The following is a 57511-nucleotide window of genomic DNA, read 5'->3' as shown; positions in this document are numbered from 1 at the left end:
GCGTGTGGATGCCCAGCCGATCCCCCGGAAGCCCTGCGGCGATCAATTCGGACACAATCCGCGACACTTCTGCTGGCAAGGCCCCGCCATTGGTATCACACAGCACGACCCAGCGCGCACCGGCATCTAACGCGGCTTGGCACACCTCGACCGCATATGCGGCATTGTCCTTGTAGCCGTCAAAAAAATGCTCGGCATCGAACAAAGCCTCGCGCCCCTGCGCCACGATATGCGCTACCGAGGCGCGCACGTTCTCGACATTCTCTTCTAACGAGATGCCGAGCGCGTGGGTGACGTGATAATCATGCGATTTGCCCACCAGACACACCGCCTGAGTGCCCGCGTTCATCACCGCCGCCAGCACATCGTCATTTTCGGCCGACCGGCCTGACCGCTTGGTCATCCCGAAGGCAGTCAGACAGGCCGTGGTCTTGGGCGCTGCGTCAAAGAACGCGCTGTCTGTCGGATTTGCCCCGGGCCAGCCACCTTCGATATAGTCAACACCCAACTCGTCCAGAGCCTGCGCGATCTGCACCTTCTCAGCTGTCGAGAACTGGACGCCCTGCGTTTGCTGCCCATCGCGCAGAGTGGTGTCATAGAGATAGAGGCGTTCTTTGGTCATCGTTTTGGCTCATCTGCTTGACCGGGCAGTGCCCGACCGCGGGTGGGTGCGAAGCGCCCGCCCATGGGGGCGGTCGGGCGCTGCCCGGGCAAACCCGGGCAGGACATTATGTTAAATATTCTCCAGTTTTGACGGATCAAAGTCTGGACCGGGGAGCAATTCGACACCGGCTTTGCTCATGCGAACCTCAACGCCTGCTTGGAATAGCTTATCCTTAAGTTGATCTACTTCACTGAAGTCTTTCGTGATTTTCGCGCGTGTTCGAAGTGAATCCAACTCTGCGCCCAAAGTTGCTAGGTCTGGGTGACCAGAAACACCAATTCCTGACGAATTGTGTAAAAAGTCTCTTTTCCAAGCCTCTTTAGTCGCATCCGATAGAAAACCAAGCCAACGCGCATTGTCCAGAAGCTCTTGAGGGCTCTGAGACTCCAGAGCCGCAAGCCTCATCAAAGCCAGATGCGTGTTTAGATCGCTCGATAAAGCTTCCACTATTCTGGAGTCAGGTACGAAATCACTTAGTGGCGTCGGCTCCAAATCAACCGTTAAGCGATGCCAACCGTCGAGCACATGATATGCATGATCGGCCTTCGATTTGGTCCAGTCCATCGGCTTGCGATAATGCGTCTGCAGGAAGACAAAGCGGATCACCTCTCCCGGCACGCCTTGTTCCAACAAGTCATGCACAGTGAAGAAGTTGCCCAGAGATTTGGACATCTTCTTGCCTTCGACCTGCAACATTTCGTTGTGTAGCCAGTACCGGGCGAACTCGCCTTCGGGGTGGGCGCAGCAGCTCTGCGCGATCTCGTTCTCATGGTGCGGGAACATCAGGTCGTTGCCGCCGCCGTGGATATCAAAGCTCGCGCCCAACAGCTCATAGCTCATGGCCGAGCATTCGATGTGCCAGCCCGGACGACCGCGGCCCCAGGGGCTGTCCCAGCCCGGCAGGTCATCGGTCGAGGGCTTCCACAACACAAAATCCATCGGGTTCTTTTTATAAGGTGCAACCTCGACCCGAGCCCCGGCGATCATGTCATCGCCCGAACGGCCGGACAGCGCACCATATTTGTTTTTCCAGCTGTCCACAGCAAAAAGAACGTGCCCCTCGGCCGCATAAGCGTGACCCTTGGCGATCAAATCCTCAATCATCTCAACCATTTGCGCGATGTACTCAGTCGCACGCGGCATCTCGTTCGGCTCCAGCGCGCCCAAGGCCCCCATGTCGTGCAGATACCAGCCAATCGTCTCGTCCGAACGCTCTTGCACCAACTGTTCCAGCGTCCCTTGGGCACCAGCTTGCTGCCGCGACAGCGCAGTTGCGTTGATCTTGTCATCGACATCGGTGAAGTTGCGCACATAGGTCACGTGGTCCGCACCATAGACATGGCGCAGCAACCGATACAGCACATCGAACACGACCACGGGCCGCGCGTTCCCCAGATGGGCGCGATCGTAAACCGTTGGTCCACAGACATACATCCGCACATTTTCAGGATCGATCGGAACGAATTCCTCTTTCGTCCGCGTCCGGGTGTTGTGCAGTTTGATCGGTGTCATCGGTTGGCTCCTAAGAACAACAAAGCGTGTCGCGTTGGCGCGGGCTTAGCAACTTGTCTCAGGGATGAAAACGAAAGAAACCGGCCCGCTTGATTAATCAGCAGGTAATGCAGCAGATAATGATGCAGGTCATCCGGTTCATACCCTTCCCCTAACACGGACATGACGCTGAGCCAAGGCTTGAGTTCGACCGTCGGATCGCGCACCTTGTTGATATGAGCCGAGATCTTGTCAATTCGATCTGCCGTGCATTGCCCGGCGCTGACGTGTCCGACCCGTGGGGCGGAGGCCACGACGCCTGGAAAGTCGGCGAAAAGATGTTCGCATGTATCGGCACCGCCAACGACGGCGTGTCCGTCAAAACTCTGGATATTGAAACGGCGCGGATGCTGATCGACGCTGGAATTGGCACAAAAGCCCCCTATTTTCACCGCAGTTGGATTCGGCTGCCCTTCGATTGCGACGAGGATGAACTGCGCCACCGATTGACCTCATCCTACGATCTGGTCCGGTCATCACTGACCAAAAAGGTGCAGGCCACGCTTCCCCCGCGAAGCTGATTGACTTTTCCCAACGCCTCTGGCCCTGTCGGCGCTGAAGACATGAACGGAGCGTGCCATGAAATTGTCGCAGCGTATCACTCATATGACCGGGGGCGGCAGCGACGGGTGGGATGTTTTCTACCGCGCGCGACGGCTGATCAGCGAAGGCCATCCGATCACCGAACTGACAATTGGTGAGCATGATATCCGCACAGACGAAACGATTTTAAACGCTATGGATATCTCGGCCCGGCAAGGAAATACGGGCTACGCCATGGTCCCGGGCACCGATTTGCTGCGCGACACCGTGGCTGCGCGCATTCAGGCGCGCACCGGGGTGAAGACGACCCGCCATAATGTGCTCATTACACCGGGTGGGCAGTCGGCCCTTTTCGCCGCACATGTCGCTGTCTGCGATCCCGGGGATATCGGTCTGTATCTCGACCCTTACTATGCCACCTATCCCGGAACCATCCGAGGCGCGGGCGCAACGGCGCAGGCGATACAGACATCTGCCGCAGACGCCTTTCAACCACGGGCCGAAGATATCGACACGGCCGCCGACGGCGCGGTTTCCCTCTTGATCAATACACCCAACAACCCAACCGGAGTCGTCTATTCCCAGCAGACCCTTGAGGGAATCGCCGAAGTCTGCCGCAAACGCGATCTCTGGCTGATTTCAGATGAGGTTTACGACACACAAGTCTGGGAAGGCACGCATATTTCCCCGCGCACCCTGCTCGATATGGCCGAGCGTACGCTGGTCGTCGGGTCCATGTCCAAGTCACATGCCATGACCGGTTCGCGCTGTGGTTGGGTAGTTGGGCCCGAAGAGGTCATCTCTCATCTGATCAACCTCGCCACGCATACGACCTATGGGGTGCCCGGGTTCATTCAGGACGCGGCCAGCTTTGCGCTCAATGCGGGTTCTGACTTTGAAGAAGAAATCGCGGCTCCGTTCCGCCGTCGCCGTGCGCTGGCCGTTGACATTCTGGCCTCACAAAACACCATCGGTCTGGTCCCTGCGCAGGGTGCGATGTATCTGATGCTGGACATCCGCTCCACCGGGATGAGCGGTGAGGGCTTTGCCAACACTTTGCTGGACACACATGCGATTGCCGTCATGCCGGGTGAAAGCTTTGGTCAAGCGGCTGCCGGACATGTCCGGGTTGCAATGACCATTGAAGACGACCGCTTCGCCGCAGCCCTCAAGACGATCTGCGATTTCGCAACCGGATTGGCGGAAAGCCACGCGGCGGAATAGAGAGAATCAGAACCGGAAAGTCGTCCGTAGGTTGAATACATTGGTATCAACTCCGCCCTCGGTTCGGGTTACATCGTCAAAGTTCTGACGCAGGGCTTCGCCGCTGATTACAAAGCTGTCTCCGATCGGATAGGCAAGGCCGATGCCATAGACAGCCGCCGTATCGTTATCTTCCGACGCGTCCAAGCGGGCTGCGCCGACGACAACATAGCCCATGGCAGAGCCAAAATCATAACCGCCCCGCAGTTTCAGGCGGGTCATACTGTCCAGGCTACCTTCACCCTGCCCCAAATCCAGAGAAAGCCGGTTGTACTCAAGCTCGCCGCCCAAAACAAAGTTGCCGAAGTCATAATCATAGCCGACGTGGGGCCCGAAGACCGTCTCGTTTCCGCTGGACCCGCCGGGGCCATCTGCATCCACATAGCCAAAGCTGAAACCCGCATATGCACCGGTCCAATCCTCGGCCAGAGCAGGTGCAGCGCCGATCGCCGTCCAAGCGAGAATGAGGGCCGTCAGGGCTTTCATCAACCTCTCCAAATAACCTTGCAACAAAGCCTAGGTCGTAACTGGGAACCGTCACATCAAACTTGGTCGGCAATCTTTAACAATAAGTTGAGATCACAAACCGATCTTAAATAAGTAGTAGAAGCATAACAGATTTTTCCAACTTCGGAAAAAAACTTTACCTAACGACAAGAACGTGGTGCTAACAAAGCACAACACTTCGCTTTTAGCCCCTCAGGTCGCAAACAGGACAGATTGTTGTCCCCTGCCTTGAAACACTGCGCCTCACCAGTTGAGGACCCGCATGCAAAGTGACATTTGGAAAATTCGCCTGATCAGCCGTACCATTGGTGCGGATCGCGGGCGTGCCGCGCGGGGGCGGCCGGAAGCGGTCTGAGTACACTCACCCTGAACGTACTTTATCGACCGGACTCTGGAACTATGAACGAACAAACCCGTAACTCATCACGCAGCGGCGGACGCGCCGCGCGCCGTGCAGCCCGTGCATCCGCACTGCCGGAACATCTGCGCCCCATTCGCCCTGGAATGGAGGGCGGAACTCTGAAAGTGCTGACACAGGCACAAGTCGAAAAAATCCACGAAGCTGCGCTGACCGCGTTGGAGACCATCGGCCTGGCCGACGCCCCCCAAAGCGGGATCGACTACCTTGTCGGCGCCGGGTGCATTCTGGGTGATGACGGCCGCATCCGATTCCCACGCGCATTGGTCGAAGACACCATCGTCAAGGCCAATCGCTCGGTCACTTTGCACAGCCGGGACGGCAAAACCGATCTGGAGCTGTCGGGTAACCGGGTACACTATGGGACCGCTGGCGCAGCCGTCAGCATGGTCGACGTTCACGGGCAGGAATACCGTGATTCAACCGTTCAGGACCTGCACGACGCCTCTCGGATCTGCGAACAACTTGACAACATTCACTTTGTTCAACGTCCAATGGTATGCCGCGACATCGCGGACAACCTCGAGATGGACCTGAACACCGTCTACGCTACGACATCCGGCACGTTCAAACACATCGGCACATCGTTTACCGAACCGAGCCATGTCGCACCGGCCATCGAAATGCTCCACGTGATTGCCGGTGGCGAGGACAAGTGGCGCGAACGGCCGTTCATGTCCAACTCAAACTGCTTTGTCGTGCCACCCATGAAATTCGCAACGGAAAGCTGCGAAGTGATGGAAGAGTGCATCAAGGCCGGTATGCCAGTCCTGCTGCTGTCCGCTGGCATGGCCGGTGCAACCGCACCTTCAACCGTCGCTGGTGCGATCACGCAAGCCACAGCCGAGTGCCTGGCCGGTCTGGTTTATGTAAACGCCGTAAAGCCCGGTGCGCCTGCAGTTTTTGGCACCTGGCCCTTCGGTCTGGATCTGCGCACCGGCGCCATGTCCATCGGGTCAGGCGAGCAGGCTTTGCTGACCGCTGGATGCGCCCAGATGCACCATTTCTACGACTTACCCGGTGGTGCCGCTGCAGGCGCGTCGGACGCGAAACTGCCGGACATGCAAGCAGGATGGGAGCAGATGTGCTCGAACGTCATGGCTGGGCTTTCCGGCCTGAACATGGTGTATGAGGCTGCGGGTATGCACGCCTCATTGCTGGGTTTCTGCTTTGAAAGCCTCATCCTCAGCGACGATCTGATCGGTCAGGCGCAGCGCTGCGTGCGCGGGATCGAGGTCACGGATGAGACATTGGCGCTGGATCAGATTGCCGAGGTCTGCATGGGCGGTCCGGGCCACTATCTTGGGACGGATGCCACGCTCAGCCGCATGCAGGCGGACTATGTCTATCCGACCTTTGGCGACCGGTCTTCACCTAAGGAATGGGTGGAATTGGGCAAACCGGGCCTGATCGAAAAGGCGATCAAGCGGAAGGAAGAAATCCTGTCCAGCCCGTCTGCCGCCCGGTTCGATCCGCTTCTGGATGCCGAGCTTCGCGGCAGATTCAACATTCACTTACCGTCGTAACTAATTGAAATAAGGCGGCCCGATGGGGTTCGGGCCGCCGATGCCTTCGCAGGATCAGCCGTTGCTGGGCGGTAGCAATCCAGCTTCCTGTGCGATGGCAATTTCGTCTGCGTCCAGCGAACCGTCGCCATTGGCGTCCATCGCCGAGAAACCGTCAGCGTCGACCTCAGGCAGAACGGCCTGAACCTCTTCGATGGTCAGAACTCCGTCTCCATTTGTATCTGCTGATGCTTGCGCCGAAGCCAATGCCGGCAGACCAATTGCGATTGCGGAAATGAGTGCGAGGTTTTGCGGTTTCATTGTGATGCCTCCTGATTAGATTTGTGTGTGTTTTGCGTCCGGACAGGCACCAGAAACACCCATTGGCCGTGCGCCGTCACCCCAAGCGGTCAAGGCGACCAAATTCGCGCCATTCTCCGCGTGTTTGTCTGAGTCGCGTCCGCAATCAACCGCTGGAAGAAATGCACCAGACGCGTTTCGGCGAATCTTGCCCGACGCGCCTTGTCCTATCCGGCAAAGCCCTGCCTAAATCAGCGAGTCGGCAGCCCAAAAAGAAAGGGGGCCGAAGCCCCCTGTCAGTTTCGCCTCCCAGGCTCATTTCGTTGACCGCCCGGTGTTTTTTTGCCTGCGGCCTGGACTGCGCATGGGACGAGCGCACCCGCCCCGTGAAAGAGTGGGAGGGAGCAAATATTCCGCCCCACCCTGTTCCCGACCGACACGGGCATGTCGACCGAGTGGAACAAGGCATCCTTGGTAAGTCTTGGCGCCTTGCTCCGTGTTCGTCGGGATCGGACATCCGAGGGGAAGTCCTGATCCCTGCACCCTGGGTTGCCACGGTGCTATTTCAGAAGAATTACTTCTTCTTGTTCGGACGCTGAGTTAGCGCCGACGCTGCTGCCGTCTTGGCAGCTTTCGATGACTTCGGATTCCTGAGAACCTTAGCTGCGGCAGATGCAGCTTTGGCACTAGTAACTTCCGAATTCTTTCGACGAGACATAGTTCGTCCCTCCTTATCCACAGGCTACTTGAGGACAACTCATGTATTTCCTGTGGGTTGGCAGCGCGTCATTGATCGCCGAACTCGAACGTGTTTTCTCCTTTCTATCGGTCAATTGAACCGAGTCGGTTTATCCCTCGCCCGCACTGGTGAAGCGGGGGAAAGCCGGGGCGCGAAACTGGTACTTTCGCGCCCCAACCCCTCATTTCTTAGCTACATCCGCTGGTCGCGCCGCAGGTGTTGCATTTCATGCAGGTACCGTTCCGAACCAGCGTGTAGTTTCCGCATTCTCCGCAGGGATCTCCCTCATAGCCCTGCATCTTGGCTTTGGTCCGCGCGTCCATCCCGGTCGCCACTGCGGTCTCTGCTACTGGGGCTTCGAATGTTGCCGCGGCTTCCGCCATGCCGTTCGCCTCGGCCTGACCGCCGTTAAACACCACCAGATCTTGAGGCAGACGTTTGCGCAGATAACCGGTCGAGCTGATTTGTTTCAGCACTTCCAAGGACTTGGACGCCGCACTATCGCTGATCTCGGACACGTTGGACAGACCATCTTCTTCGCCCCGGCCCAGATCGTCGAAGGTCGCGCCTTCGGGTTTCACATGAGCCAGATCGGTTCGATCCAGATAGGACACGGCCAGTTCGCGGAAGATGTAATCCAGGATCGACGTTGCGTTCTTGATCGAGTCATTGCCCTGCACCATCCCCGCTGGTTCGAACTTGGTGAAGGTGAAGGCATCCACGAACTCTTCCAGCGGTACGCCGTATTGCAGGCCGACCGACACCGCGATGGCAAAGTTGTTCATCATCGCCCGGAAGCCAGCACCTTCCTTGTGCATGTCGATGAAGATCTCGCCCAGCTTGCCGTCTTCGAACTCACCGGTCCGCAGATAGACCTTGTGGCCACCAACAATCGCTTTCTGGGTGTAACCCTTGCGGCGATGCGGCAGTTTCTCGCGATGGCTGCGGATCATTTCCTTGACCACAACCTTCTCGATCACCTTCTCGGCCAGAACGACGGCTTTTTCCTGCGTAGAACCGCTTTCCAGCACTTCCGCCGCCTCATCGTCATCCTCGACCAGCGCCGCCGCCAGAGGCTGCGACAGTTTCGAGCCATCGCGGTACAGCGCGTTCGCCTTCACACCCAGCGACCACGACAGTTCGTAGGCCTTCTGGCAGTCCTCGATGGTCGCGTCATTCGGCATGTTGATCGTCTTCGAGATCGCGCCCGAGATAAAGCTTTGCGCTGCGGCCATCATGGTGATGTGGCTATCAACCCCAAGGAAACGCTTGCCTTTTTTACCGCACGGGTTGGCACAGTCGAAGATCGAATAGTGCTCTTCCTTCAGGTGCGGCGCACCTTCCAGCGTCATCGTCCCGCAGACGTGGTCGTTCGCCGCGTCAATATCTGCCTTGGTAAAGCCCAGATGGCGCAGCAGGTCGAAGGTCGGGTCATTCAGCTTGGTCGCCGGGATACCCAGAACACCGGTGCAGAAATCCTCGCCCAATGTCCACTGGTTGAAGACGAAGCGGATGTCGAAGGCGCTTTCCAGCGCGGCATCCACCTTGGCCAGTTCATTGGGGCCAAAGCCGTGGCCGGTCAGCGAGGTGTGGTTGATCCCCGGAGCGTTTCCGATGGTGCCGTGACCGACGGCATAGCCTACGATCTCTTCGATCTGAGACGAAGAATACCCCAGCTTTTCGAGCGCCGAAGGCACCGAGCGGTTGATGATCTTGAAGTAACCGCCACCGGCCAGCTTCTTGAATTTGACCAGCGCAAAGTCAGGCTCGATCCCGGTGGTGTCGCAATCCATCACCAGACCGATGGTGCCGGTCGGCGCGATCACGGTGGCCTGCGCGTTGCGGTAGCCGTTCTTTTCGCCGAGGCTCAGCGCTTCATCCCAAGCCGACATGGCCAGATCGATCAGACGCTTGTCCGGGCAGTTGCCGTGATCCAGAGGCACCGGCTTCACGGCCAGCTTCTCATAGCCCTCGGTCACACCCTGCGACGCGCGGCGGTGGTTGCGGATGACGCGCAACATGTGGTCTGCGTTGCGCTTGTAGCCCTTGAACGGGCCAAGCTCTCCAGCGATCTCAGCCGAGGTTGCATAGGCCACACCGGTCATAATCGCGGTGAGAGCACCACATATCGCCCGACCTTCATCCGAGTCATAGCTGTAGCCCATGTTCATCAGCAGACCGCCGATGTTCGCATAGCCCAGACCCAACGTACGGAAATCGTAGGACAGTTGCGCGATTTCCTTGGACGGGAACTGCGCCATAGTGACCGAAATTTCCAGCGTCAGGGTCCAAAGGCGCGAAGCGTGCATGTAGTCCGCCGCCTGGAACTCACCATCCTTGAGGAAGGTCAGCAGGTTCATCGACGCCAGGTTACAGGCCGTGTCATCGAGGAACATATATTCCGAGCACGGGTTCGAGCCGCGAATCTCACCGTCTTCAGGGCACGTGTGCCATTCGTTGACCGTGTCGTGGAATTGAATACCCGGGTCAGCACAAGCCCACGCGGCGTGACCGACCTTTTCCCAAAGATCGCGCGCCTTAACCGTGCGAGCAACCTTGCCATCAGTCCGGTTGATCAGTTCCCAATCCGCGTCTTTCTCAACCGCCGTCAGGAACGCGTTGGTAACTCGGATCGAGTTGTTCGAATTCTGGCCCGAGACCGAGCTGTACGCTTCCGAATCCCAGTCCGTGTCGTAGGTCGGGAATTCGATGCTGTCGTGGCCCTGTTTGGCGTAGTCCAGCACACGCTTGATATAAGTCTCTGGGATCGCAACCTTTTTGGCTTCGCGAACCGCTTTCTTCAGGCTGTCATTTTTGTTGGGATCATACGCGTCGTCCTGCGCGCCGTCCCAGCTGCGGATGGCCTCGAAAATACCGTTCAGCATCTTCTCGTGCATCTTCGATCCGGCAACGATCGAGGCCACCTTCTGCTCTTCGATCACCTTCCATTCGATGAATTGCTCGATATCGGGGTGATCTGCATCGACGATTACCATCTTTGCTGCTCGACGGGTTGTCCCGCCTGATTTGATCGCGCCAGCGGCGCGGTCGCCGATCTTGAGAAAGCCCATAAGGCCCGAGGACTTGCCGCCGCCCGACAGCGCTTCGCCCTCTGCACGCAGATGGCTGAAGTTGGTTCCGGTACCCGAGCCATACTTGAACAGGCGCGCCTCGCGCACCCACAAATCCATGATGCCGCCTTCGTTCACCAGATCATCATCAACGGACTGGATGAAGCACGCATGCGGCTGCGGATGTTCGTAAGCGGATTTCGATTTGGTCAGCTTGCCGGTTTTGTAGTCGACATAATGGTGCCCCTGCGCCGGGCCATCGATTCCGTATGCCCAATGCAAGCCGGTGTTAAACCACTGCGGGCTGTTCGGTGCGGCGCGCTGGGTCGCCAACATATACCGCATCTCATCAAAATAGGCGCGCGCGTCTTCTTCGGTCGAGAAGTAGCCGCCTTTCCAGCCCCAGTACGCCCATGCGCCTGCCAAGCGGTCGAACACCTGCTTCGAAGATGTCTCACCGCCAAATTCCGCGCCTTCGGCTGGCACCGAGCGCCACAGGAACTCAGGAACGTCCTTTTCCTTGACCTTCTTCAGCTTGGAAGGAACGCCGGCCTTGCGGAAGTACTTCTGGGCAATAACGTCGCTTGCGACCTGGCTCCAGCGCGCGGGCACTTCGATGTTATCCAGGCGGAAGACGATTGTGCCGTCCGGGTTTCGAATCTCGGAGGTCGCAGAGACAAAGTCCAAATCTGCGTAAGCATCCTGCCCCGATTCCGTAAATTTCCTGTCAATCTTCATGTCCGCCGCCCTAGATTCAATCAACTTTTCCGTTAGCGTCAGGTCCGGAGACACGGACCGATCACCTTGCCGTAATAATTCAGGCGCAATAGACCGGTCGCTGCGTTTCACAGCGCAAAACCGACCCAACGGTTGCACGTTACTATGATGTGCTTTCCGACCCTCGCCCTGTGCCCTACTCTGGCTTTTCTACCAGATTTTGTGGCATCGCTTCCGGCCCATACAACTTGACGTATCCACCCATAGATCGTCAACGTCATTTTTAAGTCATTTTTGATATCTTTTGTGTTGACCGAAATCTGACACCCACCTGCGCGGCGCTAAGGCCCGATTCCTCCACAGGTTCATCCACCGCATCTTTGAAAAGCCCCAGGCGAATTAACCGTGTTTCCCGGCATGGTTATCGGCATTTGATAAACCAACGCTAAGATGGCTAGGCTGTTTGAGAATCAGAGCACGACCATTCCGAAGCCAGGCGCCAACTAAAGCTTAGAGCGCGATCAATAAAAGGAATCAGAACAGATGTTGTCGTTACGCATACTTCCGGTTCTGGCCCTGATCGTGGCCTGCACACCACATGATGTGCCCCCGCCTACGCGCAGCGCCCAATTCGAGAATTACCCTGAAAGACTGTTCGATACGTTCGAAATCAGCTGCGACGGCCCCGGAGAGCGTTTTGAAAACGTTGGGAATCGGGTTTTTGAATGTACCGAGCTTCTACCGCCGGAAACCACAGCCTTTCTGATTCTCAACTATGATGGTTACCCTCAGGACCTGCCAAAAAGCGTGATGCGCCTGACGTCGACCAAGAACAACCTGGGCTACCGCGTAGATGCCGAACTGTTCTTCAATATACCGCAAAGAACGGGCCCATCGGTCCGCGTTCCGGTGGAAAGCGAAACACTCGATAAGGCGCTTGGCGCGCTTTACCAAGCGATGGGTGGTTCACTAACGTAAGTGGAAGAAGTGGTCGGGGCGGCAGGATTCGAACCTACGACCCCCTGTACCCAAAACAGGTGCGCTACCAGACTGCGCCACGCCCCGGACCGTGCGCCTTCCTAACGATGCCGATCTGATTTGAAAAGCCCTAACAGGACCAAATTGCAGGACCTTGCGAAAAAATTTCGTGCCGCATCTCGGTTCCGGGTTTAATCGAGTAGCGCGCCGCCAGTCCGGCGTTGATTTCGAGTACCGCAAACACAGAATCGCCGCCTTCAATTGGCGTCAGATCTCCGGGAATCGCCCCCTGATGGACACGCGTCACAGTTCCTGATCGGTCGAGGAAAATGATATCCAGGGGAATCAGCGTGTTCTTCATCCAGAACACTACCCGCTGCGGCGGATCAAAAACAAATAACATGCCGGAACGGTTCGGAAGATTCTCACGGAACATCAGGCCGCGCGATCTTTCCTGCGGCGTAACGGCCACCTCGATATTGAAACGTATTTGCGCCGAGGCGTTCCTGATGTCGATTTGATCCGACCGACACGCGGCCTCAGCCATTCCGGACCAAAGCACCAAAAACGCGACAAGACCCGGAATCAGTTTATGCATCAGTTACTCAGTCGTCCAATGCGGCTTCCCAGGCCAGAACCTGTGCCGCCATACGTCCGCGCTTGCCGTCAATGACTCGCATCGCAAGGGCTTCGCCAGGTTGCAGATCCGAAAGCCCTGATCGGCGCAGTACTTCGATATGCAGAAAAACGTCTTCGCCCCGGCCAAAAACATTGGCGAAACCAAAGCCTTTGCCCTTGTCGAACCATTTGACGCGCGCAGCCTCCAGAGGGGCTGCGGCGATCTCGACCGGATCAAGCTCGGCAAAGTCAGCCAGCATCATCGTGTCGGTGCGCGCAGGAGGGTCAACACTGATGACTTCGACCGCCTGAACGCCACGGTCGGTGCGGTGAGTCATAATCTCGATACCAGCACCATCCGCAACCGAACTCTGACCGAAGTTGCGCAATACGTTGACGTGCAACAAAATATCCGGACCGCCCTCGTCAGACACAACAAATCCGTAACCCTTTGCAGGGTCGAACCATTTCACGTGTCCACGGACGCGGTACATGTTGTTCAGATCTTCTGGCACGGCGTTCCCATCGCGAAAATTGTCATTTCGTTAAGGGTCCGATGTGTATGGGAATGGCCCGCAAATTCAAGCTGAAAAAATCCCTTTGTATCAGCCTCTTGCATTTCACGATACGCGAACGTCATGGATTCAACCTTTGTATTTGCCAGTCGGAACCCTCTTGATCCCGCTGCCACCTAAACCTGTCGTGCAACCGAAACGCCCCATCGGCCCAAAATTCGATCTCGGTTGGCACCAGCCTGTAACCACCCCAAAACGGCGGACGTGGTGGATTTGGCCCAAGTTTGGCCGTCACCTTGGCCACCTCGGCCATCAGAGCGGACCGACTGCTAAGAGGCTGGGATTGCTTAGATGCCCATGCCCCCAATCGGCTTTTCATCGAACGGGACGCATAATACTCATCCGCCTGCGGTCCGCTTTCTTTGGTGATTGTACCACGAACTCGGATTTGTCGCCGCAGAGATTTCCAATGCATCACAAAAGCGGCTTTGCCCGCACTGTCCAGCTCGGCCGCCTTGGCGCTTTCGTAATTGGTGTAAAAGACAAAAGCCGCCGGTTCGATCTCTTTCAACAGAACCATACGCACGTTCGGCATACCGTCCGGGTCCACGGTTGCCAGCGCAATCGCGTTTGGATCGTTCGGTTCTTTTTCTTTGGCCTCGGCCAGCCACCGCTCCGCTATCACAAACGGATCGGCGCCGGCGAAAATGCCGTCACGTTCGCTCATTCCCATCCCCTGGAAACTATTGTGGCCCACCCTAGGGCGAGAACCCGCCACGGGCAAGAGCGCACGGCCTTGATGCAGCGCACCCAATGGCATAAACCATCCCAACATGACGCGAAGACAGGCGGAGAACCGAACATGTCAAATCAGTTGATGGCCGGCAAACGCGGCCTCATCATGGGACTGGCCAATGATAAATCAATCGCGTGGGGGATTGCCCGCGCCTTGTCCGAAGCCGGAGCAGAGCTGGCTTTTTCCTATCAAGGGGACGCACTTAAGAAACGCGTCGACCCTTTGGCGGCGCAACTTGGCAGCGAAATCGTCCTGCCCTGCGACGTCAGCGACGAAGAATCGATTGATGCGCTGTTCACGTCACTTGAAGAGAAATGGGGCAAACTGGACTTTGTCGTTCACGCCATCGGGTTCTCGGACAAGAACGAACTTCGTGGCCGCTACGTCGACACCTCGCGCGCGAATTTCAAGCTGACAATGGATGTATCGGTTTACTCCTTTACAGCCGTGATGCAGCGCGCTGAAAAGATGATGTCCGAAGGCAGCAGCGCAATCACCCTCACTTATTACGGTGCCGAGCAGGTTATGCCGCATTATAACGTAATGGGTGTCGCCAAGGCCGCGCTTGAAGCTTCTGTCAAATATCTGGCCGAGGATCTGGGCAAGGATGGTATCCGCGTGAACTCAATCTCGGCCGGTCCGATCAAGACGCTGGCTGCCAGTGGCATCGGCGACTTCCGCTATATCATGAAGTGGAACGAGTATAACTCGCCGTTGCGCCGCAATGTGACCATCGACGATGTTGGCAAATCGGCACTCTATCTACTGTCCGATCTCAGCAGCGGTGTCACCGGAGAGAATCTGCACGTAGATTCGGGCTATCACATCGTCGGCATGAAAGCCGTCGACGCACCGGACGTTGAAAAGGGGTAATGACATGAGCGCCAAGGATCGTCTGCCCCACGAAAAAGGGTTTCACATCAGTTGGGACCAGATTCACCGTGATTCCCGCGCCTTGGCCTGGCGGTTGGATGGCCAAGGTCCGGATGACGGTGCATGGCGCGCGGTCGTTGCTATTACCCGTGGTGGCATGGCACCGGCAATGATTGTCAGCCGTGAGTTGGACATTCGGACCGTCGACACGATCAGCGTCCGGTCCTACCACCATCAGGAACAGGGCGAAGCAGAAGTTCTGAAAGCCCCCGATGCCGAGCTGATGGGGGATGGCGAGGGCGTTCTGATCATCGACGATCTGGTCGACAGCGGCAAAACGCTGGAACTGGTGCGTGACTTGTATCCCAAGGCGCATTTCGCGACGGTGTATGCCAAGCCCAAGGGCCGCCCGATGGTCGACACGTTCATCACCGAAGTCAGCCAGGACACCTGGATTTTCTTCCCCTGGGATATGGCCCTGCAATATGTCGAGCCCTATCGCGGCACCGACTGAATCCATCCCCCAAGCGCGAGGCTGAGCCTCACAAAAGGACAGGCATGTCATGACCCAGTCCCGCACTACCGCGACATTTGCGCCTCCGGTCATGGAGGCGCGGCGCTGGTTGCAGGGGGTGGAGTTTTCCGACGACCGACCCCTGATCAATGTCAGTCAAGCGGCCCCTGTTGATCCTCCTCCGCTGGCGCTACGCGAGGCGATTGCCAGTTTTGCCGTGACAGAAGACACCGCCCACCTTTACGGGCCGGTTCTGGGCAATCCTAACCTGCGGGGCGAGCTCGCCCGGCAAATCAGCGCGCACTATGATGCGCAGGTTTCCGGCAATCAGGTGGCGATCACTTCGGGCTGCAATCAGGCTTTTGCCGCTGCGATCACTGCGATCACCGATCAGGATGACGAGGTGATTGTTCCAACGCCTTGGTATTTTAATCACAAGATGTGGCTGGACATGGCCGGGGTCCGAACCGTGGACCTGCCAACCGATGACACTCTGCTGCCAGATCCGGACACAGCCCGGACTCTGATCACTGACAAGACCCGCGCCATCGTGCTTGTGACACCGAACAACCCCGGCGGAGTGGAGTACCCTGCCCCGCTGGTGCGGGCCTTCTTTGATCTCGCAAAAGAGGCCGGTATTCGGTTGATCGTGGACGAGACCTATCGGGATTTCGACAGCCGAAGCGGCCCGCCGCATGATCTGTTTTCTCAGCCCCGCTGGGACGAAACCCTGATCCACCTGTATTCCTTTTCCAAAGCCTACAGGCTGACCGGCCACCGCGTTGGCGCGATCGCGACCAACGCGGCGCTGCTGTCCGAGATCGAGAAGTTTCTGGATACCGTCGCCATCTGCCCCGGCCAAATCGGCCAGTACGCAGCCCTCTGGGGGATGCAGAACCTGTCCCAGTGGCTTGCGGGCGAACGGGATGAAATTCTCGACCGTCGCGCGGCCATTACCGAGCTATTGCCTAGCCTGACCGACAAGGGCTGGCGGTTGTTGGGACTGGGCGCTTACTTCGCCTATTTCGAACATCCGTTCGATATCCCTTCGGACGAACTTGCCAGACGTCTGGTCCCCGAGGCCGGCATTCTGCTGTTGCCCGGAACCATGTTCATGCCGGAAAACGATCCGGCCGGGAAACGTCAGGTTCGCATCGCATTTGCCAATCTTGACCGTGCCGGATTGGGGCAATTGTTCGAACGGCTGCAGGCACTGTCCTTCTGAGCTTGCCCCCCGACGGTGCGCGTCGTATTCAGGGCCGCAACCGACAGGGCAGTTACCTGCCGAAAAAGCACGAAGAGGGCACTATGGCCGCAGGCATGAAAAACCTATCGAAGACCTTTGTCTGGATTCTCATGGGCCTTTTGATGCTTGGCCTTGCAGGGTTCGGCGCGACCAGCCTGACCGGTACGGTTCGCACCGTAGCCCAGGTCGGGAACGAGGATATCTCGGTCGATGACTATGTGCGTGAGCTCCAACGCGAAATCCGCGCTGTTGAGCAACAGACGGGTCAGCCCATGCAGATATCGCAAGCGATGGAATTCGGTCTGGACCGGCTGGCATTGTCGCGCCTGACCGCTCTGGCCGCGCTGGATAACGAAGTCGGATTGCTGGGCATCTCGATTGGCGACGAAAACCTGCAAAAGGAAATCGTTGCGATCCCTGCCTTCCAAGGGGTCAACGGCACATTTGATCGTGACGCGTATCAGTTCCAGCTGGAACAGGCTGGCATGTCGGATACCGATTTCGAATCGGACCTGCGCAAGGAAACATCCCGCACTATTGTTCAGAATGCCGTGGTCAGCGGTGTGAAGATGCCGGAAACCCTGACGCAGGTGCTGACGGACTATGTCGGCGCGCGCCGCAGCTTTACCGTTGCGACCGTGGCGCCTGATGCGCTGCCTGCGCCCGTTGCCGAACCGACCGACGAACAGGTTCAGGCCTATTACGACGAGAACACCGACCTGTTCACCCTGCCCCGGACCAAAAAGCTTACATATGCGATCCTGTCGCCCGAAATGCTGCTGGACGAAGTGGAAATCGACGAGGACGCGGTACAGCGCCTCTACGACCAGCGTTCGGCTGAATTCCAACAGCCTGAGCGTCGACTGGTCGAGCGTCTGACTTTCCCCAATGAAGATGAGGCCGAAAGCGCGATGGCGCAGCTTGAGGTTGGCGGCACAACTTTCGAACAATTGGTCCGGGATCGTCAGTTGGAACTGAGCGATATCGATCTTGGCGATGTTACCCGTGAAGACCTGGGCGACGCCGCCGATGGCGTGTTTGCCGCCGAACTGGACACCGTGGTCGGTCCGCTGCCTTCGACCTTTGGCCCTGCGCTGTTCCGGATCAACGGTTCGCTTGCTGAAAACAACACCCCGTTCGAAGACGCTGCACCTGCCCTGCGTGAAGAACTGGCCGCAGATCGCGCGCGTCGTCTGATCGAAGCTCAGGCCGAGGATATCAACGACCTGCTGGCGGGTGGTGCAACGCTGGAAGAGCTGGACGCCGAAACTGAAATGGAGCTGGGCCAGATTGACTGGACCAACCAGAGCGAAGATGGCGTCGCAGCCTATGAAGATTTCCGCAGCGCAGCCGAGGCTGTACAGGACGGCGACTTCCCCGAGGTTGCGTTCCTTGACGACGGATCGATCTTTGCCCTGCGTCTGAACGAGGTGCTTGAGCCGCGGCCAGAACCTCTGGAAACTGCGCGCGAACGCGTTGTTGCTGCATGGACGCTGGCAGAAACCAACAAGGCGCTGGAAGAACAGGCAAATACTGTTCTCGAGCAAGTGAAAGCCGATGGTGATTTCACCGCGACTGGCTTGCCTTTCCGGGTGGAAAACGCCCTGACCCGCACTGCTTTTCTGGAAGACGTGCCCGCGGATTTCATGACGCAGGTCTTTGAAATGGAACAAGGTGACCTGCGCGTCATTCCCGGTGCCGGCACCGCGTTCATCGTTCGCGTGGATGAACTGCTGCCGCCTGCCGAAACGGATGAGCTGCGTCAGGTGCAAGAGGCGCTGGCAGCACAATTGGATCAGGCGCTGGCGCAGAACATCTTTGACGCCTACGTCCGTGATGCGCAGGTCCGCGCCCGTCCCGTCGTGGATCAGCAGGCCCTGAATGCCGTTCAGGCCAGCTATTAAAAGAGACCGGATATGGCCCTGACACCCGATTTTGACGATTTCGCGCGCGCTTATGAAGCGGGCGAGAATCAGGTCGTCTACACCCGCCTTGCCGCTGATCTGGACACGCCGGTTTCCCTGATGCTCAAGCTGACGGGCGCGCAGAAAGACGCGTTCATGCTGGAATCGGTCACCGGTGGTGAGGTTCGCGGCCGGTACTCGATCATCGGCATGAAACCGGACCTGATCTGGCGCTGCCGAGGTGAGACCTCTGAACTGAACCGCTCAGCCCGGTTCGATCCCGAGGCGTTCTCGTCGCAAGACGGTAACCCGATGGGCAACCTTCGGGCGCTGCTGGCCGAAAGCAAAATTGACCTGCCAGACGACCTGCCACAGGCAGCTGCGGGTCTGTTTGGCTATCTCGGCTATGACATGGTTCGCCTGGTCGAATACCTGCCCGACGTGAACCCAGACCCGCTTGGCCTGCCCGATGCGATCATGCTGCGGCCGTCGGTCATCGCGGTGCTCGACGGTGTGAAGGGCGAAGTCACGGTAGTATCTCCGGCATGGGTCAGTGACGGACAATCCGCCAAGGCGGCCTATGCTCAGGCCGCAGAACGCGTAATGGATGCTGTGCGGGATCTGGAACGCGCCATGCCTGCCGAGACGCGCGATCTGGGGGACGCGTCCGAGGTGGCTCCGCCGGTGTCAAACTTCACCAAATCCGGCTATATGGAAGCGGTCGAAAAGGCCAAGGAATACATCCGCGCCGGCGACATCTTTCAGGTGGTCCCGGCGCAGCGCTGGACGCAAGATTTTCCGCAGCCGCCCTTCGCACTCTATCGCTCTTTGCGGCGCACGAACCCATCGCCCTTCATGTTCTACTTTAATTTCGGCGGCTTTCAGGTCGTTGGGGCCAGCCCCGAAATCCTGGTGCGCGTATTCGGAGACGAAGTCACGATCCGCCCGATCGCGGGTACGCGCCCGCGTGGAGCCACCCCCGAAGAAGACAAAGCTAACGAGGTCGACCTGCTGGCCGACAAAAAAGAGCTGGCAGAACACCTTATGCTGCTGGATCTGGGTCGCAACGACACGGGTCGGGTTTCCAAGATCGGCACCGTACGACCGACCGAAGAATTCATCATCGAACGCTATAGCCACGTAATGCACATCGTGTCCAACGTGGTCGGTGAATTGGCCGAGGACAAAGACGCGCTGGACGCTTTCTTTGCCGGAATGCCCGCCGGTACGGTATCGGGCGCGCCCAAAGTCCGCGCGATGGAGATCATCGACGAGCTGGAGCCGGAAAAGCGCGGGATCTATGGCGGCGGCGTGGGGTACTTCAGTGCAGGCGGTGACATGGACATGTGTATCGCCCTGCGTACGGCGATCGTGAAGGATCAAAAGCTGTACATTCAGGCCGGTGGCGGTGTTGTTTATGACAGCGACCCCGAAGCTGAATTCATGGAAACGGTGCACAAATCGAGCGCGATCCGTCGCGCCGCAGGGGATGCTGCCCGGTTCACTGGTTCTGGCAATTCTTAAGATGTACGGCTGACCCCAACGGTCAGCCGTTTTCTTTTTCAGGCCTTACTGACCTTCTTTCATCATGACCGCAGAGATCGGAGCCATCGCAACGCGGCTGCCCCGGTCCTCCAACCCCCACAGCAACAGGGCTGATATGGTGTCGGGGCGCAGACGTCCTAGCATGACCACCGTTCCCTGCTGGCCGGCGCGGAACGCGGCCTGGTCCAGAAAACGCCGCATGACCTTGGGGTCCTGACGCGCCCCGTCGATGTCGCGGAAGATGACACCCGAGGGGACGCCATTGCGTGCTGCCAGCTTTTGGACGGTGTTCAAACCGTTATCCTGCGTGATCAGACCGCGGCCGGTATCACCGGCAATGGCGGCGACCTGATCAGCCAGTTTGCGATTGCCCTGTATCCCGGTGTCCACGCCTTCCAGAATGCCAACGGTTTCCGGCAGGGTTTCCAGCCAGACCGCCAACGATACTTCGGCGTCCTGAGCACTGGCGGCACGTGGCAGGTCTGCAAGCGCCAGGACTTCGAAACCGGCTGCGCGGTGTCTGGCCATCTTTTCAGCCGCCTCCGGGTCGGACGGGCTGACCGCAAAGCTGAGCGGATACGGAAAGTCTTGCAGCGCTTCGGCCCCGTACGCGCCCTCGTCATCGATCAAAATGATCGACATAAGGGGTTTGGCTTCGGGGTTGTCGAACTTGGCGGCGTAGGCGTCGATCGGTTTTCCGGGCTGGATGACCTCGATTGTGCCAGATTCCGCTACCGAGACGTCTTCGCGCTCCGTCAAAGGAACCACGCGTTTGCCAATGGTGAGGCCGGTGTTTTCTGTCTCTTCTCCGCCAATCTGCGGAACAGCCGCAATCCGGGGCAATTTCCGCAGTTGCGGGTCTTCTTCACCTTCCACCGCAATTGGATTGTCCTCCGGCGGATTTACCTCCGCCTCCTGAGGTTCCGCCGCGACAGGTTGCGATTCAGGTTCCGGCTGCAGTGCAGCAACTTCAGGCTCCTGTTCCGACGGCGTCTCAGCAACTTCAGGCTGCGGCTCGACCACGACAACGATTTCCTTTTCCACGACGGGGGCCGGTGGCTCTGGCGCGGCGTCTGCCAAAACCGGCTCATCCTCGGAATTCGGCGAGAGCTGCAAGGGCGCGGGGGCCTGAGGCACGACCGGAGCTTCGGTCGAAATGGTCACTTCCGCCGTTTCGGTTGTTTCCGAGGCTTCGACCTGTGCGACGGTCTCGCTAACCTTGGGTTCGGTGTCCGGAGCGATTTCCACCTCGGCCAGCCCGGCCAGGTTGTCCGTCTGTTCTGCAGAGGCATCTGCCGAAACCGGAGGCAGGGTTACCAGATCGGCATCTGCAATGGACTCGGCGGCGTCCGTGCTGACTTCAGGAACCTCGGCTGGCGCGGGTTCCGGAGCCTCTGCGGATACTATCGGTTTTCGGGTCAAAGGGGTGTTCAGGGACAGCGCCGCGCCAAGCAGCACTACAACGACCGCCCCTGCGATCATTCCGCCTAAAAATCCGCCCATCTTAACTGCCTCTCGCCTTCATCGTGCTTCGATCGCCTCAACGCCGTTCGCCGCGCTTGTAGCCTGTGACTGCGCCCGGAACAGGATGTCCCCTTGACGCTGCCCCACAAGCCTGAGCATGTATGTCCCGACATTATACCGTGGCCAAGGGCTGTATCGCCAGTCCGAAATGCCCAAGCCGAGACAAGTGCCCAAATGCTGCTGCTGATCGACAACTACGACTCGTTTACTTACAATCTGGTACATTATTTAGGCGAACTTGGCGCCGAAATGGTCATTCGGCGGAATGATGCCTTGGATGTCCAGGAAGCGATGGCCATGAACCCGGCAGGGATCCTGCTCAGCCCCGGTCCGTGTGACCCGGATCAGGCGGGGATTTGTCTGGCTCTGACCGAAGCTGCGGCCGAGACGAAGACGCCGCTTATGGGCGTCTGTCTGGGGCATCAGACCATCGGTCAGGCATTTGGTGGAGACGTCATTCGCTGCCATGAGATCGTTCACGGCAAGATGGGGACAATGCACCACACCGGCAAAGGCGTGTTCGCCGGACTGCCGTCGCCATTTGACGCGACCCGCTATCACTCGTTGGTGGTTGACCCGAACACCTTGCCCGACTGCCTCGAAATCACGGCGGAACTGGAAGACGGGATAATCATGGGTCTGCAGCACAAAGAGCTGCCCATTCACGGCGTCCAGTTCCACCCGGAATCCATCGCCTCCGAGCATGGCCACGCCCTGCTCAAGAATTTCCTGTCCGAGATGAAAGTTCCTGCATGAGCGACGCTCTGAAACCACTGATCGGTGCCGCAGCCGACCGGCCCCTGACCCGTGCCGAGGCAGAACAGGCCTTTGGTATCCTGTTCGACGGTGAAGCCACACCCAGCCAGATCGGCGGGCTGCTGATGGCTATGCGCACACGCGGCGAAACGGTCGACGAATATGCCGCCGCTGCCGCCGTGATGCGCGCAAAGTGCAACGCGGTCAAAGCACCGGCGGGTGCGATGGATATCGTTGGCACGGGCGGCGACGGCAAAGGCACTCTGAACATCTCAACGGCAACTGCGTTTGTGGTGGCGGGCGCTGGTGTCACCGTCGCAAAGCACGGCAATCGCAACCTCAGTTCGAAATCCGGTGCCGCGGATGCCTTGGGTCAGTTGGGAATCAACGTGATGGTCGGCCCGCAAACCGTTGAAAAAGCTTTACAAGAGGTTGGCATCGGCTTCATGATGGCGCCCATGCACCATCCCGCTATTGCGCATGTCATGCCCAGCCGGCAAGAGCTTGGGACGCGCACGATTTTCAATATCCTCGGCCCGCTGACCAACCCCGCAGGTGTTCGGCGACAGCTGACGGGCGCGTTCAGTCGCGACCTGATCCGCCCGATGGCGGAAACGCTGGGCTTACTGGGTGCTGAGCATGCCTGGTTGGTCCACGGGTCGGACGGCACGGATGAGTTGACGATAACCGGGATCAGCTGGGTTGCTGCGTTGGAAGACGGCATTGTCAAAGAGGTTGAGCTGCACCCCGAAGACGCAGGGCTGCCCGTTCATCCGTTCGAGGATATTATAGGCGGAACGCCCGAGGAAAACGCTGTCGCCTTCCGCGCCTTGCTGGACGGCGCTCCCTCGGCATACCGGGACGCGGTATTGCTGAACTCCGCCGCAGCCTTGGTGGTTGCGAATGCTGCCGATGACCTGAAGGACGGCGTCGCCAAGGCGTCTGAAAGTATCGACAGCGGGAAAGCTAAAGACAAAATCGCGGCCCTGGCCCGAATTACGCAGGAGGCCGCATGACCGAGACGGTTCTGGACAAGATCAAAGCCTATAAACTCGAAGAAGTTGCGGCAGATAAGACGCAGAAGTCGCTGGAAACGCTGGAAAATGAAGCCCGCAATGCCCCTGAGGTCCGTGGGTTCGCCGATGCGCTTCGGACAGCGGCGCGTCGGGGTTACGGCTTGATCGCAGAAGTCAAGAAAGCAAGCCCGTCCAAAGGCCTGATCCGCGCGGATTTCGACCCGCCGGCTTTGGCCAAAGCCTATGAGGAAGGCGGTGCTGCATGTTTGTCGGTGCTAACCGACACACCCAGCTTTCAGGGCGCAAAGGAGTACTTGACCGCAGCCCGTGCAGCCACTTCGCTGCCAGCATTGCGCAAGGATTTCATGTACGACCCCTACCAGGTCGTTGAGGCACGCGCTTTGGGCGCGGACTGCATTCTGATCATCATGGCATCGGTTGATGACGCTCAGGCGGCTGAGCTGGAACAGACGGCTTTCGATTGGGGCATGGACGTTTTGATCGAGGTCCACGACGCAGAAGAGCTGGAACGTGCCTCGCAGTTGAAAAGCTCTCTGATCGGAATAAATAACCGCAATCTCAAGACCTTCGAGACATCTCTTGATACCACGCGGCACCTGTCGAAACTTGTCCCTGCAGACCGGACGATCGTCTGCGAAAGTGGACTGAGCACGCCCGAAGACCTTGCAGATATCGCGCGTTATGGCGCACGCTGCTTCCTGATCGGCGAAAGCCTGATGCGTCAGGACGACGTTGCAGCGGCAACCCGCCACCTGCTGGCGAGCCCGCTGATCCCCGGAGTTATGTGATGCCACTGACCCATTTTGATGCGCAGGGACAGGCCCATATGGTCGATGTCTCGGAAAAAGAGGTCACCGACCGCGTCGCTGTGGCGGCTGGGCATATCAAAATGGCGCAAGACACCTACGATCTGATTTCCGAAGGCCGCGCCAAAAAGGGTGACGTGCTGGGTGTTGCGCGTCTTGCGGGCATCATGGGTGCCAAAAAAACGCCCGATCTGATCCCGCTGTGCCATCCGCTACCGGTCACAAAGGTATCCGTCGAACTGACACTGGACCCGGACCTGCCCGGCGTTCAGGTCCAAGCTACCGTCAAGACATCAGGTCAGACAGGGGTTGAAATGGAGGCTCTGACCGCCGTGTCGACTGCCGCCCTGACCGTGTACGATATGACCAAGGCCGTCGATAAGGCCATGGAGATCGGCGGTATTCGTGTATCGCTGAAAGACGGTGGAAAGTCAGGACGTTACGAGGCGAAATGATTACTGTCGAAGAGGCCCGCGCGCTGCTGTATGATCTGGTCTCGCCCCTGCCGGCCGAAACCGTAAAACTGGCAGATGCCGCCGGACGCGTCCTTGCACAGGACGTCGTCGCCACACGCGATCAGCCGCCTTTTGCCGCGTCCTCGATGGACGGGTATGCCCTGAAATCGACCGAGGTTGAACTGCACGCGATGTTCAAAGTCATCGGCGAGTCGGTTGCAGGTAAACGTTTCGAAGGCAGCGTTGGTCCCGGCCAAGCCGTTCGTATTTTTACCGGCGCCCCCATTCCTGAGGGGGCCGATTTCGTCGTCATTCAGGAAGATACCGAACGGCGAGGCGATCTGATCACAATCTCGGACCTGCCCGGCGTAAAAACCAACATTCGTCCGGCCGGCGTCGATTTCAGCACTGGCACGAAAATCCACGCGCCCCGCCGCTTGCGCGCAGAAGACATCGCACTGATGGCGGCAATGAACGTGGCCAGGATACCAGTGGCGCGAAAGCCGGTGGTCGCATTGATTTCGACGGGCGACGAGCTGGTAATGCCCGGCGAAACACCCGGCCCAGACCAGATCATCGCCTCCAACACTTTTGGTCTGAAGGCACTGCTGGAAGACGCTGGTGCACAAGTTCGCATACTCCCCATCGCACGCGACACCGTTTCCTCGCTCGAAACCGCCTTTGGGCTGGCCGAGGGTGCTGATCTGGTCGTCACGATCGGCGGTGCCTCGGTCGGTGATTATGACCTAGTATCCGATGTCTCAACCGGCCTCGGGATGGAGCAGTCTTTCTACAAGATACGGATGCGTCCCGGTAAGCCCCTGATGGCTGGTCGGCTGGGCCGTTCCGCAATGGTTGGACTGCCGGGAAATCCTGTGAGCGCAATGGTTTGCGGCTATCTCTTTCTGTTGCCGATGGTGCGGCGCATGCTGGGCATTGAACAGGTTCTGCCCCCGCTGCAAACCGCACGTCTTACTGAACCGCTGGGCAAGAACGGACCACGAGAACATTATATGCGTGCGGTGCGGGACGAATCCGGTATCCGCGCCTGTGGCGATCAGGACAGTTCTCTGCTGAGCGTTTTGGCTGAGGCAAACGCGCTTTTGGTACGCGCACCGCATGATCCCGACCGTTCTGTTGGGGAAGAAGTTCAGTATCTGCCGATATAGGTTTTGCTCAAATCCGTTGACACAAAACGTGAACATGCGTAGAACAAAAGAAAACGCATGACCGACGAGGTGTGAGCAATGCTGACCAAGAAGCAGTTGGATTTGTTGGAATTCATCCACAAACGCGTTCAGGCGGACGGTGTTCCGCCCAGTTTTGATGAAATGAAAGCTGCGTTAGACCTCAGGTCCAAATCCGGTATCCACCGGCTGATCACCGCACTGGAAGAACGCGGGTTTATCCGGCGCCTAGCCCATCGCGCCCGCGCTATCGAAATCGTCAAACTCCCTGAAAGTTTGGGCGGAGAGCCCACGGCTGCGTTCAAGCCTCGCGTAATTGAGGGGGACAAACCGGATGGCCCGCGGCCAGCGAACTTTGAACCCGTTACCGTGAATGCAATGGAGCTGCCCGTGATGGGTCGCATCGCTGCTGGTGTACCGATCGAAGCGATCAGCCATGTTTCGCATCGTGTCGCCGTGCCCGGAACGATGGTGTCCGGAAAGGGCGAGCACTATGCTTTGGAAGTGCGCGGAGATTCGATGATCGACGCGGGCATCAACGATGGGGATGTCGTGGTAATCCGCGAAACCTCGGTCGCCGACAACGGCGACATCGTTGTCGCGCTGGTCGAGGATCAGGAAGCCACTCTGAAGCGGTTCTTCCGCCGGGGTCAGGCCATCGCCCTTGAGGCCGCCAACCCAGCTTACGAAACCCGCGTTCTGCCAGAGGAAAAGGTCAAGGTTCAGGGTCGGCTGGTCGGACTAATCCGCAGTTACTAATACCGCCTATCTTTGAGGTCTCCGGTTGATTTCGGGGACCACAGCCTGGTACCAATCGCCTCTTTGCTGGTTGTGATCTTGTTGCCAGACAGGGATAAGCTTCCCGTTTCTAACAGCCGTTTCGGATCAAACAATTCACACTCTCCGATCAATTGCAGCGCCACGGCAGAGATGACGATCTGAGTCCCATCACACTCAGTGAATCCACGCGCCGCGCGTTTTCCGGTGATGTGCAGCACCTCTTTTCCCAGCCAATCAAAGCGCTGAACACCCCCTGATCCTTGCGGCCATCTGCTTGCCGCCTGCAGCTGGTCCACACCATCCCCGTCGTTTTCCAACCAGACGGTTGCGACAAAGCCGCTTCCCTGTTCCTTACTCAACGCCCGCCCCTGCTCGGTCATCACACCAACCAGCCCGCCGCTGTCCGCAACCAAAACATCAGGGCGGTTTCCCTGCCCCCACAACAGCAGCGCCGCAGCAACCGGTGTCGCCCCAACCCATTTCCCGCGCCCTTGCCACAACGCAAGCCAGAGCCCGCCAAGCGCAATCATAGGCAGGACATAATTCGGTGGGCTCACAACATACCCTTGCGCGCCGTCCAGCCCGGACACCCATTCCGAAACCGCTAGGATCCACTCCAGCCCCAGCCCCATGACCGCCAGCGGCACGACTTCAAACCCGAACGGAGCCAGCAGCGCGGCGACCACGGCAGATGGGACAACAATCGTGCCCATGACCGGAACGGAAAGCATGTTGGCCAAAAGGCCATAGTGAGACATTGTATTGAAATGCGCCGCACCAATCGGCGCAGTTGCAAGCCCAGCGATGGCCGAAGACATCAGCAAACCCGCGACCGGCTTCAGCCATTTTGGGCCGGGCATTGGCCCGAAATCACGAAACGCTCCAAACACTGCCACAAGCGCTGTCGTCGCTGCGAAAGACATTTGGAAACCGGGACTTAGCAGGGATTCCGGGCGCAGGGTCAGGACAATCAGCGCGGCTAAGGCCACGGCTCGCAGGGAAATCGCGCGCCTGTCGATCAGTATGGCCATCAGCATGACACTGGCCATGACAAAGGCTCTTTCGGTGGCTACGTTTCCGCCGGATAGAAAAAGATAGATCGTGGCCGCGACCATCGCGCAGACAGCCGCCAGTTTGCGCACGGGCAGCCTGAGCGCCATCGCAGGAATAGACGAAAACAACAGCCTGCACATCAGGTATACAAACCCTGTCAGCAACCCCATATGCAGGCCAGAGATTGCCAGCAAATGCGCCAAGTTGGACGCCCGCAGTGACTTCAGAGTTTCTTGCCCCATACCGCTGCGATCTCCTGTTGTGACCGCGGCGGCGAACCCGCCGATCTCGCCCGGCAGGATCGTTCGGACGTGGTGGGAAATAGCCATCCGCCATTCTGTAACCCGGATGCCTTTGGGTTGTGAGGGTCCGGCGATCAGCACGGGTACACGGGTATACCCGACTGCCCCCAGCCTCTGAAACCACGCGTGCCGCCGAAAATCGAACCCACCGGGTTCGACCGGGCCCTGCGGTGGCGACAGATGGGCTGTGGTCATGATCCTCTGCCCCGGCGCAAGTGGAACCGCGTCGCCGTGCAAAGAAAGCCGGACGCGCTGCGGTCGCCGGTCGCCAGGTACATCCCCTATTCGTACCCGATCCAGCGTGACCCGCAGCGCATCCGACGCAGAGCGATCCATGGCCACGACCCGCCCCTCGACCGGGCCGTAGTAACGCCATGACAGGACCGGCTCTGCCACCGTATGGGCGCGTACACCCGCCAGGATGAACCCGGCAGCGATCAGCGCCCCCCCTGTTGCCAACGCAGCCCAGCCAGACGACAGTTTGCGCGCCACCCCCAGGCAAATGGCAATCGCAACCGCAAGGCTTGCATGCACCATCCAATCCGGTTCGAACCGGAGGCTGAAATACAGACCAATGCCGACACCCAGACACACCGGAGACCACTGAAACAAATAACCTGTCTGGTTCAGCACTGCGGCCTCGACCCGTGCCAGAACACGCATGGTTGCCCCCGTCCTTCGGGCTCGTTAGACAGGCGCCAATCTATGCCCGACACGGTTACCAAAAGGTTAATCCATACAATGTCCGATCAGGTCGTCACTCGTTTCGCCCCGTCCCCTACCGGTTTTCTGCATATCGGCGGGGCCCGTACTGCGCTGTTCAACTGGCTTTATGCTCGTGGACGTGGTGGAAAGTTCCTGCTGCGGATTGAGGACACTGACCGCGAGCGTTCGACACCCGAAGCGACTGCAGCGATCCTGCAAGGTATGGAGTGGCTTGGGCTGGATCACGACGGTGACGTCATCAGCCAGTTCGAAGGCGCGGAACGCCATGCCGAGGTTGCACATCAACTGCTGGCCGAGGGCAAAGCGTACAAGTGCTTTTCGACGCAGGAAGAGATCGCCGAATTCCGTGAACAGGCCCGCGCCGAAGGGAAGTCGACGCTGTTTCGCAGCCCCTGGCGGGATGCAGATCCGTCAACGCACCCGGACGCCCCATTCGCGATCCGTATCAAAGCACCGCAGGATGGCAACACGGTCATCCGCGATCAGGTTCAGGGTGACGTCACCATCCGCAACGAGCAACTGGACGACATGATCCTGCTGCGTTCGGATGGGACGCCGGTCTACATGCTGGCGGTTGTGGTAGATGATCACGACATGGGCGTGACCCACGTGATCCGGGGCGACGATCACCTGAACAACGCCGCGCGCCAGATGATGATCTATGAGGCCATGGGTTGGGACGTGCCCGTCTGGGCACATATCCCGCTGATTCACGGACCTGATGGTAAAAAGCTGTCCAAGCGCCACGGCGCTTTGGGTGCGCAGGAATACCAGGCCATGGGCTATCCCGCCGCCGGAATGCGCAACTATCTGGCGCGTTTGGGTTGGAGCCACGGCGACGATGAGTTCTTTACCGACGCGCAGGCCAAAGAGTGGTTCGACCTGGATGGAATCGGCAAAAGCCCTGCCCGTTTCGACCTGAAAAAGCTGGAAAACCTGTGCGGACAGCACATCGCGGTTGCTGACGATGCTGCACTGCGGCAAGAGATCGAGGCCTATCTGGCAGCGGCCAAATTGCCTGACCTCACGGAAACACAATCCGGTGATCTGGAACGTGCGATGTATTGCCTCAAGGATCGCGCGCGCACGTTCCCGGAACTCCTTGAAAAGGCTCATTTTGCTCTCACCGACCGACCAATCGAGCCCGACGAAAAGGCTGCCAAGGCACTGGCCTCAGTATCCGATGGTATACTGAAAGAATTGACGCCGCACGTGCAAAATGCTAGCTGGACGCGAGACGAGCTGGAGCATGCCCTTAATTCGTTTGCAGAAGCGAAAGGGGTAAAGTTCGGCAAACTGGCAGGTCCGTTGCGGGCCGTGTTGGCAGGTCGGGCAGTGACGCCTTCAGTTTTTGATATGATGCTTGTGTTGGGGAAAGAAGAAACCCTTGCACGGCTTTCTGACGCAGCAACTTAAACCCAACCTTCATATTTGGGTAACGCTGCTCCGCTAACACCCGGACTGCGCGCCCGCGCGCGCAGCCGTTGCCCGCAGCGTCGGACAGCGATCCGACTTGCGCAAGAATGAGGAAGGGACACTATGACCGACAGCAATAAAACAGCCACTCTGACAGTCCATGGTGAAACGTACGAGTTGCCGGTTTATTCTCCGACTGCGGGTCCTGATGTAATCGACATCCGCAAACTTTATGGGGATGCGGGCGTCTTTACCTACGACCCCGGTTTTACGTCGACCGCAAGCTGTGACAGCACGATCACGTATATCGACGGCGAAAAAGGCGAGCTGCTGCACCGCGGCTATCCGATCGACCAACTGGCCGGCAAATCGCACTTCCTCGAAGTGTGCTATCTGTTGCTGTACGGAGAGCTGCCGGTCGCCAAGGATCTTGAGCAGTTCGAGACCACCATCACTCGCCACACCATGCTGCACGAACAGATGCAGTACTTCTATCGCGGTTTCCGCCGCGACGCGCACCCAATGGCAATCATGGTGGGTGTGGTTGGCGCGATGTCGGCCTTCTACCACGATTCGACCGACATTTCTGACCCGCATCAACGCGAGGTCGCTTCGCACCGTCTGATCGCCAAGATGCCGACCATTGCAGCCTGGGCTTACAAGTACCACATCGGCCAGCCTTTCGTTTATCCGCGCAACGATCTGGACTATGCGTCGAACTTCCTGCGCATGTGCTTTGCCGTTCCCGCAGAAGAATATGAGGTGAACCCGATCCTCAGCCGTGCAATGGACCGGATTCTGACGCTGCACGCGGATCACGAACAGAACGCCTCGACTTCGACCGTGCGTCTCGCCTCGTCCTCGGGCGCAAACCCGTTTGCGTGTATCGCTGCCGGTGTTGCCTGCCTTTGGGGTCCTGCCCATGGTGGTGCAAACCAGGCGTGCCTGGAAATGCTGGAAGAGATCGGGTCGGTCGACCGCATCCCTGAGTACATCGAGCGCGCGAAGGACAAGAACGATCCGTTCCGCCTGATGGGCTTCGGCCACCGCGTCTACAAAAACTTTGACCCACGTGCGAAAGTGATGAAGCAGTCGGCGGACGAGGTTTTGGATCTGCTGGGCGTCGAAAACAACCCGAAACTGCAGGTTGCCAAGGCACTCGAGAAACAGGCTCTGGAAGATCCGTATTTCGCCGAGAAGAAACTTTTCCCGAACGTAGACTTCTATTCGGGCATCATTCTCGAGGCGATGGGGTTCCCGACATCCATGTTTACCCCGATCTTCGCGCTGTCGCGTACCGTTGGCTGGGTCAGCCAGTGGAAAGAAATGATCGCAGATCCGCAGAACAAGATTGGCCGTCCGCGTCAGCTGTATCTGGGCGAGACCATGCGCGATTACGTGGATATCGAAAACCGCTAATCGCTGGTTCAAGATTTGGAACGTCCCGGACCACTGTCCGGGGCGTTTTTTTTTGAGGTGACCGCAAATCGTGTTGGCCAGCTGTGCGCGACAAAGTGTATTTTGACCGAGGCTCCTTCGATGTTCGCTGCTGTATCGACTAAGTAATTGATGCACCGCGTATTCTTCTGGAAACACAAAAGAAAACGCGATAGCCGAAACTAAGAGACGGCGAATATAACCACTCCGAAGGAGAAAGCTTGATGCCAGCATTGATCCAAAAGCAGTTCGGTGGTCGGTTTTACGACAAGTTTCGTTTGATTGCCTTTGATGAAGCCGAAAAGGCACGGGTGACCACAGGGGTTGATTTAGAAAAGGAAGCTGAAACGAAATACATTTTGACGCATCATTTCGACGATCCATATATGATCGAATTTTTGCGTGCGGAGCGCGCCCGCGCCCCGGAACATGTGGCCCGTAAGCTTAAACTGGCCGAAGGAGCTGAGCTTCCTGACTTTATTGAAAGTTCTGGAACGGGCTATGTTGTGAGTGCGAAGCTGAAAGGGATCATTGAGCTTCACCTGAGTGATCGCGATGGGATGACCTTCTTTCCACTTGAGATTTATCGCAAAGACGGGACGCTTTACTCTGCAGATTTTTTTGCATGGAACGTCTACCGCAAAGTGGATGCAGTGGACCCAACCTGCTTGGGCGTTGCGACGGTTGCAGGTCCGGTGGATGGAAATCACATGTGGACATACCGAAGCGGTGGCGGCAGGACCGCCAAAGGCCTGAAGTTGATGGAGTCCGAAATCGAAGGTTTAACCGCGTGGCGGGATTTCCGGTTTCGAGGTGATTTCAATTTTATCTCTGACGCTCTGTTAGCGGACATGGAAGCTGAAGGCATTGAAGGCTTTGAAGTAGAAAGCCTTTGGGGTGTCGTCTGACAGCGCATTTAGTCACCGAACACGCGCCTTGAGCTGACATTTCTGCCAAGTGCTATGCTGGGTCTATAATGCCTGAATAATCTCCGCAGGTCGAAGCCCTGAAAGCCGCACCTCCAGCCAACGAATGTAGCCATTGAGGTTCTTTATGGCAGGCCCGCGAAACGGTCGGATAAACCCGCCATAGCGGGCGTGGAGCGAGTTAACATTCTGGATGTGGTAGCAGCCGGCGGTTACACGAGTCCCCGGCTTAGACCCGACGACAAAATGCTCAATCCCGCCTTTCCTCGCCAGAGAAGCATAGCCACTGGCACCGTCCGAACAGAGCACAGCGTCACTTGGCACGAGTGGCTGCATCGCCCGCTCCAGTGTCACGCCCTTCCGGTCCGGAAACCGCTGGAAAAGACGAGCGCCGCCACGATCAGCAACAGTCAAAATGGGGAGTTACCACTTCGATAGACCGCGCATCATCTTCATTCCCTTCGTCGTGAAGTCCCCCCACCTTGGACGCGGCAGCTGCGCGACATTCCGTGGATCGGTTAACTGCCGAACCCACTCACGTGAACCCTTGCGGGATTCCCTTTGGTAGGTTTCGTCGGCCTCTACGATTCCAGCAAAACTCGGGATCGAGCCGCTTTCGATGATCGAGAAAACCAGCATCCGCCGGCGCCAAATGGTGTGTTTGTTGAGCCCAAGTCGGCGCGTGAGTTTGCGCACCGACTGAGGGGCAGAGCTGCCCAGCATGTCGCGAAGGACCACCATGAACATGTCAGGTCGATGGAGGCGACCAATGGTGGAGCCAATCGGACCTGAATACGTCTTTTGACAGCTGCGGCACCGATCTCGCTGAACCTTAGTTCGGGTGCGTCCCCATTTTTGACGCCTATCGTCTCCGCAGAATGGACACCCGTGTTCTCGGTTAGTCCTTGCTTCGATTTCCGAAATCGCTTCAGTCTGTCGTCGAAGATCCTGAATCTTCGTTTGGGCGTCCTCGATCTGTGCAGGGTTCAACTCGTCGAGAGCATCGAGAAAACGGCGAAAGTCGCATTGTAGCAAGGGTATCCTCCACTCAAAAGGTGAAGTGATATAGGCTTTTTTTACTGCACGGCGAAATTTACCAACACGATTTGCGGACACCTCCTTTTTTTAGAACAGGTTCAACTGATCGCCGGCCTGAGCAGGTTTGGAAAACAGGTCACATCTTAATGACGGCGTTTTCGTTGCAAGCCCAAGGCGTTTGACAGCCAGTTTGAACCGCTTGGCGACGAGCCCGGCATACTCCCCCTCGCCCCGCATGCGGTGACCCCAGCGCGGATCGTAGTCGCGACCGCCGTGCATTTCCCTCAGCTTGGACATGATTTTCTCGGCCCGAGCCGGTTCGTGGTCCTGCAACCAAGCCTGCCAGAGGTCCGAGACCTCTCGGGGAAGGCGCAGCATGATCCAGCTCGCGGAATCAGCGCCGGCGTCCCGGCCCGCCTCAAGCAGGTTTTCCAGCTCGTGATCGGTCAGCCCTGGGATCAACGGCGATGTCATGACGCGCACCGGCACCCCTGCTTCGATCAACCGCCGGATCGTCGCCAAACGACGCAAGGGGGACGGCGCACGCGGCTCCATTCGGCGCGACAGGTCCGGGTCCAAAGTGGTCAAAGAGATACCAACCCGGACCAGACCAAGCTGTGCCATCGGGGCCAGGATATCCAGATCCCTTTCGATCATCGCCCCTTTGGTTACGATGGCCACCGGGTGTCGGAATTCCTGCAGGATCGACAGGCATGACCTCGTAATCAATTGGCTTTTCTCTACCGGTTGATACGGATCTGTATTCGTTCCCATCGCGATGGTGGCCACTTTGTACCGCGTCGACGACAGCTCTTTTCTAAGAACGTCCGCGGCATTTGGCCGGGCAATCAGCCGGGTTTCGAAATCCAACCCCGGAGACAGTCCAAGGTAGGCGTGCGTTGGACGGGCAAAACAATACACGCACCCGTGTTCACAGCCCCGATACGGGTTGATCGAACGGTCGAAAGGCAGGTCGGGCGAGCGGTTATACGTGATAACGCTGCGCGCGACTTCTTCGCGGACCTCCGTCCTCAGCGGAGGAAGGTCATCGCCCGGGTCCCACCCATCCTCGCAGGGCACAGTTTCAAACCGTTCGAATCTGCCTGTGTCATTGGTCGCCACTCCTCGGGCCCGAATGTTGAGTGCAGGCATTTTTGTTCCCGTTATGTTCACACTCCCAACAGATATACCCTGTTTCGTCATTCGACAAGCAAAAGCAGATTCTCTGCCTTGCCCTGCACCAAGCTGGATTCCGTCGTAATTCGCCGGATGTGAACGAATTGCAGGATGTTCTTGCAGAAAATTCCATCGTGGCATCGAAGAATTTGCCCTATAGGTCGGTCCCGGAACCGCCGAGGTCGCAATCGTCACAGTCGAACTGCGACGAAATGGCCAAAACGGAAAAAATGCCACCACGGGCGTAATGCCCGACCAGCACAGGGAAATGCCCCATGTCCGATGAAGAAGACATCGTCCTGTCCGAACTGAACGACGACGAGCTTGTCGAACAGATGTTCGACGATCTTTATGACGGCCTGAAAGAAGAGATCGAAGAAGGTGTGAACATCCTGCTGGAACGCGGATGGACGCCGTATGACATTCTGACCAAAGCCTTGGTCGGTGGTATGACAATCGTGGGCCATGACTTCCGCGACGGCATCCTTTTCGTTCCAGAAGTTCTGCTGGCCGCAAACGCAATGAAGGGTGGCATGACCATTCTGAAGCCATTGCTGGCCGAAACCGGCGCCCCGCGCGTTGGCAAGATGGTTATCGGTACCGTGAAAGGCGACATCCACGACATCGGCAAGAACCTCGTGTCGATGATGATGGAAGGTGCCGGTTTTGAAGTCGTGGATATTGGCATCAACAACCCGGTCGAGAACTATCTGGAAGCTCTGGAATCCGAGCAGCCCGATATTCTGGGCATGTCCGCCCTGCTGACCACCACGATGCCTTACATGAAGGTCGTCATCGACACGCTGGTCGAACAGGGCCTGCGCGAAGATTACATCGTTCTGGTTGGCGGTGCGCCTCTGAACGAAGAATTTGGCAAGGCTATCGGAGCCGACGCATATTGCCGTGACGCGGCCGTAGCAGTGGAAACCGCCAAGGACTTTGTGTCTCGCAAGCACAATCAGCTTGCCGGCTGATCACAGTAACATAGAAATGATCTAGGCTGTCCCATCGGGGGCAGCCTTTTTTATTTAGCGGCTTGAAAACCTGCTAAATTTTGCCAATGTGCCTTTGTGAAGATTACGTTCGCGTGTTTGGCGAACCCCGTTAACGAGTTTTTGAGGTAGGCGATGGCGACGACCTTCAACGCAATTTTTCTTGGACAACTTGCTATTATCGACCCGACCGAGGGCAACAATACCGCCGAGAACGCGGGGGCATTGGTAGGTCAAACCTTTGGCAGCCCCGGAGACCCCCTGCTGAACGATGCCGTTGTCTGGAGCCCTGTCGGAAATACCGGCGGGACATACGAAAACGACGCAAACGTTGACTTCGATTTTTTCGCAATCGATGGCGCCACAACCCTTTTCGACGCTGCGGTCGCGTATAATGCCACGATCACTTATGTTGATGGAACGACGGCCAACATTACGGCCGTCATAGCGCAGGACGTTTTTGGAAACACTTTTCTGGTCCCCGAGTTTTCGGCCAATTCGGATCAAGCCGCCTTGGAGGCACAGGGCATCCGGTCTTTGACACTGGACAGTATCAACGTAGCCACAACACCCGGATTGAATGCGGACCGCCAAGAATGGGACATCGCCAGATGCTTCACGACCGGCACGCTGATCGAAACGGAGAAAGGTATGGTCGCGGTCGAAAATTTACGCGCGGGTGACAAGATTCCGACACTGGACCACGGAATACAGACCCTGCGCTGGATTGGATCGCAAACCGCGCGCGCTGCGGGGGCGTTTACGCCCGTTCTGATAAAGGCAGGCGCGCTTGGGAATAGTCGCGACCTGTTGGTCTCGCCACAGCACAGAATGTTGGTCAGCGACTGGAGAGTCGAGCTGCACTCAGGCCATGCCGAGGCTCTCGCTCCGGCCAAGCAACTGGTGAACGGCCATGATATCGTGATGCGGCCCGGCGGACTTGTGACCTATTACCACCTGATGTTCGATCAACACGAGTTGATCTGGGCCGAAGGCTGCCTGAGTGAAAGCTTCCACCCGGGCATCCAGGCCTGGAACAGTCTTGAGGATGCAACCCGGCAAGAGATCCTGACGTTGTTTCCCGAACTCGCGGATCACGGGATCACCGCCTATGGCCCCCCTGCCCGTCCGTCGCTTCAATCCTTCGAAACCCGCGCGTCGGTGGCCTGACACACTATGTCGGAAGCGGGCTTGCTTTGATCCGGCATTCATTCTTTGATGCTGCAATCCTTTGGGAACTAAACGATGCAGCAGAACAGCACACCGGATGATGCAAGCCTGACGTCAAAGGGCTACACCGAAAACGGTCGCCAGGGCGGTATTCTGCTGCTGGCCTGCGGTGCACTTGCGCGCGAAATCCTGCATTTGAAAAAGCGCAACGGCTGGGATCACATGACCCTGACCTGCCTGCCCGCCATTTTGCACGTCCACCCCGAACGGATCACACAAGCGGTCGAGGAAGCCGTTGCCAAACACCGCGGCAACTTTGACCAGGTCTATGTCGTCTACGCCGACTGCGGCACCGGAGGATTGTTGCAGAAGGCCTGCGAGGAAATGGGCGTCGAGATGATCAAAGGCCCGCATTGCTATTCCTTTTTCGAAGGGAATCAAGCCTTTGAGGAACATGGCGACGATGAAACGACCGCGTTCTATCTGACGGATTTTCTCGCTCGCCAGTTTGACGCCTTTGTCTGGAAACCGCTGGGGCTGGACCGCCACCCCGAGCTGCGCGACATGTATTTCGGCAACTACACCAAGCTGGTCTATCAGGCCCAAACCGACGACCCGGAGCTGACCGCGCGCGCCCGCGAATGCGCCGAGCGGATGGGCCTGGCATTCGAACGCCGCTTTACCGGGTATGGCGATTTGGAATCGACACTTACCGAATGGGCCGCGCGCCACAGCTGACGGACTGGCACAGCGGTCAGGCGTTTTCCTGAGCAACCTCTCGAATGCGCTCAATCATAGACCGCAGACCGTTGGAGCGTTGTGCCGACAGGTGGTCGTGCAATCCCAGACGCGCCAATTCCCCCCCGGCATCGACCTTTGGAACCTCATTCACAGGCAGGCCGTTGTACAAGGACCGCAGCACCGCAATCAGCCCTCGCACGATCAGCGCATCGCTGTCGCCGTCGAACCGGAACACGCCACGTTCGATCACAGGATGCAGCCAGACCTGACTGGCGCAGCCGTGAACCTTGGTGGCGGGAACCTTCAAGGCTTCGTCCAGCGGCTCCATCGCCTTGCCCTGATCAATCACATGGCGATACCGGTCTTCCCAGTCATCCAGAAATTCGAAATCCTCGACGATTTCCTCAAAGGCGGGCGTTGCCATTTCGGGGCGGTCCTTTTTGTTGCGATCACATTTGTGACCTATGCCTCCGTTGGGCACCTGTCCAGTCCCGGCGTGGGTTTTCAAACTTCGGAATTTAAGATAACCCATTGCTCAAATTACTTCTCTGGGCTTTGGGACCATGAAAAAATCAATACCTGTTCTAATGGTCAGCGCACTGGCACTGTCCGCCTGCAGCGGCTGGAGCGAGTCGCGGGTCAACCCGTCCAACTGGTTCGGGTCCAGCACACCAGCTCCCGTGCAGGTATCTACAAATGATGCCAATGCCTTGGTCCCCGAGCAACGCGACGGGGTCAGACTGTTCGGAAGACCCGAAGAAGAAGAGATCAGCTTTCCGATCACAAAGATCGACGAGCTTCGGATTGAGCCCACGCCGTCCGGTGCAATCGTCTATGCCACGGGCACGGCCTCAAGACAGGGTGCCTACAACGCCCGCCTTGTTCGTGTTGAAAACGCAGAGAACGAAAAGAATGGTATTCTGGAATACACGTTCGAGGTCAGTTACCCGGAATACGCAACAAATCTGGGCACCGAAAGGTCTCGGCAGGTCACAGACGCGTCTAATATCGGCTTGAAAGAACTGCAGAATGTCCGCCTTGTCCGCGTCCGGGGTGAACAAAACGCATTGGAGTCCCGGCGGCGTTAATCGCCGCTAAAGCGACACGACCTTTACGGACTGCCCCTTTGCGGCCAAGGCGATTTTGCCATCACACAGTTTGAGGGCATCTTCGCCGAAAACCTCAAAGCGCCACCCTGACATCGAGGGCAATTCGCGTTCGCCGGCGGCAAGCTGATCCAGTTCCGAACTTGTGGCGATCAGTTTGGCCGCCACGCCAGAGCTTTCGGTCTTGGATTTCAGCAAGACGCGCAGCAAATCCGCCAGTGCCGGATTGACTTTAAGCTTATCGCGGCTGTTATCCACGCGTGGCAGTCGGTCTGCGGGGCAATTCACCCCCTTCTTCACGGCCGCCAGAATACCGTCAGCGATCGCGCCCTTGCGCGCCTCGCGCAGCAGCAAGCGTGATCCGCCCAGATCGGACGGAGATTTGGGCTTGGTCGAGGCCAGCTCAATCAGTGCATCATCTTTGAAGACCCGGCTGCGCGGAACGTTGTTTTCCTGCGCGTACGCCTCGCGAAACTGTGCCAGTTCCCGCACCACGGCCAGAAACTTGGCCGAATTTGTTCGGGTCTTTACCCGCTTCCACGCATCCTCGGGACGAATGTCATAGGTCGCGGGCTGGGTCAGCGTCTGCAACTCCTCAGACACCCAATGGCTGCGCTGCGACTTTTTCAGCTGGGCCGCGAGGTGTTCGTAAATCTGGCGCAAATGCGTCACGTCAGCCAACGCATAGGTCTTTTGCGCATCAGACAGAGGCCGCCGTGACCAATCGGTAAAGCGCGAAGTCTTGTCGACACCCTGTTTGCAGATCTTGCGCACCAGCGTTTCATAGCCCACCTGCTCGCCAAACCCGCAGACCATCGCGGCGACCTGCGTGTCAAACAGAGGTTTGGGGAATACGGACGCTTCCACCCAAAAAATCTCAAGATCCTGCCGCGCGGCGTGGAACACTTTGACCACGCTCTCGTCACGGAACAGATCATAAAGCGGGTCCAACGACATGCCGTCGACCAGCGGGTCGACCAGAACAGCACTGTCCTCGTCATCGGATGGAACCGCAAGCTGAATCAGACAGAGCTTTGAATAGTAGGTCCGTTCGCGCAGAAACTCGGTATCTACAGTGACATAGTCATATTCCGCCGCGGCCTTGCAGAAGTCGGCCAGCTCTTGCGTCGTTGTCAGGGTTTTCATGCGCGATGCTGTTCTTGCTCTTGTTCTGTGCGGCCGATCATTACCGTACCCAGCCGTATTGCGGACCATAGGCTGAATATGACACGCGTGTAAATCACCCTGAGACGTTCAGGGCAGCAACACCGGAGTCCGATCCCCACTGGCGTAACGGCGCAACACTGCGGGATAAAGCCTGTGTTCCCAAACCAATACCCGTGCGGCCAAAGCCTCGGACGTATCGCCGGGTTCAATGTTCGCCCGCGCCTGCCCCAATATCGGTCCGTCATCCAGGGCTGCTGTGACCTCGTGGACCGAGCATCCATGCTCGGCATCCCCGGCGTCGATCGCACGCGCGTGGGTGTTCAGACCCCTATATTTCGGCAGCAGAGATGGGTGGATGTTCAGCATCCGCCCCTGAAAACGTGAAACGAAATCGCCCGTCAGGACCCGCATGAATCCGGCAAGGCAAACGATGTCGGGTTGGGCCGCCTCGAGCGGTTTCAACAACTCCGCTTCAAACGCGGCGCGATCCCCTTTGAACGGGCGGTGATCCACGGCCGCCGTGGGGATACCCCGTTCTGCCGCCTTTTTCAGCCCGCCCGCGTTGGGATCGTTGGACAGGACCAGGCAAGCACGTGCCGGGTGGTCGCCCGTCATGCTGTCGACCAGCGACACCATGTTGGAGCCGCCCCCCGAGATCAGGATTGCGACGCGCTTATGGCTCACAGCAGGTTGCCCGAATAGGCCATTCCCGGCGCGTTTGTCACCGTACCCAAACGCGCGACCGTTTCACCGGAATCAGACAGCAACGCCGCCAGGTCATCTGCGCGATCCGCGTCACATACGACGATCATGCCGATGCCGCAGTTGAATGTTTTAAGCATTTCCGCTTCGACGATTCCACCGGTTTCAGCCATCCAGCGGAAGACGGGCGGCAGGTCCCAAGCGTTCAGGTCGATCTCGGCGCCCAGGTCATCAGACAGGACGCGCGGCAAGTTTTCCGTCAGGCCACCGCCAGTGATGTGGGCCAGTGCATGCACGCCCCCTGCCCGGATCGCTTCCAGCGCGGGCTTCACGTAAAGGCGCGTTGGCGTCAGCAGAGCCTCACCCAACGAACCCTCGCCAAAGGGCGAGGCTGCATCCCAGCCCAACCCGGACATCTCGACCAGTTTACGCACCAGCGAATAACCATTCGAATGCACCCCATTCGAAGCGAGCCCCAACAGAACGTCGCCCTCCTGAACCCCGGCAGGCAGATGCGCACCGCGTTCCATCGCACCGACCGAGAAACCGGCCAGATCAAAGTCACCATCCGGATACATCCCCGGCATTTCGGCAGTTTCGCCACCGATCAGGGCACATCCGGATTGCACGCAGCCTTCGGCAATGCCTTCGATGATCCGCGCGGCAGTATCGGTGTCCAATTTGCCGGTGGCGAAATAGTCGAGGAAAAACAGAGGCTCAGCGCCCTGACAGATCAGGTCATTGACGCACATAGCGACCAGATCAATGCCAACGCCATCAACCACGCCCGTGTCGATGGCAATACGCAGCTTGGTGCCGACACCATCGGTGGCCCCGACCAGAATCGGGTCTTGATATCCGGCATCCTTCAGATCGAATAATGCGCCGAATCCCCCGAGGCCGGTCATGACCCCCGAGCGGTTGGTCCGTTTTGCCGCCGGTTTGATCCGGTCGATCAGAGCATTCCCCGCATCAATATCAACGCCCGCATCGGCATAGGTGATTCCGTTCTTGCCCGTCGTCATGGCCAACCCCTTATGAATGGTTCCCGCGCGGGTTATTCGATTGTTGGACATGTTGCAACGGTCAGGCTTGACGCGGGCGTTCACCGTGATACTCAAAGCGCTCAGGCGGGCCTGTAGCTCAATTGGTTAGAGCAGAGCGCTCATAACGCTTTGGTTGCGGGTTCAAGTCCTGCCGGGCCTACCAAATCACCGTCCGATGATAATATCCGCGCACAACCCACCCAGACGTTCGCTTTTACCAAGGCGCAGAACGCCGCCATGCGCGCGGGCGATGTCCGATACGATCGCCAGACCAAGACCGACACCGGTGCCCTGATTCTGGTTGCGTGCGGGATCCAGGCGCGAAAACGGCTTTAACGCCTCAGTCCGCTGTTCCGCGGGAATGCCCGGCCCATCATCCTCGACCCGGATGCGCAGCGTCTTAGGGGTCATGGACAAGCTGATCTCGGCCCGATTGCCGTATCGAACGGCATTCCCGATCAGATTTTCGACCGCACGGCGAATGGACGTTGGTCGCAGCATGACTGTGCCCTGCCCTTCGACCGAGACCAGTTGGGCCTTGTAACCCGCCCGCCGCGCATCTTCGACAATCTGATGCAATAGCGATTCGGGCTCCACCTCTTCCGGCGCGCCCTCGGACGCCCCGCGTGAGAAATCCAGGAAGGCATCCAATAGCAGCTGCATCTCATCCACGTCCTGCTGCATCGGGGCGGCTTCGTCCTCGGGCAGCATCGAAAGCCCCAGCTTAAGGCGTGTCAGCGGGGTTCTCAGATCGTGGCTAACACCGGACAGCATCATCGTGCGCTGTTCCATTTGTCGTTCAATTCTAGCCCGCATATCCAAAAAAGCGTTTCCGGCCGCGCGCACTTCGATGGCCCCACCGGGTGAATAGGGCACGACTCTGCCGCGGCCAAAGGCCTGTGCCGCGTCAGCCAGCCGAGTGATCGGCCGCAGCTGATTCCGCATGTACAAGAAAGAGATCGAGGTCATCACAACGGCAAAAAACATCATGGTCACAATCAACTGGTGCGGTGCTGTGGGCGACAGACGCCGCCGGTCCAGCGTCAACTGCAACAGACCAAGATCGGTTTGAAGATAAAGCCGCGCCTCATCCCCGGTCGGCAAGGCGACGGCGACCAGATCGGGCAGGCCCGCCCGCAAATTGGTCTCGACCTGCGGCGCGATAAAGTCATACCACCGGCGCCGATCCACAATAGGCTCATCGTCAATGTCAACGAAGCGCGCTTTCATATCCAGCGCCATCAGATCGAGACGAATGGCGGCCAGAGCCTCCTGCTGAGTTTCCGCCCCTTCCATCGTCTCAAGCACAAGAGTCACCTCTCGCGTGGCGGTCCTGGTCATTTGTGTCGTGACGTCTTCGAGGTGTTTTTGCAGGAAAGCAATCCCAACGACCAGCAACAGAACGATCACCGGGAGAACCAGAATCAGTGCTGCCCGGGCGTAGAGGCTGCGCGGCATATAGTGTTTGAGCCATTGACTGGACATGCGCTAAACCTAACGGGCTGATCCGGCAAGAGAAAGAGTGCAGAATGCAGGTGCCCGACGATTTCAACCCGCCCCCTGGCAATGCGATTGAATTGCAGCCTGGTCTGCGACGGATTCTGGCCCCAAACCCCTCGCCCATGACCTTTCGCGGCACCAACACTTATCTGCTGGGTGAGCGTGATCTGGCGGTCATTGATCCCGGTCCCCTGAGCGACGCGCATCTTGACGCGATTCTGGACGCTCTGCTGCCCGGCCAGCGCATCAGCCATATCGTGGTTACGCACAGCCATCTGGATCACTCGCCCCTTGCCGCACCGCTGGCAGCCCGCACAGGTGCGCCCATACTGGCCTTTGGTGGACCCCAGGCCGGGCGCAGCGCAGTGATGACCCAACTGGCACTCCAGGGCTTGGCTGGCGGCGGCGAAGGGATCGATGCGGCGTTCCGCCCGGACATCGAAGTTGTCGATGGCGAGATCATTGAAGGGGATGGCTGGGATCTCGAGGTCATTCACACGCCCGGCCATCTGGGCAACCATATCACCCTGGGCTGGGGCGAGGTTTGCTTTACTGCCGATCACGTCATGGGCTGGGCCAGTTCTCTGGTTTCTCCCCCAGACGGGGATCTGACGGATTTCATGCAGGCTTGCCACAGGTTGCGCGACCGGAACTGGTCACTGTTTCACGCCGGGCATGGCGCTCCGATCACGGACCCGGCGGGACGGTTGGACTGGTTGATCAATCACCGGCTGACGCGCGAGGCTCAGATACTGGCAGCGCTGGAGGATCAGTCCGGAACAGCCCGCCAACTTGCCGAGCGTATCTACACCGATACACCTGCAGCACTTTTGCCAGCGGCCGAACGCAACGTGTTCGCCCATCTCGTTGATCTAAATGGGAAATCACAGGTTTCCACACCCGGAACGCTGTCGGTGGATGCCAAATTTTCAAGGTCGGCGTGACCAAACGAAACTTTTTTCCGTTTGATGCAGTTCCCCTCTGGACGGCAAAAAATAGGATTGTTATACGCCCCTCAGTTCCGGCGTAGCTCAGCGGTAGAGCAGTTGACTGTTAATCAATTGGTCGTAGGTTCGATCCCTACCGCCGGAGCCAAAATCCTCAATGCCATAAACCTCATGTGCGCGGCGCTTGATTGCAGCGTAGTTCGGTCGCGTAACGGCTTGATTCCCTGAATTTTCGCTCACGGTCAACGCTCAGTCTACGAGCCCTGTAAAAGCGGTGAAACCTGGACCAAATGCAGCCGGAAATCTTGCAGTTTGCCCCGCGACCCAATTGATATTCGCAATTCTTAATATTTCGATTGGAGACAAAGACGTCAGTGAATTTTGTTCTCTTGGGAGAGACAGCGAAGGAGACAGAGATGCGTGGAATTTGGGTATTCGTTTGTGTGGCGTTGGTGGCGGCATGTAGCACAAACCTAACGCCACAAGGTCAGCAAGTCAGGCAACTCTCTCCTCAGACCGTTCAAAACTGTCAGTTTTTGGGGCCTGTAAGCGGAATGGAGCTTTTTGGCTTTGACACACCGATGGATGCAGAAAGCGCGCAGAATAAAATGCGCAACGCTGTTGCCTCGATGGGTGGCAATGGGTTCGTTTTGACACAAAGCTCGACCAGCGATGGTGGGACCTTTGTTTCAGGCGATGCGTATAGATGCCCCTAGAGCGTCCTAGCAGAAAACCCCTGTTTTGACGCCTTGATTTAGCGCCTGGGGCCGCGAATTGATGACGTCCAGGTCTTGAGTTCGACGACTTTGGTTCGCGCCGGAATCGCGGAATCAGCGCACACTTACTTATCGCGGTTTCGGCACCGAAACTTGGTTCGTTTTTTCATCCCAAAAAAATGTGCCGCACCCTCTGGACGTCGCAGAAACAGGTTGCTATACGGCGCGAACCGTTCCGGCGTAGCTCAGCGGTAGAGCAGTTGACTGTTAATCAATTGGTCGTAGGTTCGATCCCTACCGCCGGAGCCATTCACAACAATATCAGGCACTTAGCCCGTCAGGGCATCTTCGAAATCCGCGCGCAGATTTCGTTTGAGAACCTTGCCCGTCGCGTTAAGCGGCAATGCATCCACAAAGACAACCTTGTCGGGCACCTGCCACTTGGCGATTTTGCCGTCGAAGAAGGCCAGCAATTCGCCCTCGGTCGGGTCTTCGCCTTCGGCTTTGACTGCCACGAGTAGCGGACGCTCGTCCCATTTCGGGTGCGGCACGCCCACGACGGCCGCTGTGGCGAGTTTCGGGTGTGCGACGGCGATGTTTTCTAATTCGACCGAGCTGATCCACTCACCACCGGACTTGATGATATCCTTGGAGCGATCGCGGATCGTCATGTAGCCGTCAGGATCCAAAGTGGCGACATCTCCGGTGGCAAACCAGCCATCCTGCAGCAGTTCTTCATCCTGCATCTGAAAATAGCTGTCCAGCACCCAGTGCCCGCGCACCAACAGGTCGCCCTGAGTAACACCGTCATGAGGCAGATCATTGCCGTCATCATCAACGATTTTCAGCTCTACGCCAAATGGCGGGCGGCCCTGATTTTCGCGCAGCTTGTGCTGCTCGTCTTGCGGGAGATCGAAGTGCTTGGCCATAGGCTGGTTTGTGGTCCCCAGCGGGCTCATTTCGCTCATTCCCCAGGCGTGGACAGTGTCCACTCCGTAGGTATCGCGGAACGTTTCGATCATTGACGGCGGGCAAGCCGCGCCGCCGATAACTGTGCGGTTCAGGCTGGCCAGTTTACTGCCAGACTTCTCGGCGTGGGCCAGCAACCCCTGCCAGATCGTCGGAACGCCCATGGCGAGCGTCACGCCATAGGTGTCGACCAGATTCACCAGCGCTTCGCCATGTAACCCCGGACCCGGTAGCACCATGCGCGAGCCTGACATGGCGCATGCATAAGGTGATCCCCACGCGTTCACATGGAACATCGGAACCACAGGCATTACGACATCCATAGCCGAAAACCCGATTACGTCACGGGTATTCGATCCGAAGCTGTGCAAAACGGTCGAACGGTGGGAATATAGCACACCCTTGGGATTACCCGTCGTCCCCGAGGTATAGCAAAGGCTCGACGCGGTGTTTTCGTCGAAGCTGGGCCATTGAAAATCGGTGTCCCCGGTCTCGATCAGTTCGTCATAGAATTCGACGCCCGGGATTTTGGCAATGGCGTCCTCATTGCGCGGCCCCATCAAAACAAGATGGCGAACCTCGGTCAAATGCTCGCGCAGGGCGGCAACCAGAGGGATAAAGGTCGCGTCAAAGAACAGAACCCGGTCTTTGGCGTGGTTGATGATATAGGTCAGCTGCTCTGGGAAGAGGCGCGGATTGACCGTGTGGCACACAAAGCCCGCACCAGAAGCGGCATAGTAGATTTCAAGATGCCGCCGGTTGTTCCAGGCCAACGTGCCGACGCGATCCTGCGGCTCCAGACCCAACTTTGTCAGCGCGGACCCCAGTTTTCGGGCGTTTCTCGCCACTTCTGCCCAGTTGGTTTTCGTGACCGAACCATCGGTTTCGACCGAGTAGATCTCGGTTTGGCCATGATAGCGTTCGGCATGATCTATCAGCGACGAGATCAGCAAAGGCTGCGTCATCATCTGTCCCAGCATGGGCATCCTCCCTATGTCAGCGCCACGTCTGTGCGGCAGCGCCGTCTGCCAGCCTGAACACATTAACCCGCGTTCGCGTTACGGGATGTTCAGGGGTTCCCTAAGAACAGACCCTGCCAATCATTTAATTGTCTGACAATAAGAGAATGCAGCCTGCCCTTGCGACAGACTGCCGAAAAACGCCTTATTAATCCCGATGGCGCATTGCGTAAGCAACAAGAGCCGCAGTCGAACCGTCCTTGCCGGACGCGCTTTCGTCTCCGTCCACGATCGGGCCGAGCGACGTGGCAAGTTCCTTGCCCAACTCCACACCCCACTGGTCGAATGAGTTGATGCCAAGCAAAATCCCTTCTACGAAAACGCGATGTTCATAAAGGGCAATGATCTGCCCCAGCACAAAGGGCGTGAGTTTCGGGTAGATCAGCGTTGTCGATGGACGGTTGCCCGGGAACACGCGGTGACGCGCCTGCCGTTCCAATTCAGCACCTTCCAATCCCTTGTCAGCCATCCGCTGCCGCGCTTCATCCAAAGAACGGCCACGCATCAGCGCCTCGGACTGGGCGAGGCAATTGGCCAGCAGAAGGCGGTGGTGGTGTTTGAGCTCGGGTTCGTGCCCTTCAGCGGCCACCATGAACTCGCAGGGAATCACATCAGTGCCCTGATGGATCAGTTGGTAGAACGCATGCTGGCCATTCGTACCCGGTTCGCCCCAGACAACAGGCCCGGACGGCATGGCCAAATCACTGCCGTCCATGGCGACGGATTTGCCGTTCGATTCCATCTCCAACTGCTGGAAATACGCTGGCAGCCTTAGCAAGCGCTGATCATAAGGCAGAACGGCCCGGCTGGTATGGCCCAAGACCTGACGGTGCCAGACGCCGACCAGAGCCAACATGACCGGCATGTTCTCGGCCCAATCGGCAGCTCGGAAGTGCACATCCATCGCCTGCCCGCCTCGCAAGAAGGCGTCGAATGCGTTCGATCCGACGGCGATCATCACCGGAAGGCCAACCGGACCCCAGACTGAATATCGACCGCCAACCCAATCGGCAAAGCCGAAGACCCGGTCCTCGGGGATGCCAAAAGCCTGCGTCTTGTCCAGAGCGCTGGATACGGCAGCGAACTGTTTGGTCGGATCGCCGCCGCCATCCTCCATCCAGGCCCGGGCCGTCCGGGCGTTGGTCATGGTTTCAATAGTCGTGAATGTCTTCGACGCGACAATCACCAGAGTGCGAGTCGGATCGAGCTGGCGCAGCGTGTCCGCGATGTGCGCACCGTCCACGTTAGACACATAGTGCAGCCGTGGCCCGTCGTGATACGGCGCCAGCGCGTGCGTTGCCATGACCGGCCCCAGATCCGAGCCACCGATGCCGATATTCACAACATCGGTAAAGCTGCCCTCTGCCCCTGAAACCGCACCGCCGCGCACCTCTTCGGCAAAGACCCGCATCCGTTGCAGCGTGTCCATCACATCGGGCATGACGTCCAGCCCATCCACTTCGACCGGGCCGCCATCCAGATTGCGCAATGCCGTATGCAGCACTGCGCGCCCTTCGGTTTCGTTGATTTTTTGCCCGGTGAACATCGCCTCGCGCCGCTCGGCCAGTCCGGCCTCGTCGCACAAACGGATCAATGCGCCGCGGACATCGCCGTTGATCTGCGTTTTTGAGTAGTCAAACAGAAGATCACCGGTCGAGGCCGAATAGCCCTGCGCGCGGTTCGGATCGCTTTCGAACAGGTCCAGAATGGTCTGGTTTTGACCGTCGGACGCCAAGGTTTTGAGAGGGCTCAGTTCCATCTGTATTACTCCGCCCAATGAGCTGTAATGCCACTCAGCACAGCGGCGATCGGGGCCTCTTCCGGCGGCAGGGACATGGCCCTTTCCAACGCGTCGCGTTTGGCGGCCCCATAGATGATCAGGTGCTTGGACAGTGCACCATCCAGCACCGGCGCGGTCAGCGTAATACGCGCTTCGGGCTGCGTCTCGGTCCGGGCGACTGCGAGGGTTGGCGCGTGGCTGTCCAAGGCCGCTTCAAGCCCATCCATCCCCGGAAACAATGAGGCGGTATGCATATCTTCGCCCATCCCCAACACCAGAACCGACAACGGCAGCACCGGATTGATCAGGCTTTCGATCTCTGGCAGCACGTCATCGGGTTCCTTACTTTCAAGATACAGCGGAACATACTCGGCGACCGAGGCCCGATTCGTCAGCAGGCGTTCCCGGATCAGACGCTCATTCGACCTTTCGCTATCACCCGGAACACACCGTTCATCCGTAGGCAGAACCCGCACGCGGTCCCATTCCAGATCCGCCGCACAAAGCCCGTCAAACACAGGCCCCGGAGTAGTGCCGCCCGGCACGGCCAACGAGACCATGTCGTGATGCAGCAGGGCGGACTCCAACTCTCCGGCCAGTGCGTTTGCGACGTCGATGGCCAGCATGTCGCGGTCGGCATATTCCTGAATCTTCATGGGTTAATTCCTTGCCAGCGGCGACCGTCTCGTTTCATCAGCAGCTCGGCGTCGCCCGGACCTGTGCTGCCACTTTCATAGGGTTTAGGTACGTCACCACGGGCCTGCCAGCCCGCTATGATCGGATCGGTCCACGCCCATGCGGCTTCGACCTCATCGCCGCGCATGAACAGGGTCTGATTGCCCCGTATCACGTCCATGACCAGCCGTTCATAGGCGTCTGGCGGGTCCTGATTTTCCGGCCCCAGGGCCTCGGCGAAACTCATGTCCAGGGGCACGTCGACCAGACGCATCCCACCCGGTCCCGGTTCCTTAATCGTCACCTTCAGCGTTATGCCTTCGTTCGGCTGCAACCGGATCGACAGGACATTGGCGTGGCGCCCGGCCTCTTCGCCAAAGATCGAATGCGGCGCGTCCTTAAACATCACATTGATCACCGAAGACCGCGCCACCAGCCGCTTGCCCGTGCGCAGGTAGAACGGCGTACCCGCCCACCTCCAGTTGCTGATATGCGCCCGCAGCGCAACATAACTTTCAGTGGTCGAGCGTGGATTACCCACGACCTCACGATAGCCCGGTGCGTTGCCACCGCCATCGAACTGTCCGCGTACAATGTGATGCGGTTCGACCTGATCCAAGGCCCGGATGACCTTCAACTTTTCGTCCCGCACCGCATCCGGGTCAAACTTCGCCGGTGGCTCCATCGCGATCAGGCAGAGCAACTGCATCAGGTGGTTCTGCATCATATCGCGCATGGCACCTGCGCGCTCATAGTACTCTTCCCGCCCGTCGATTCCTACGGATTCCGCCACAGTAATCTGAATGTGATCAACGTATTGGCTATTCCAGAGAGGTTCGAACAGCATATTTCCGAACCGAACCGCCATCAGGTTCTGCACGGTTTCCTTGCCCAGATAGTGATCGATCCGGTAGATTTGGCTCTCGCTGAAATGCGCGGCCAGCGTTGCATTCAAGGCCTTCGCGCTGTCCAGATCATGGCCAAACGGCTTTTCGACCACGATGCGCGTATCTGGCGTCGCCAGATCATTTGCCTTGATCCGCTCGGCCAAAGGACCGAACAGGCGCGGCCCGACCGAAAAGTAGAATGCACGCACCCGGTCCTGGTTCAGCTTGTTGGCAAGCTGGTCCCACCCTTCATCCGAATAGCCGTCCTGCTTCACATAATCGACACGGTCCAAAAACGCGCGCAACGCGCCTTTGTCCTGACACTGCGCCGCCGCGTGGGCACGCAATGATTCAGCTACAACGCCCCGAAATCCTTCCCGGTCAAACTCGGTTCGCGCCGCACCGACGATTTGCACGCCGTCGGCCCATTGCCCCGCGCAAAAGCGCCGGAACAGGGCAGGCAGAATCTTGCGCTGCGCCAAATCCCCGGTCCCGCCAAAGATGACGAGATCGAACGGATCAACGGGTATGACGCGAGAAACCATGACTTTTCCTTACCTTGCCCGAAAGGGCATGTCCAATGTTAGCGCAACCAATCACGCCGAAATTCCCATCATCAAAACTCTGTCAGGTCGGTCCTGCCTTACTTAACTATCCCAAGTCGAACAGTTAAATCAGAGGATGACTTCAAGGAACCGGATACCGGAATGAAAGACAACGCGCCTCACACTGCCAATATCGGCAAGTTTCAGAACAAATTGGTGACAGCAGATGGACAAACCCGCGCCTCCGTTGCGCTGAACAATCCTGAGACGTTGTGGTTCAATACCGGCACCTTGTGCAACATCGAATGCGTCAACTGCTACATAGCCAGCAGTCCGACCAACGACGCGCTGGTCTATATTACCGCTGAAGAAGTCCGCGATTATCTGGACCAGATCGAAGAGCGCAACTGGCCTGTGCGCGAAATTGGCTTCACGGGCGGCGAGCCCTTCATGAACCCCGAAATGATTGACATGACCTGCGCGGCTTTGGAGCGGGGATACGAGGTTCTGATTCTGACCAATGCCATGCAACCGATGATGCGTCGCAAAATGCGCGAAGGACTTCTGGACCTGCAGAACGGCTATGGTGATAAACTGACCCTGCGAGTTTCGGTCGACCACTACCGACCCGAGTTGCACGACGAAGAGCGCGGCAAAGGCAGCTTTGACAAGACAGTCACCGGCATGGAGTGGTTGCGCGACAACGGTTTCAATTTAGCCATCGCGGGCCGCACGGTCTGGGGGGATACCGACGCAGAAAGCCGCGCAGGGTATGATGCCTTTTTCAAACAGCACGGCTTTGACATCGACGCACAGAATCCGGGCCAGACCGTTCTGTTCCCAGAGATGGACGAAACTGTCGAAGTTCCTGAAATCACAACAGCTTGCTGGGGAATTCTGAACAAATCTCCCGCCGAGGTGATGTGTTCCAATGCGCGCATGGTGGTCAAACGCAAAGGCGCGGATCGACCTGCTGTTCTGGCCTGCACCCTGCTGCCCTATGAGCCGGAATTCGAATTGGGCACGACCCTGGCCGAAGCCGAAGCCGACGTTCACCTGAACCACCCCCATTGCGCCAAGTTCTGCGTTTTGGGCGGGGCAAGTTGCTCGGGCTGATCAGTTCAGTTCGGGTGATTTCCAGTACTTGGTACCCGAGGCCCCGGCCGAGACGCGCCAGCCCTTTTTGCTGAGCACAAAGAAAGATCGACCATTCGTGAACCTGAGCGTTTCGTCGGTGCGTTCTTCCCCGTACATGGCGCCGGATTCCGCAGTGGCGTCATAGCCATAAGTGATAAATTGCTGCAAATCCGCCTGCGTTTCGAACAGGATCACGAATCTGGTCTCGAACCCGCCTATCCCGATGGCTGCACCAACTCCGCCAGTCCCCATATTCATGTAAGTGTGCTGGCCCGTTTCCTTGTCTACCGCGACACCGCGACCGTAACCGGCCGAGACCGGAAACACCGTTACCTTTCGGGAATCAAAGACAGCATACCCCGCGCTGACGTCATAAAGCGCCTGCGCCTCGGGGTTTTCCTCCAACAATTGCGCCAACACCTCTGAGGCCATGACATCCAGCTTGGCACGGGTTTCTTCGGCCGTGGCTTCATTCGACAGCAGGTCGGACGTGGACGTGAGCGTTTCGTCGACCGCAGTCGCGCCCTTCTCGATCGTCTGACCAACACTTTCTGCCCCGCGCCCAATAGCGCCCGCAGTGTTTTCCGCGCCTTTCTTGATTTTGTCGAGAACGCCTTCGGCAGAAGCAGGTCCACCAAGAAGAACGGCTGCGGCAAACAATAAAACTCTGGGCATCCTGGGATTCCGTATGTGACCAATGACTTGGCAGACACGTTACCCAATGTGCAAAAAAAGTATAAGGGTCTTTGCTTAGACAGGTTGAGAAACCCGCTCAGGTGCTTAGTTCACCCGAAACTCACCCACTACGTTGCGCCATTCTCCGGGCGCAATCATCTTGCGGTGCGTAAACCGCACGGAATGCAGTGGTCCATCAATCTCGCGTTGCCAGAATTCAATAAAATCGAACAGTTTGGGATGATCCGGCGCAAGGTCGTAATCCTGCCAGATGAATGTGTTGAGGACGTGAATATAGTCGGGCATGTGATAGAAAAATTCCGCAGTCGTCAGCCCGTACCCCTTGAGCATCAGTTCCGTTTCGCTTTGCTCCATGCAGACCTCCAGTTTATTGCAAGGTCTCTTCAGCATAGCACGAAATCCCCCTAATCCTTAGTTAACAATATGTTACTCTGGTGTTACCGGGGTTTTTCGCACGCAAAATCGTTGCTTGCTTGCACCTTATGTGCCGGGTCTGATAAGGTGCATCCACAAGATATAGACCCAGCACAATAAACGGGCAGTTTACGTGAGCGATACGCCAGAAATTCCTGAAAACATGGATGAAACCCCACCGGAGCGCCCTGTTTACGACGGTCCGACGGTCTCAATCGAATCCGAGATGCGGACCTCGTATCTCGATTACGCGATGTCGGTCATCGTGTCCCGCGCGATCCCCGATCTGCGCGACGGGCTGAAACCGGTACACCGCCGCATCCTTTACGCAATGCACGAGACGGGTAACACGCACGACAAGGCGTACCGCAAGTCGGCCCGTCCGGTTGGCGATGTGATGGGTAAATACCACCCACATGGCGACAGCGCGATCTATGACGCTCTGGTGCGGATGGCGCAGGATTTCTCGATGTCGCTGCCGCTGCTGGATGGTCAGGGCAACTTTGGCTCGATGGACGGCGATAACCCGGCGGCTATGCGTTACACCGAAGTGCGCATGGACAAGCCCGCTGCGTCCCTGCTGGCCGATATCGAAAAAGAGACGGTCGATTTTCAGGACAACTACGACGGCAAGGACAAAGAGCCGACCGTCCTGCCCGCGCGCTTCCCGAATATGCTGGTCAACGGTGCCGGCGGTATCGCTGTGGGTATGGCGACTAATATCCCGCCGCATAACCTGGGTGAAGTTGTCGACGCCACGCTGGCGCTGATCGACGATCCGGATCTGACGTCCGAGCAACTGATCGAATACGTCCCCGGTCCCGATTTTCCGACTGGAGGCGTTATGCTGGGCCGATCCGGTGCGCGTAAAGCGTATCTGGAGGGTCGCGGAAGCGTCATCATCCGGTCCAAGACTCGCGTCGAAGAGATCCGCAAGGACCGCTACGCAATTGTCGTGGACGAGATCCCCTATCAGGTGAACAAGGCGTCGATGATTGAAAAAATCGCCGAGGCGGTTCGCGAAAAGCGGATTGAGGGCGTCAGCCACGTGCAGGACGAATCCGACCGCAACGGCGTGCGCGTCGTGGTCGAATTGAAGCGGGACGCAACGCCCGAAGTGGTTCTGAACCAATTGTTCCGCTTTTCACCTATGCAGACCTCGTTCGGTTGCAACATGCTGGCGCTGAACGGTGGCCGCCCCGAGCAGTTGACACTACGCCGGTTCCTGACCTCATTCATCGACTTCCGCGAAGATGTCGTTGCCCGCCGCACTGCCTATGACCTGCGCAAAGCGCGGGAACGCAGCCACATCCTGTGTGGTCTGGCGGTTGCGGTTTCGAACGTAGACGAAGTCGTTGCCACGATCCGGTCGTCGGCCGATGCCGCCGAGGCGCGCGAAAAGCTGATGACCCGCCGCTGGCCAGCGGCCGAGATCGAGGGCTATCTGCGCCTGATCGACGATCCTCTGTCCAAGATGAACGACGACGGCACCTATAACCTGACCGAGGTTCAGGCCCGCGCCATCCTCGACCTGCGCCTGCAGCGTTTGACCCAACTGGGTGTCAAGGAGGTCACGGACGAACTGGAGCAATTGGCAGCTAAGATCAAGGAATATCTGGATATTCTGTCCTCGCGCGAGCGCATCATGTCGATCATCGGTGATGAGCTGCGTGCGGTTCGCGAGCAATTCGCTGTTCCACGTCGTACCGAGATCGTCGACTGGTCCGGCGACATGGAAGACGAAGACCTGATCGAACGTGAAGATATGGTCGTGACCGTCACCTCGGGCGGTTACATCAAGCGTACTCCGCTGGCCGATTTCCGGGCGCAAAAACGCGGCGGCAAGGGCCTGTCTGGGATGCAGACCAAGGAAGAGGATGTGGTCACCAACCTCTTTGTGGCCAACACCCACACGCAACTGCTGTTCTTCACTACCGAAGGCATGGTCTACAAGCTCAAGACCTGGCGTTTGCCTCAGTCCAGCCGGACCGGCAAGGGCAAGGCGATTGTCAACATCCTGCCCATCCCGACCGGTGTTTCCATCGCGGCGATCATGCCCGTGGATGTGCCGGACGAAGAATGGGAAAACCTTCAAATCGTTTTCGCCACCAGTGCAGGCGACGTACGTCGCAACCGTCTGTCGGACTTCACCAATGTCCGACGCAACGGCAAGATCGCCATGAAGTTGCCCGAGGATGTCCAGCTGGTTAACGCGCGCATCTGTTCCGAGGATGAAGACGTGATGCTGGTCACTAACTCGGGTCGCGCGATCCGCTTCCGTACCACAGATGTGCGCGTTTTCAACTCGCGCGAGTCCACCGGCGTCCGCGGCATCAGGCTGAGCAACGGCGACCGTGTGGTGTCGATGTCGGTGATCCGCCATTTCGAAGCTTCTTCGGATGAACGCGCGGCCTACCTAAAGATGCGCCGTCTGATGGCCGGCGTCACCGATGATACCGGCAGTGATGAGGACGAAGGCAATGCCGACAGTGTACTGCCGCAAGAGCGCTACGCTGAAATGTCGGCGGCCGAGAACCTGATCCTGACGATCACGGCTGGCGGCGCTGGCAAGCTGAGCTCCAGCCACGATTACCCGGTGCGGGGTCGCGGCGGCATGGGCGTGGCCGCCATGGACAAGGCGATGCGCGGTGGTGAGCTTGTGGCATCTTTCCCGGTCGATATTGAGGACCAGATCATGCTGGCGACGTCCAAAGGACAGTCGATCCGAGTGCCGGTCGAAGGGATTTCCTTCCGGTCCCGCTCGGCGGGCGGCGTGAAGGTGTTCAACACCGGCAAAGGCGAAGTGGTCGTTAGCGTCGCCTGGATCGCTGATCAGGGCGATGAGGACGAGACAGACGCCGAGTAAATCCAAATTTACCGAAGAAGTAGCCCCGTAGCGCGATGCGCTGTGGGGCTTTTTTTGTTTGATCTCCGACCGATCTCTAAATCCGCCCGGGATGTCCTAAGTAGGCAGCGGAATCCAAACTGCTCGGAACTGGGGAAAACCATGCTAACGTCATGAAAATCCTGAACCCCTCATCGTGGGAGACTACTGATGCTTAACGGAGCTATGCTTGTCTGGTTTCTACTTACTGGTGTCAGTGTGTTGTTCGTGTTGTGGGATTCGATTTCGAACGGCGTCACAAGTTGGGTTCAGCGGGCGGCATGGATTCTTGTAACGCTATATACCGGGCCAGTCGGATTGTTCTTTTACCTGTTGGCCTGCCGGCGCCCATTTCCGGGCGGCCATGATCAATTCACCAAAGCCACGTGGAAGCAGGGTATCAACAGCGAAATGCACTGCGTTGCCGGCGACGCAACCGGAATCATTGTGGCGGCTATTCTGCTGCATTTCTTTGCGCTGCCAAATGGCTGGGACATACTCGTGGAATATAGTTTCGGTTTCATCTCAGGCCTTTTCATATTCCAGGCTCTGATGATGCTGCCCATGTTTGGCAGCTATGCTCAGGCCGTTCGCAAAACAATATTCGCGGAAACCGTGTCCATGAATTTCGTGATGACCGGGATGATCCCGACAATGGTGATACTGGCTGCACTTTGGCCAGGGTCCGAAGACCCGCTTACCCCGGACTTTTGGTTCAGAATGAGCCTGGCTACAGTTGTTGGTGCGGTAATCGCATTCCCCATGAACTGGTGGTTGGTCGCCCGCCATTTGAAGCATGGGTGTATGACACTTCCGGGGGCCGATGGACCGGCGCCTGCATTAGGGCATCGATCCCCTGAGGGACCAATGGGCGCGATGCCTCAAGAAGACATGAAGATGAACGAACACAGTATGATGGAAATGCACACGCTGTCGTCGGCCCGAATGGTGACATGGGTGGTCGGCACGTATGCGCTGCTGATTGCAACGCTTTGGGTGACAGCGCAGTTTGTTCCCATAGAATTCTAACTCGCTTTCCGTGAATGCCCCAAGAAAGGGCAGTCGAGGCAAAGAAAAAGCCGCTGGAAAAAGCGGCCTTTCACATCACAACCGATAGAGATCGCCGAATTTGCTTTCCAGGTATTCCAGCAGCGGTTCGGGTCCGGGCTCCATTCCGCTCGCGCGTTCGATCACATCGCGCGGCGCATAAAGTCCGCCAAATTGCTGTACTTTCTCACGCAACCAGCCGGTCGCCCCAGAAGTGTCACCTTCGGCCAATTGACCATCCAGTTCGGGAACAGCGTTGCGCAGCGCTTGATGCAAACATCCGGCATAGACGTTGCCCAGCGAATACGTCGGGAAGTATCCGAACAAGCCCACCGACCAGTGAACATCCTGCAGGCACCCATTTGATGGCTTGTCGATCGCGTATCCGAAGTCTGCCTTGAAACGCTCATTCCACGCCGCCTCAAGATCCGCGACTTGCAGGTCACCGGCCATCAGCGCGCGCTCCAGATCAAAGCGCAGCATGA

The 57511-nt window shown here is 58.0% G+C and carries 51 protein-coding genes and 4 tRNA genes (2 of these 55 cut by a window edge); 30 read left to right on the top strand and 25 right to left on the bottom strand.

Annotated elements, in window-relative coordinates:
• A protein-coding gene (gene cimA, locus MHN28_RS00825) for a citramalate synthase (protein WP_239335021.1) crosses the window boundary here: on the bottom strand, positions 1–622 show its 5' end (the start). It extends 1013 nt beyond the left edge of the window; only the first 622 of its 1635 coding nucleotides appear in the window; the start codon lies at positions 620–622; its stop codon lies beyond the left edge, outside the window.
• A 111-nt stretch (positions 623–733) separates the two neighbouring features.
• Positions 734–2176, bottom strand: coding sequence for a cysteine--tRNA ligase (cysS, locus tag MHN28_RS00820; RefSeq protein WP_239335019.1), 1443 nt, complete (start codon positions 2174–2176; stop codon positions 734–736).
• A gap of 215 nt (positions 2177–2391) precedes the next feature.
• Between cysS and MHN28_RS00815 the strand changes: the two genes are divergently transcribed.
• Together MHN28_RS00815 and MHN28_RS00810 are read left to right on the top strand one after the other, a co-directional pair.
• Positions 2392–2736, top strand: a complete 345-nt coding sequence (locus MHN28_RS00815) for an MmcQ/YjbR family DNA-binding protein (RefSeq protein WP_239335017.1) — start codon at positions 2392–2394, stop codon at positions 2734–2736.
• A gap of 58 nt (positions 2737–2794) precedes the next feature.
• A complete protein-coding gene (locus MHN28_RS00810; protein ID WP_239335015.1) occupies positions 2795–3982 on the top strand; it encodes a pyridoxal phosphate-dependent aminotransferase in 1188 nt (395 codons plus the stop codon).
• 6 nt (positions 3983–3988) lie between these two features.
• Here the strand turns inward: MHN28_RS00810 and MHN28_RS00805 are convergent, their stop codons facing one another.
• Positions 3989–4507: an outer membrane protein gene (locus MHN28_RS00805; protein WP_239335013.1), complete on the bottom strand. Its 519-nt coding sequence runs from the start codon at positions 4505–4507 to the stop codon at positions 3989–3991.
• A gap of 420 nt (positions 4508–4927) precedes the next feature.
• Between MHN28_RS00805 and MHN28_RS00800 the strand changes: the two genes are divergently transcribed.
• Positions 4928–6472 (top strand): trimethylamine methyltransferase family protein, encoded by a 1545-nt coding sequence (locus MHN28_RS00800; RefSeq protein WP_239335004.1) that lies wholly within the window; start codon positions 4928–4930, stop codon positions 6470–6472.
• A gap of 54 nt (positions 6473–6526) precedes the next feature.
• On the opposite strand, the gene MHN28_RS00795 is transcribed toward MHN28_RS00800, so the two are convergent.
• Positions 6527–6772 carry a hypothetical protein gene (locus MHN28_RS00795; protein ID WP_239335002.1) on the bottom strand — a complete coding sequence of 82 codons (246 nt, stop codon included), beginning with the start codon at positions 6770–6772 and terminating at the stop codon, positions 6527–6529.
• A 906-nt stretch (positions 6773–7678) separates the two neighbouring features.
• The gene (locus MHN28_RS00790; protein WP_239335000.1) at positions 7679–11299 is read right to left on the bottom strand and encodes a vitamin B12-dependent ribonucleotide reductase; all 3621 of its coding nucleotides are present in this window, start codon (positions 11297–11299) and stop codon (positions 7679–7681) included.
• 522 nt (positions 11300–11821) lie between these two features.
• On the opposite strand from MHN28_RS00790, the gene MHN28_RS00785 reads away from it, so the two are divergent.
• Entirely contained in the window at positions 11822–12256 is a 435-nt protein-coding gene (locus tag MHN28_RS00785) for a hypothetical protein (RefSeq protein ID WP_239334998.1), read from the top strand.
• Between the two features lie 10 nt (positions 12257–12266).
• Here MHN28_RS00785 and MHN28_RS00780 read toward each other — a convergent pair.
• The 4 genes from MHN28_RS00780 to pdxH form a co-directional block, all read right to left on the bottom strand.
• Positions 12267–12343, bottom strand: a tRNA-Pro gene (locus MHN28_RS00780).
• Between the two features lie 43 nt (positions 12344–12386).
• Positions 12387–12854 (bottom strand): DUF192 domain-containing protein, encoded by a 468-nt coding sequence (locus tag MHN28_RS00775; protein WP_239334996.1) that lies wholly within the window; start codon positions 12852–12854, stop codon positions 12387–12389.
• 7 nt (positions 12855–12861) lie between these two features.
• The gene (locus tag MHN28_RS00770; protein WP_174823325.1) at positions 12862–13368 is read right to left on the bottom strand and encodes a cold-shock protein; all 507 of its coding nucleotides are present in this window, start codon (positions 13366–13368) and stop codon (positions 12862–12864) included.
• 142 nt (positions 13369–13510) lie between these two features.
• Positions 13511–14116, bottom strand: a complete 606-nt coding sequence (pdxH, locus tag MHN28_RS00765) for a pyridoxamine 5'-phosphate oxidase (RefSeq protein ID WP_239334994.1) — start codon at positions 14114–14116, stop codon at positions 13511–13513.
• A gap of 135 nt (positions 14117–14251) precedes the next feature.
• Here pdxH and fabI point away from each other — a divergent pair, with 135 nt between their 5' ends.
• The 5 genes from fabI to trpE all read left to right on the top strand — a co-directional run bounded on the left by fabI (position 14252) and on the right by trpE (position 20246).
• Positions 14252–15058 (top strand): enoyl-ACP reductase FabI, encoded by an 807-nt coding sequence (fabI, locus tag MHN28_RS00760; protein WP_239334992.1) that lies wholly within the window; start codon positions 14252–14254, stop codon positions 15056–15058.
• A 4-nt stretch (positions 15059–15062) separates the two neighbouring features.
• The gene (gene gpt / locus MHN28_RS00755) at positions 15063–15572 is read left to right on the top strand and encodes a xanthine phosphoribosyltransferase (protein ID WP_170424560.1); all 510 of its coding nucleotides are present in this window, start codon (positions 15063–15065) and stop codon (positions 15570–15572) included.
• 49 nt (positions 15573–15621) lie between these two features.
• Entirely contained in the window at positions 15622–16797 is a 1176-nt protein-coding gene (locus MHN28_RS00750; protein WP_239334990.1) for an aminotransferase, read from the top strand.
• A gap of 83 nt (positions 16798–16880) precedes the next feature.
• Entirely contained in the window at positions 16881–18722 is a 1842-nt protein-coding gene (locus MHN28_RS00745) for a peptidyl-prolyl cis-trans isomerase (RefSeq protein WP_239334988.1), read from the top strand.
• Positions 18723–18734: 12 nt separating this feature from the next.
• Positions 18735–20246, top strand: coding sequence for an anthranilate synthase component I (gene trpE, locus MHN28_RS00740; protein ID WP_239334986.1), 1512 nt, complete (start codon positions 18735–18737; stop codon positions 20244–20246).
• A 45-nt stretch (positions 20247–20291) separates the two neighbouring features.
• Here the strand turns inward: trpE and MHN28_RS00735 are convergent, their stop codons facing one another.
• Entirely contained in the window at positions 20292–21770 is a 1479-nt protein-coding gene (locus MHN28_RS00735) for a divergent polysaccharide deacetylase family protein (RefSeq protein WP_239334984.1), read from the bottom strand.
• A 195-nt stretch (positions 21771–21965) separates the two neighbouring features.
• Between MHN28_RS00735 and MHN28_RS00730 the strand changes: the two genes are divergently transcribed.
• The 6 genes from MHN28_RS00730 (at position 21966) to lexA (ending at position 26791) form a co-directional block, all read left to right on the top strand.
• Positions 21966–22547: an aminodeoxychorismate/anthranilate synthase component II gene (locus tag MHN28_RS00730; protein WP_239334982.1), complete on the top strand. Its 582-nt coding sequence runs from the start codon at positions 21966–21968 to the stop codon at positions 22545–22547.
• On the top strand, positions 22544–23563 hold the full coding sequence (gene trpD / locus MHN28_RS00725; protein ID WP_239334980.1) for an anthranilate phosphoribosyltransferase: 1020 nt from the start codon (positions 22544–22546) through the stop codon (positions 23561–23563). Before MHN28_RS00730 ends, trpD begins: the two co-directional genes overlap by 4 nt.
• Entirely contained in the window at positions 23560–24372 is an 813-nt protein-coding gene (gene trpC / locus MHN28_RS00720; protein WP_239334978.1) for an indole-3-glycerol phosphate synthase TrpC, read from the top strand. The genes trpD and trpC overlap by 4 nt, the downstream gene beginning before the upstream one ends.
• Positions 24372–24845, top strand: coding sequence for a cyclic pyranopterin monophosphate synthase MoaC (gene moaC, locus MHN28_RS00715; protein ID WP_239334976.1), 474 nt, complete (start codon positions 24372–24374; stop codon positions 24843–24845). Before trpC ends, moaC begins: the two co-directional genes overlap by 1 nt.
• Positions 24842–26014 carry a gephyrin-like molybdotransferase Glp gene (gene glp / locus MHN28_RS00710; protein ID WP_239334974.1) on the top strand — a complete coding sequence of 391 codons (1173 nt, stop codon included), beginning with the start codon at positions 24842–24844 and terminating at the stop codon, positions 26012–26014. Before moaC ends, glp begins: the two co-directional genes overlap by 4 nt.
• Before the next feature lie 78 nt (positions 26015–26092).
• Positions 26093–26791, top strand: a complete 699-nt coding sequence (gene lexA, locus MHN28_RS00705; RefSeq protein ID WP_239334972.1) for a transcriptional repressor LexA — start codon at positions 26093–26095, stop codon at positions 26789–26791.
• On the opposite strand, the gene MHN28_RS00700 is transcribed toward lexA, so the two are convergent.
• The gene (locus tag MHN28_RS00700; RefSeq protein ID WP_239334970.1) at positions 26788–28830 is read right to left on the bottom strand and encodes a ComEC/Rec2 family competence protein; all 2043 of its coding nucleotides are present in this window, start codon (positions 28828–28830) and stop codon (positions 26788–26790) included. The two genes, lexA and MHN28_RS00700, sit on opposite strands and share 4 nt — an antisense overlap.
• Positions 28831–28908: 78 nt before the next feature.
• Between MHN28_RS00700 and gltX the strand changes: the two genes are divergently transcribed.
• The 3 genes from gltX to MHN28_RS00685 all read left to right on the top strand — a co-directional run bounded on the left by gltX (position 28909) and on the right by MHN28_RS00685 (position 32654).
• On the top strand, positions 28909–30309 hold the full coding sequence (gltX, locus tag MHN28_RS00695) for a glutamate--tRNA ligase (RefSeq protein ID WP_239335682.1): 1401 nt from the start codon (positions 28909–28911) through the stop codon (positions 30307–30309).
• 123 nt (positions 30310–30432) lie between these two features.
• Positions 30433–31728: a citrate synthase gene (gene gltA, locus MHN28_RS00690; protein WP_239334968.1), complete on the top strand. Its 1296-nt coding sequence runs from the start codon at positions 30433–30435 to the stop codon at positions 31726–31728.
• Between the two features lie 242 nt (positions 31729–31970).
• The gene (locus MHN28_RS00685; protein ID WP_239334966.1) at positions 31971–32654 is read left to right on the top strand and encodes an imm11 family protein; all 684 of its coding nucleotides are present in this window, start codon (positions 31971–31973) and stop codon (positions 32652–32654) included.
• A gap of 441 nt (positions 32655–33095) precedes the next feature.
• Here MHN28_RS00685 and MHN28_RS00680 read toward each other — a convergent pair whose 3' ends face one another.
• Together MHN28_RS00680 and MHN28_RS00675 are read right to left on the bottom strand one after the other, a co-directional pair.
• A complete protein-coding gene (locus MHN28_RS00680) occupies positions 33096–33413 on the bottom strand; it encodes a hypothetical protein (RefSeq protein ID WP_239334964.1) in 318 nt (105 codons plus the stop codon).
• 384 nt (positions 33414–33797) lie between these two features.
• Positions 33798–34862 carry a PA0069 family radical SAM protein gene (locus tag MHN28_RS00675; protein ID WP_239334962.1) on the bottom strand — a complete coding sequence of 355 codons (1065 nt, stop codon included), beginning with the start codon at positions 34860–34862 and terminating at the stop codon, positions 33798–33800.
• Positions 34863–35161: 299 nt separating this feature from the next.
• Between MHN28_RS00675 and MHN28_RS00670 the strand changes: the two genes are divergently transcribed.
• From MHN28_RS00670 to MHN28_RS00660, 3 genes are all read left to right on the top strand, one after another.
• A complete protein-coding gene (locus tag MHN28_RS00670; protein ID WP_239334960.1) occupies positions 35162–35860 on the top strand; it encodes a B12-binding domain-containing protein in 699 nt (232 codons plus the stop codon).
• Positions 35861–36013: 153 nt separating this feature from the next.
• Complete coding sequence (locus tag MHN28_RS00665) at positions 36014–37048, top strand: Hint domain-containing protein (protein ID WP_239334959.1); 1035 nt, start codon at positions 36014–36016, stop codon at positions 37046–37048.
• A gap of 75 nt (positions 37049–37123) precedes the next feature.
• Entirely contained in the window at positions 37124–37786 is a 663-nt protein-coding gene (locus MHN28_RS00660; RefSeq protein ID WP_239334957.1) for a DUF1638 domain-containing protein, read from the top strand.
• Positions 37787–37802: 16 nt separating this feature from the next.
• Here MHN28_RS00660 and MHN28_RS00655 read toward each other — a convergent pair whose 3' ends face one another.
• On the bottom strand, positions 37803–38213 hold the full coding sequence (locus tag MHN28_RS00655) for a SufE family protein (protein WP_239334955.1): 411 nt from the start codon (positions 38211–38213) through the stop codon (positions 37803–37805).
• A 139-nt stretch (positions 38214–38352) separates the two neighbouring features.
• Between MHN28_RS00655 and MHN28_RS00650 the strand changes: the two genes are divergently transcribed.
• Positions 38353–38877 carry a hypothetical protein gene (locus MHN28_RS00650; protein WP_239334953.1) on the top strand — a complete coding sequence of 175 codons (525 nt, stop codon included), beginning with the start codon at positions 38353–38355 and terminating at the stop codon, positions 38875–38877.
• 6 nt (positions 38878–38883) lie between these two features.
• Here MHN28_RS00650 and rnd read toward each other — a convergent pair whose 3' ends face one another.
• The 3 genes from rnd to purM all read right to left on the bottom strand — a co-directional run bounded on the left by rnd (position 38884) and on the right by purM (position 41789).
• Entirely contained in the window at positions 38884–40041 is a 1158-nt protein-coding gene (gene rnd / locus MHN28_RS00645) for a ribonuclease D (RefSeq protein ID WP_239334951.1), read from the bottom strand.
• A gap of 108 nt (positions 40042–40149) precedes the next feature.
• Positions 40150–40746: a phosphoribosylglycinamide formyltransferase gene (gene purN / locus MHN28_RS00640; protein ID WP_239334949.1), complete on the bottom strand. Its 597-nt coding sequence runs from the start codon at positions 40744–40746 to the stop codon at positions 40150–40152.
• A complete protein-coding gene (gene purM / locus MHN28_RS00635) occupies positions 40743–41789 on the bottom strand; it encodes a phosphoribosylformylglycinamidine cyclo-ligase (protein ID WP_239334947.1) in 1047 nt (348 codons plus the stop codon). The genes purN and purM overlap by 4 nt, the downstream gene beginning before the upstream one ends.
• A gap of 107 nt (positions 41790–41896) precedes the next feature.
• Here purM and MHN28_RS00630 point away from each other — a divergent pair.
• A tRNA-Ile gene (locus MHN28_RS00630) sits at positions 41897–41973 on the top strand.
• A 2-nt stretch (positions 41974–41975) separates the two neighbouring features.
• Here MHN28_RS00630 and MHN28_RS00625 read toward each other — a convergent pair.
• The gene (locus tag MHN28_RS00625) at positions 41976–43295 is read right to left on the bottom strand and encodes an ATP-binding protein (RefSeq protein WP_239334945.1); all 1320 of its coding nucleotides are present in this window, start codon (positions 43293–43295) and stop codon (positions 41976–41978) included.
• A 44-nt stretch (positions 43296–43339) separates the two neighbouring features.
• Between MHN28_RS00625 and MHN28_RS00620 the strand changes: the two genes are divergently transcribed.
• From MHN28_RS00620 to MHN28_RS00610, 4 genes are all read left to right on the top strand, one after another.
• Entirely contained in the window at positions 43340–44254 is a 915-nt protein-coding gene (locus tag MHN28_RS00620; RefSeq protein WP_239334943.1) for an MBL fold metallo-hydrolase, read from the top strand.
• 76 nt (positions 44255–44330) lie between these two features.
• A tRNA-Asn gene (locus tag MHN28_RS00615) sits at positions 44331–44405 on the top strand.
• Between the two features lie 268 nt (positions 44406–44673).
• Positions 44674–44973: a DUF4156 domain-containing protein gene (locus MHN28_RS24945; protein ID WP_370645642.1), complete on the top strand. Its 300-nt coding sequence runs from the start codon at positions 44674–44676 to the stop codon at positions 44971–44973.
• Between the two features lie 234 nt (positions 44974–45207).
• Positions 45208–45282: transfer RNA gene (locus MHN28_RS00610), tRNA-Asn, on the top strand.
• A 20-nt stretch (positions 45283–45302) separates the two neighbouring features.
• On the opposite strand, the gene MHN28_RS00605 is transcribed toward MHN28_RS00610, so the two are convergent.
• The 4 genes from MHN28_RS00605 to zwf form a co-directional block, all read right to left on the bottom strand.
• Positions 45303–46922, bottom strand: a complete 1620-nt coding sequence (locus MHN28_RS00605) for a long-chain-fatty-acid--CoA ligase (RefSeq protein ID WP_239334941.1) — start codon at positions 46920–46922, stop codon at positions 45303–45305.
• Positions 46923–47109: 187 nt separating this feature from the next.
• Positions 47110–48720 (bottom strand): glucose-6-phosphate isomerase, encoded by a 1611-nt coding sequence (gene pgi / locus MHN28_RS00600; protein WP_239334939.1) that lies wholly within the window; start codon positions 48718–48720, stop codon positions 47110–47112.
• Between the two features lie 5 nt (positions 48721–48725).
• Positions 48726–49397 (bottom strand): 6-phosphogluconolactonase, encoded by a 672-nt coding sequence (gene pgl / locus MHN28_RS00595; RefSeq protein ID WP_239334937.1) that lies wholly within the window; start codon positions 49395–49397, stop codon positions 48726–48728.
• Complete coding sequence (zwf, locus tag MHN28_RS00590; RefSeq protein ID WP_239334935.1) at positions 49394–50848, bottom strand: glucose-6-phosphate dehydrogenase; 1455 nt, start codon at positions 50846–50848, stop codon at positions 49394–49396. Before zwf ends, pgl begins: the two co-directional genes overlap by 4 nt.
• A gap of 162 nt (positions 50849–51010) precedes the next feature.
• On the opposite strand from zwf, the gene MHN28_RS00585 reads away from it, so the two are divergent.
• Entirely contained in the window at positions 51011–51964 is a 954-nt protein-coding gene (locus MHN28_RS00585) for a radical SAM protein (RefSeq protein WP_239334933.1), read from the top strand.
• Here MHN28_RS00585 and MHN28_RS00580 read toward each other — a convergent pair whose 3' ends face one another.
• A complete protein-coding gene (locus tag MHN28_RS00580) occupies positions 51965–52660 on the bottom strand; it encodes a hypothetical protein (protein WP_239334931.1) in 696 nt (231 codons plus the stop codon).
• Between the two features lie 105 nt (positions 52661–52765).
• Positions 52766–53035, bottom strand: a complete 270-nt coding sequence (locus MHN28_RS00575) for an usg protein (protein ID WP_239334929.1) — start codon at positions 53033–53035, stop codon at positions 52766–52768.
• Between the two features lie 193 nt (positions 53036–53228).
• Here MHN28_RS00575 and gyrA point away from each other — a divergent pair, with 193 nt between their 5' ends.
• Both gyrA and MHN28_RS00565 read left to right on the top strand, forming a co-directional pair.
• Positions 53229–55961 carry a DNA gyrase subunit A gene (gene gyrA, locus MHN28_RS00570; protein ID WP_239334927.1) on the top strand — a complete coding sequence of 911 codons (2733 nt, stop codon included), beginning with the start codon at positions 53229–53231 and terminating at the stop codon, positions 55959–55961.
• A 189-nt stretch (positions 55962–56150) separates the two neighbouring features.
• On the top strand, positions 56151–57008 hold the full coding sequence (locus MHN28_RS00565) for a DUF4396 domain-containing protein (protein ID WP_239334925.1): 858 nt from the start codon (positions 56151–56153) through the stop codon (positions 57006–57008).
• Positions 57009–57083: 75 nt separating this feature from the next.
• Here MHN28_RS00565 and MHN28_RS00560 read toward each other — a convergent pair whose 3' ends face one another.
• Positions 57084–57511, bottom strand: partial view of a carboxypeptidase M32 gene (locus MHN28_RS00560; protein ID WP_239334923.1) — the 3' end only. The gene runs 1042 nt beyond the window's last position; the window shows 428 of its 1470 coding nt (coding positions 1043–1470); its start codon lies beyond the right edge, outside the window; it ends in the stop codon at positions 57084–57086.

The sequence above is a fragment of the Ruegeria sp. Ofav3-42 genome (assembly GCF_022347725.1).
GTDB lineage: Bacteria > Pseudomonadota > Alphaproteobacteria > Rhodobacterales > Rhodobacteraceae > Ruegeria.
The sequence above is the reverse complement of the archived record's forward strand: the minus strand, read 5'-3'. Positions and strand labels throughout refer to the sequence as shown.

Excerpts from the sequence above, each read along its gene's own strand:
- cysS (WP_239335019.1), bottom strand. The coding sequence starts at position 2,176 with ATGACACCGATCAAACTGCACAACACCCGGACGCGGACGAAAGAGGAA.
- MHN28_RS00815 (WP_239335017.1), top strand. The coding sequence starts at position 2,392 with ATGAGCCGAGATCTTGTCAATTCGATCTGCCGTGCATTGCCCGGCGCT.
- MHN28_RS00810 (WP_239335015.1), top strand. The coding sequence starts at position 2,795 with ATGAAATTGTCGCAGCGTATCACTCATATGACCGGGGGCGGCAGCGAC.
- MHN28_RS00805 (WP_239335013.1), bottom strand. The coding sequence starts at position 4,507 with ATGAAAGCCCTGACGGCCCTCATTCTCGCTTGGACGGCGATCGGCGCT.
- MHN28_RS00800 (WP_239335004.1), top strand. The coding sequence starts at position 4,928 with ATGAACGAACAAACCCGTAACTCATCACGCAGCGGCGGACGCGCCGCG.
- MHN28_RS00795 (WP_239335002.1), bottom strand. The coding sequence starts at position 6,772 with ATGAAACCGCAAAACCTCGCACTCATTTCCGCAATCGCAATTGGTCTG.
- MHN28_RS00790 (WP_239335000.1), bottom strand. The coding sequence starts at position 11,299 with ATGAAGATTGACAGGAAATTTACGGAATCGGGGCAGGATGCTTACGCA.
- MHN28_RS00785 (WP_239334998.1), top strand. The coding sequence starts at position 11,822 with ATGTTGTCGTTACGCATACTTCCGGTTCTGGCCCTGATCGTGGCCTGC.
- MHN28_RS00775 (WP_239334996.1), bottom strand. The coding sequence starts at position 12,854 with ATGCATAAACTGATTCCGGGTCTTGTCGCGTTTTTGGTGCTTTGGTCC.
- MHN28_RS00770 (WP_174823325.1), bottom strand. The coding sequence starts at position 13,368 with ATGTACCGCGTCCGTGGACACGTGAAATGGTTCGACCCTGCAAAGGGT.
- pdxH (WP_239334994.1), bottom strand. The coding sequence starts at position 14,116 with ATGAGCGAACGTGACGGCATTTTCGCCGGCGCCGATCCGTTTGTGATA.
- fabI (WP_239334992.1), top strand. The coding sequence starts at position 14,252 with ATGTCAAATCAGTTGATGGCCGGCAAACGCGGCCTCATCATGGGACTG.
- gpt (WP_170424560.1), top strand. The coding sequence starts at position 15,063 with ATGAGCGCCAAGGATCGTCTGCCCCACGAAAAAGGGTTTCACATCAGT.
- MHN28_RS00750 (WP_239334990.1), top strand. The coding sequence starts at position 15,622 with ATGACCCAGTCCCGCACTACCGCGACATTTGCGCCTCCGGTCATGGAG.
- MHN28_RS00745 (WP_239334988.1), top strand. The coding sequence starts at position 16,881 with ATGGCCGCAGGCATGAAAAACCTATCGAAGACCTTTGTCTGGATTCTC.
- trpE (WP_239334986.1), top strand. The coding sequence starts at position 18,735 with ATGGCCCTGACACCCGATTTTGACGATTTCGCGCGCGCTTATGAAGCG.
- MHN28_RS00735 (WP_239334984.1), bottom strand. The coding sequence starts at position 21,770 with ATGGGCGGATTTTTAGGCGGAATGATCGCAGGGGCGGTCGTTGTAGTG.
- MHN28_RS00730 (WP_239334982.1), top strand. The coding sequence starts at position 21,966 with ATGCTGCTGCTGATCGACAACTACGACTCGTTTACTTACAATCTGGTA.
- trpD (WP_239334980.1), top strand. The coding sequence starts at position 22,544 with ATGAGCGACGCTCTGAAACCACTGATCGGTGCCGCAGCCGACCGGCCC.
- trpC (WP_239334978.1), top strand. The coding sequence starts at position 23,560 with ATGACCGAGACGGTTCTGGACAAGATCAAAGCCTATAAACTCGAAGAA.
- moaC (WP_239334976.1), top strand. The coding sequence starts at position 24,372 with ATGCCACTGACCCATTTTGATGCGCAGGGACAGGCCCATATGGTCGAT.
- glp (WP_239334974.1), top strand. The coding sequence starts at position 24,842 with ATGATTACTGTCGAAGAGGCCCGCGCGCTGCTGTATGATCTGGTCTCG.
- lexA (WP_239334972.1), top strand. The coding sequence starts at position 26,093 with ATGCTGACCAAGAAGCAGTTGGATTTGTTGGAATTCATCCACAAACGC.
- MHN28_RS00700 (WP_239334970.1), bottom strand. The coding sequence starts at position 28,830 with ATGCGTGTTCTGGCACGGGTCGAGGCCGCAGTGCTGAACCAGACAGGT.
- gltX (WP_239335682.1), top strand. The coding sequence starts at position 28,909 with ATGTCCGATCAGGTCGTCACTCGTTTCGCCCCGTCCCCTACCGGTTTT.
- gltA (WP_239334968.1), top strand. The coding sequence starts at position 30,433 with ATGACCGACAGCAATAAAACAGCCACTCTGACAGTCCATGGTGAAACG.
- MHN28_RS00685 (WP_239334966.1), top strand. The coding sequence starts at position 31,971 with ATGCCAGCATTGATCCAAAAGCAGTTCGGTGGTCGGTTTTACGACAAG.
- MHN28_RS00680 (WP_239334964.1), bottom strand. The coding sequence starts at position 33,413 with ATGGTGGTCCTTCGCGACATGCTGGGCAGCTCTGCCCCTCAGTCGGTG.
- MHN28_RS00675 (WP_239334962.1), bottom strand. The coding sequence starts at position 34,862 with ATGCCTGCACTCAACATTCGGGCCCGAGGAGTGGCGACCAATGACACA.
- MHN28_RS00670 (WP_239334960.1), top strand. The coding sequence starts at position 35,162 with ATGTCCGATGAAGAAGACATCGTCCTGTCCGAACTGAACGACGACGAG.
- MHN28_RS00665 (WP_239334959.1), top strand. The coding sequence starts at position 36,014 with ATGGCGACGACCTTCAACGCAATTTTTCTTGGACAACTTGCTATTATC.
- MHN28_RS00660 (WP_239334957.1), top strand. The coding sequence starts at position 37,124 with ATGCAGCAGAACAGCACACCGGATGATGCAAGCCTGACGTCAAAGGGC.
- MHN28_RS00655 (WP_239334955.1), bottom strand. The coding sequence starts at position 38,213 with ATGGCAACGCCCGCCTTTGAGGAAATCGTCGAGGATTTCGAATTTCTG.
- MHN28_RS00650 (WP_239334953.1), top strand. The coding sequence starts at position 38,353 with ATGAAAAAATCAATACCTGTTCTAATGGTCAGCGCACTGGCACTGTCC.
- rnd (WP_239334951.1), bottom strand. The coding sequence starts at position 40,041 with ATGAAAACCCTGACAACGACGCAAGAGCTGGCCGACTTCTGCAAGGCC.
- purM (WP_239334947.1), bottom strand. The coding sequence starts at position 41,789 with ATGACGACGGGCAAGAACGGAATCACCTATGCCGATGCGGGCGTTGAT.
- MHN28_RS00625 (WP_239334945.1), bottom strand. The coding sequence starts at position 43,295 with ATGTCCAGTCAATGGCTCAAACACTATATGCCGCGCAGCCTCTACGCC.
- MHN28_RS00620 (WP_239334943.1), top strand. The coding sequence starts at position 43,340 with ATGCAGGTGCCCGACGATTTCAACCCGCCCCCTGGCAATGCGATTGAA.
- MHN28_RS24945 (WP_370645642.1), top strand. The coding sequence starts at position 44,674 with ATGCGTGGAATTTGGGTATTCGTTTGTGTGGCGTTGGTGGCGGCATGT.
- MHN28_RS00605 (WP_239334941.1), bottom strand. The coding sequence starts at position 46,922 with ATGCTGGGACAGATGATGACGCAGCCTTTGCTGATCTCGTCGCTGATA.
- pgi (WP_239334939.1), bottom strand. The coding sequence starts at position 48,720 with ATGGAACTGAGCCCTCTCAAAACCTTGGCGTCCGACGGTCAAAACCAG.
- pgl (WP_239334937.1), bottom strand. The coding sequence starts at position 49,397 with ATGAAGATTCAGGAATATGCCGACCGCGACATGCTGGCCATCGACGTC.
- zwf (WP_239334935.1), bottom strand. The coding sequence starts at position 50,848 with ATGGTTTCTCGCGTCATACCCGTTGATCCGTTCGATCTCGTCATCTTT.
- MHN28_RS00585 (WP_239334933.1), top strand. The coding sequence starts at position 51,011 with ATGAAAGACAACGCGCCTCACACTGCCAATATCGGCAAGTTTCAGAAC.
- MHN28_RS00580 (WP_239334931.1), bottom strand. The coding sequence starts at position 52,660 with ATGCCCAGAGTTTTATTGTTTGCCGCAGCCGTTCTTCTTGGTGGACCT.
- MHN28_RS00575 (WP_239334929.1), bottom strand. The coding sequence starts at position 53,035 with ATGGAGCAAAGCGAAACGGAACTGATGCTCAAGGGGTACGGGCTGACG.
- MHN28_RS00565 (WP_239334925.1), top strand. The coding sequence starts at position 56,151 with ATGCTTAACGGAGCTATGCTTGTCTGGTTTCTACTTACTGGTGTCAGT.